At 41.2% G+C, this 57671-nt stretch carries 50 protein-coding genes and 1 tRNA gene; 23 read left to right on the top strand and 28 right to left on the bottom strand.

Annotated elements, in window-relative coordinates; all coding sequences use genetic code 11:
• Positions 1-901: 901 nt before the first annotated feature.
• The 3 genes from V7K45_RS25900 to V7K45_RS25890 all read right to left on the bottom strand — a co-directional run bounded on the left by V7K45_RS25900 (position 902) and on the right by V7K45_RS25890 (position 6074).
• Positions 902-1600: a calcium-binding protein gene (locus tag V7K45_RS25900; protein ID WP_335007792.1), complete on the bottom strand. Its 699-nt coding sequence runs from the start codon at positions 1598-1600 to the stop codon at positions 902-904.
• Positions 1601-2480: 880 nt separating this feature from the next.
• Positions 2481-2717 (bottom strand): hypothetical protein, encoded by a 237-nt coding sequence (locus tag V7K45_RS25895; protein WP_335007791.1) that lies wholly within the window; start codon positions 2715-2717, stop codon positions 2481-2483.
• 234 nt (positions 2718-2951) lie between these two features.
• Positions 2952-6074, bottom strand: a complete 3123-nt coding sequence (locus tag V7K45_RS25890; protein WP_335007790.1) for an MFS transporter — start codon at positions 6072-6074, stop codon at positions 2952-2954.
• Positions 6075-6608: 534 nt separating this feature from the next.
• Between V7K45_RS25890 and V7K45_RS25885 the strand changes: the two genes are divergently transcribed.
• From V7K45_RS25885 to V7K45_RS25870, 4 genes are all read left to right on the top strand, one after another.
• Entirely contained in the window at positions 6609-7889 is a 1281-nt protein-coding gene (locus tag V7K45_RS25885) for a general stress protein (RefSeq protein ID WP_335007789.1), read from the top strand.
• A gap of 142 nt (positions 7890-8031) precedes the next feature.
• Complete coding sequence (locus V7K45_RS25880; RefSeq protein WP_292741746.1) at positions 8032-8493, top strand: BON domain-containing protein; 462 nt, start codon at positions 8032-8034, stop codon at positions 8491-8493.
• 180 nt (positions 8494-8673) lie between these two features.
• Positions 8674-9108: a CAAD domain-containing protein gene (locus V7K45_RS25875; protein WP_335007788.1), complete on the top strand. Its 435-nt coding sequence runs from the start codon at positions 8674-8676 to the stop codon at positions 9106-9108.
• Positions 9109-9450: 342 nt separating this feature from the next.
• A complete protein-coding gene (locus V7K45_RS25870; protein WP_335007787.1) occupies positions 9451-9858 on the top strand; it encodes a hypothetical protein in 408 nt (135 codons plus the stop codon).
• Positions 9859-10908: 1050 nt separating this feature from the next.
• On the opposite strand, the gene V7K45_RS25865 is transcribed toward V7K45_RS25870, so the two are convergent.
• The 3 genes from V7K45_RS25865 to V7K45_RS25855 form a co-directional block, all read right to left on the bottom strand.
• Positions 10909-12459 (bottom strand): metallophosphoesterase family protein, encoded by a 1551-nt coding sequence (locus V7K45_RS25865; RefSeq protein ID WP_335007786.1) that lies wholly within the window; start codon positions 12457-12459, stop codon positions 10909-10911.
• A 246-nt stretch (positions 12460-12705) separates the two neighbouring features.
• On the bottom strand, positions 12706-13677 hold the full coding sequence (locus V7K45_RS25860; RefSeq protein ID WP_335007785.1) for a YegS/Rv2252/BmrU family lipid kinase: 972 nt from the start codon (positions 13675-13677) through the stop codon (positions 12706-12708).
• A gap of 627 nt (positions 13678-14304) precedes the next feature.
• Positions 14305-14457: a hypothetical protein gene (locus V7K45_RS25855; protein WP_335007784.1), complete on the bottom strand. Its 153-nt coding sequence runs from the start codon at positions 14455-14457 to the stop codon at positions 14305-14307.
• Between the two features lie 37 nt (positions 14458-14494).
• On the opposite strand from V7K45_RS25855, the gene V7K45_RS25850 reads away from it, so the two are divergent.
• From V7K45_RS25850 to glgA, 3 genes are all read left to right on the top strand, one after another.
• Positions 14495-15232 carry a phycobilisome rod-core linker polypeptide gene (locus V7K45_RS25850; RefSeq protein ID WP_335007783.1) on the top strand — a complete coding sequence of 246 codons (738 nt, stop codon included), beginning with the start codon at positions 14495-14497 and terminating at the stop codon, positions 15230-15232.
• A 209-nt stretch (positions 15233-15441) separates the two neighbouring features.
• On the top strand, positions 15442-16413 hold the full coding sequence (gene hemC / locus V7K45_RS25845; RefSeq protein WP_335007782.1) for a hydroxymethylbilane synthase: 972 nt from the start codon (positions 15442-15444) through the stop codon (positions 16411-16413).
• A 134-nt stretch (positions 16414-16547) separates the two neighbouring features.
• A complete protein-coding gene (gene glgA, locus V7K45_RS25840) occupies positions 16548-17984 on the top strand; it encodes a glycogen synthase GlgA (RefSeq protein WP_335007781.1) in 1437 nt (478 codons plus the stop codon).
• Between the two features lie 236 nt (positions 17985-18220).
• Here the strand turns inward: glgA and V7K45_RS25835 are convergent, their stop codons facing one another.
• Both V7K45_RS25835 and V7K45_RS25830 read right to left on the bottom strand, forming a co-directional pair.
• Positions 18221-19489, bottom strand: a complete 1269-nt coding sequence (locus tag V7K45_RS25835; RefSeq protein ID WP_335007780.1) for a HEAT repeat domain-containing protein — start codon at positions 19487-19489, stop codon at positions 18221-18223.
• A 194-nt stretch (positions 19490-19683) separates the two neighbouring features.
• Positions 19684-19866, bottom strand: a complete 183-nt coding sequence (locus V7K45_RS25830) for a hypothetical protein (protein ID WP_335007779.1) — start codon at positions 19864-19866, stop codon at positions 19684-19686.
• Between the two features lie 391 nt (positions 19867-20257).
• Here V7K45_RS25830 and V7K45_RS25825 point away from each other — a divergent pair, with 391 nt between their 5' ends.
• Positions 20258-20497, top strand: coding sequence for a hypothetical protein (locus V7K45_RS25825; protein WP_322704097.1), 240 nt, complete (start codon positions 20258-20260; stop codon positions 20495-20497).
• 32 nt (positions 20498-20529) lie between these two features.
• Entirely contained in the window at positions 20530-21438 is a 909-nt protein-coding gene (locus V7K45_RS25820) for a HEAT repeat domain-containing protein (RefSeq protein ID WP_335007778.1), read from the top strand.
• A gap of 44 nt (positions 21439-21482) precedes the next feature.
• Here the strand turns inward: V7K45_RS25820 and V7K45_RS25815 are convergent, their stop codons facing one another.
• The 4 genes from V7K45_RS25815 to V7K45_RS25800 all read right to left on the bottom strand — a co-directional run bounded on the left by V7K45_RS25815 (position 21483) and on the right by V7K45_RS25800 (position 23978).
• Positions 21483-22088: a HEAT repeat domain-containing protein gene (locus V7K45_RS25815; RefSeq protein ID WP_335007777.1), complete on the bottom strand. Its 606-nt coding sequence runs from the start codon at positions 22086-22088 to the stop codon at positions 21483-21485.
• Positions 22089-22396: 308 nt separating this feature from the next.
• On the bottom strand, positions 22397-22891 hold the full coding sequence (locus V7K45_RS25810; RefSeq protein ID WP_335007776.1) for a bleomycin hydrolase: 495 nt from the start codon (positions 22889-22891) through the stop codon (positions 22397-22399).
• Positions 22892-22969: 78 nt separating this feature from the next.
• The gene (locus V7K45_RS25805; RefSeq protein ID WP_335007775.1) at positions 22970-23527 is read right to left on the bottom strand and encodes a bleomycin hydrolase; all 558 of its coding nucleotides are present in this window, start codon (positions 23525-23527) and stop codon (positions 22970-22972) included.
• 280 nt (positions 23528-23807) lie between these two features.
• Complete coding sequence (locus V7K45_RS25800) at positions 23808-23978, bottom strand: NblA/ycf18 family protein (RefSeq protein WP_442942052.1); 171 nt, start codon at positions 23976-23978, stop codon at positions 23808-23810.
• Positions 23979-24271: 293 nt separating this feature from the next.
• Between V7K45_RS25800 and V7K45_RS25795 the strand changes: the two genes are divergently transcribed.
• From V7K45_RS25795 to V7K45_RS25785, 3 genes are all read left to right on the top strand, one after another.
• Complete coding sequence (locus tag V7K45_RS25795) at positions 24272-24889, top strand: phycobiliprotein lyase (protein WP_335007803.1); 618 nt, start codon at positions 24272-24274, stop codon at positions 24887-24889.
• The gene (locus V7K45_RS25790; protein ID WP_335007774.1) at positions 24886-25431 is read left to right on the top strand and encodes a hypothetical protein; all 546 of its coding nucleotides are present in this window, start codon (positions 24886-24888) and stop codon (positions 25429-25431) included. Before V7K45_RS25795 ends, V7K45_RS25790 begins: the two co-directional genes overlap by 4 nt.
• A 399-nt stretch (positions 25432-25830) precedes the next feature.
• The gene (locus V7K45_RS25785) at positions 25831-26598 is read left to right on the top strand and encodes a phycobilisome rod-core linker polypeptide (RefSeq protein ID WP_322667611.1); all 768 of its coding nucleotides are present in this window, start codon (positions 25831-25833) and stop codon (positions 26596-26598) included.
• A gap of 215 nt (positions 26599-26813) precedes the next feature.
• Here V7K45_RS25785 and V7K45_RS25780 read toward each other — a convergent pair whose 3' ends face one another.
• From V7K45_RS25780 to V7K45_RS25765, 4 genes are all read right to left on the bottom strand, one after another.
• Positions 26814-27731 carry an RluA family pseudouridine synthase gene (locus V7K45_RS25780; RefSeq protein WP_335007802.1) on the bottom strand — a complete coding sequence of 306 codons (918 nt, stop codon included), beginning with the start codon at positions 27729-27731 and terminating at the stop codon, positions 26814-26816.
• 229 nt (positions 27732-27960) lie between these two features.
• Positions 27961-28311 carry a DUF952 domain-containing protein gene (locus V7K45_RS25775; protein WP_335007773.1) on the bottom strand — a complete coding sequence of 117 codons (351 nt, stop codon included), beginning with the start codon at positions 28309-28311 and terminating at the stop codon, positions 27961-27963.
• A 5-nt stretch (positions 28312-28316) separates the two neighbouring features.
• Positions 28317-28571: a KGK domain-containing protein gene (locus tag V7K45_RS25770; RefSeq protein WP_335007801.1), complete on the bottom strand. Its 255-nt coding sequence runs from the start codon at positions 28569-28571 to the stop codon at positions 28317-28319.
• 264 nt (positions 28572-28835) lie between these two features.
• A complete protein-coding gene (locus V7K45_RS25765) occupies positions 28836-30350 on the bottom strand; it encodes a thioredoxin-like domain-containing protein (RefSeq protein WP_335007800.1) in 1515 nt (504 codons plus the stop codon).
• 128 nt (positions 30351-30478) lie between these two features.
• Between V7K45_RS25765 and V7K45_RS25760 the strand changes: the two genes are divergently transcribed.
• Positions 30479-30673 (top strand): DUF29 family protein, encoded by a 195-nt coding sequence (locus tag V7K45_RS25760; RefSeq protein WP_335007772.1) that lies wholly within the window; start codon positions 30479-30481, stop codon positions 30671-30673.
• A gap of 623 nt (positions 30674-31296) precedes the next feature.
• On the top strand, positions 31297-32964 hold the full coding sequence (locus V7K45_RS25755) for an MBL fold metallo-hydrolase (RefSeq protein ID WP_335007771.1): 1668 nt from the start codon (positions 31297-31299) through the stop codon (positions 32962-32964).
• Positions 32965-33034: 70 nt separating this feature from the next.
• Here V7K45_RS25755 and V7K45_RS25750 read toward each other — a convergent pair whose 3' ends face one another.
• The 7 genes from V7K45_RS25750 to V7K45_RS25720 all read right to left on the bottom strand — a co-directional run bounded on the left by V7K45_RS25750 (position 33035) and on the right by V7K45_RS25720 (position 39305).
• Complete coding sequence (locus V7K45_RS25750) at positions 33035-33346, bottom strand: DUF6679 family protein (protein ID WP_012408115.1); 312 nt, start codon at positions 33344-33346, stop codon at positions 33035-33037.
• 579 nt (positions 33347-33925) lie between these two features.
• Positions 33926-34144, bottom strand: coding sequence for a hypothetical protein (locus V7K45_RS25745; RefSeq protein WP_194042969.1), 219 nt, complete (start codon positions 34142-34144; stop codon positions 33926-33928).
• 272 nt (positions 34145-34416) lie between these two features.
• Positions 34417-35205 (bottom strand): Nif3-like dinuclear metal center hexameric protein, encoded by a 789-nt coding sequence (locus V7K45_RS25740; RefSeq protein WP_335007770.1) that lies wholly within the window; start codon positions 35203-35205, stop codon positions 34417-34419.
• Between the two features lie 32 nt (positions 35206-35237).
• The gene (locus V7K45_RS25735; RefSeq protein ID WP_335007769.1) at positions 35238-35987 is read right to left on the bottom strand and encodes a hypothetical protein; all 750 of its coding nucleotides are present in this window, start codon (positions 35985-35987) and stop codon (positions 35238-35240) included.
• Between the two features lie 291 nt (positions 35988-36278).
• Positions 36279-36692, bottom strand: coding sequence for a secondary thiamine-phosphate synthase enzyme YjbQ (locus V7K45_RS25730; RefSeq protein WP_335007768.1), 414 nt, complete (start codon positions 36690-36692; stop codon positions 36279-36281).
• A 220-nt stretch (positions 36693-36912) separates the two neighbouring features.
• The gene (locus V7K45_RS25725; protein ID WP_335007767.1) at positions 36913-37995 is read right to left on the bottom strand and encodes a glycosyl transferase; all 1083 of its coding nucleotides are present in this window, start codon (positions 37993-37995) and stop codon (positions 36913-36915) included.
• A 122-nt stretch (positions 37996-38117) separates the two neighbouring features.
• Positions 38118-39305 carry an aminotransferase class V-fold PLP-dependent enzyme gene (locus V7K45_RS25720; protein ID WP_335007766.1) on the bottom strand — a complete coding sequence of 396 codons (1188 nt, stop codon included), beginning with the start codon at positions 39303-39305 and terminating at the stop codon, positions 38118-38120.
• Between the two features lie 413 nt (positions 39306-39718).
• On the opposite strand from V7K45_RS25720, the gene V7K45_RS25715 reads away from it, so the two are divergent.
• The 8 genes from V7K45_RS25715 to ftsH2 all read left to right on the top strand — a co-directional run bounded on the left by V7K45_RS25715 (position 39719) and on the right by ftsH2 (position 50910).
• Positions 39719-41179, top strand: coding sequence for a TM0106 family RecB-like putative nuclease (locus V7K45_RS25715; RefSeq protein WP_335007765.1), 1461 nt, complete (start codon positions 39719-39721; stop codon positions 41177-41179).
• 210 nt (positions 41180-41389) lie between these two features.
• Positions 41390-42574: an esterase-like activity of phytase family protein gene (locus tag V7K45_RS25710; RefSeq protein WP_335007764.1), complete on the top strand. Its 1185-nt coding sequence runs from the start codon at positions 41390-41392 to the stop codon at positions 42572-42574.
• A gap of 325 nt (positions 42575-42899) precedes the next feature.
• Positions 42900-44522: a serine/threonine protein kinase gene (locus V7K45_RS25705; RefSeq protein WP_335007763.1), complete on the top strand. Its 1623-nt coding sequence runs from the start codon at positions 42900-42902 to the stop codon at positions 44520-44522.
• A gap of 101 nt (positions 44523-44623) precedes the next feature.
• Positions 44624-46150, top strand: a complete 1527-nt coding sequence (locus tag V7K45_RS25700; protein ID WP_335007762.1) for a serine/threonine protein kinase — start codon at positions 44624-44626, stop codon at positions 46148-46150.
• Positions 46151-46260: 110 nt separating this feature from the next.
• A tRNA-Asp gene (locus V7K45_RS25695) sits at positions 46261-46334 on the top strand.
• A gap of 133 nt (positions 46335-46467) precedes the next feature.
• Positions 46468-47913: a glutamate--tRNA ligase gene (gene gltX, locus V7K45_RS25690; RefSeq protein WP_335007761.1), complete on the top strand. Its 1446-nt coding sequence runs from the start codon at positions 46468-46470 to the stop codon at positions 47911-47913.
• Between the two features lie 222 nt (positions 47914-48135).
• Positions 48136-48630, top strand: a complete 495-nt coding sequence (locus tag V7K45_RS25685; protein ID WP_335007760.1) for a hypothetical protein — start codon at positions 48136-48138, stop codon at positions 48628-48630.
• Positions 48631-49023: 393 nt separating this feature from the next.
• Entirely contained in the window at positions 49024-50910 is a 1887-nt protein-coding gene (gene ftsH2 / locus V7K45_RS25680) for an ATP-dependent zinc metalloprotease FtsH2 (protein WP_335007759.1), read from the top strand.
• Positions 50911-51059: 149 nt separating this feature from the next.
• On the opposite strand, the gene rnc is transcribed toward ftsH2, so the two are convergent.
• The 4 genes from rnc to V7K45_RS25660 form a co-directional block, all read right to left on the bottom strand.
• Positions 51060-51746 carry a ribonuclease III gene (gene rnc / locus V7K45_RS25675; protein WP_335007758.1) on the bottom strand — a complete coding sequence of 229 codons (687 nt, stop codon included), beginning with the start codon at positions 51744-51746 and terminating at the stop codon, positions 51060-51062.
• 216 nt (positions 51747-51962) lie between these two features.
• Positions 51963-52328, bottom strand: coding sequence for a phosphopantetheine-binding protein (locus V7K45_RS33090; RefSeq protein WP_442942051.1), 366 nt, complete (start codon positions 52326-52328; stop codon positions 51963-51965).
• Positions 52329-52466: 138 nt separating this feature from the next.
• Positions 52467-53075: a hypothetical protein gene (locus V7K45_RS25665; protein WP_335007757.1), complete on the bottom strand. Its 609-nt coding sequence runs from the start codon at positions 53073-53075 to the stop codon at positions 52467-52469.
• 42 nt (positions 53076-53117) lie between these two features.
• Positions 53118-53717, bottom strand: coding sequence for a Uma2 family endonuclease (locus V7K45_RS25660; RefSeq protein ID WP_335007798.1), 600 nt, complete (start codon positions 53715-53717; stop codon positions 53118-53120).
• A gap of 121 nt (positions 53718-53838) precedes the next feature.
• Here V7K45_RS25660 and bchD point away from each other — a divergent pair, with 121 nt between their 5' ends.
• Positions 53839-55872 carry a magnesium chelatase ATPase subunit D gene (bchD, locus tag V7K45_RS25655; protein ID WP_335007756.1) on the top strand — a complete coding sequence of 678 codons (2034 nt, stop codon included), beginning with the start codon at positions 53839-53841 and terminating at the stop codon, positions 55870-55872.
• Positions 55873-55930: 58 nt separating this feature from the next.
• Here bchD and V7K45_RS25650 read toward each other — a convergent pair whose 3' ends face one another.
• Positions 55931-56716, bottom strand: a complete 786-nt coding sequence (locus V7K45_RS25650; protein ID WP_229498888.1) for an RNA polymerase sigma factor SigF — start codon at positions 56714-56716, stop codon at positions 55931-55933.
• Positions 56717-57671: the final 955 nt, after the last annotated feature.

Raw genomic sequence — 57671 nt, 5'->3', positions numbered from 1 at the left:
TTTTTTCTACGTAATTATATAGATTTGAGAACATTAGTACTGTAGTCATAATAACAATACATACTATTACCCTCCAGCAAACTTTTTTATTAGAAAAAAGAATAATTAACTTTCTTTTATTCTCTGTCCAGAATAAAATCGAAAACCTTTGTGCAGATAGAGTTAGTTTTGCATATTGATATTTGTTTAGTGGTTTCTGTAGTTATATATAACAAATAATTGCCAATAAGTTAAAAGCTTTGTTAGATGCATGACACCAAGAAAAGCCTAAAGATTTGTGTAACTTGAATTAGTTCCCAGTCTTAAGTACTGGAAATGTATTTCGATAGGGCTGCTGCCTCTGCTAAAGCCATTGGAGGCGGAGCCTCCCAGGATAGATCGATTGGGGCTGTATTTTAACTTAGTGCCATTCCCTTGTTAGACCAGTGCGTAGGCGTAGCCCGTCGTAGACATCGCTGCACTGCTAGCGTTAGAATTTAGCTATTGTGGCATCATCACAACTTTTGCGATTGATTGTATTAACAGATTTTTTCATGCATACGCAGCATTGGTAATTTTATATTTTTTAGATGGGCTTCTGTTAGATGCAGTTGATATGAGCAACTTTGTTAGTATTAACTGTGCTTGGTTATAGCAATATCATTCTTGATAGGTTAAAGGCTACTGCATTTTCTCACAGTTGGAGTATGTTTGGCTTTGCACCTAAATTATTCTTCAATATTAGACTTCTTGTATAAATCATAAATAAGAACCCTACCCCTAAGCCCTTGCTCTTAGAAGTAGGGTGTCCAGCGCTTTTGCAAGAGACTTCATGGCCTGCGCTCACAAGGAACAATGAAAAAAATGATATTGGAACGATTTTGCGTACTTTCAACCTCTATTTCAAGGTTGGTATATTAGATTAGAGGATGATGTCGCTTGCCACTAGTGATGGTGCTCCTGTCAGTCCAATTTCAAACTCAGCTGACAGATCCCCATCAATGTTAGCTTGAAGAACACCTGCTGAATAACGAACCTGACGTGCTGCTGAGAATGCGCTAGAACCGATGAAAATAAAAGCTTGGTTGCCCGCTACACTGGAGTTAGCGTCAATGGTAGATAGATCGATTTGATCGCCTGCAAAGATACCGTTTCCAACGAAGTCAGCGATAACATCTCGTGACAAACCAGTAGGACTATCTGAAACTGAATTGAAATGGAAAATATCGTTGCCAGCACCACCAGTAAGAGAATCAGTCCCAGCACCGCCAGTGAGGATATCGCCGCCAGCACCGCCATTTAGGGTATCGTTGCCCGCACCGCCAGTGAGGATATCGCTGCCAGCATTACCGTTAAGGATATCACTGCCAGCACCGCCAGTAAGGGTATCGCTGCCAGCATTACCGTTCAGAATATCGCTGCCAGCATCCCCATTTAGACTATCGTCGCCGGCATTACCGTTCAGAATATCGCTACCAGCACCGCCATCTAAGATATCGTCGCCGGCATTGCCGTTAAGGATATCGCTGCCAGCACCCCCATTTAAGGCAGGACGAAAGATTAGTGGGGAACCGTTAATGGTATTGTTGTCATTAAAAATGGTACCGTTGATAATTGCCATTATTAAGTTTCTCCTGAACTTAGAGGGTAAAAAATAACCTCGTCACTTTCCCATCAGAAAACGGTGTTGCTGATTAAGAGTATGAATTTGGTTTCCCTCAAAGGTGTAAAGGAAACAGTTTCAAATATTGAATTTTTAAATTTCTCACTTTTATCCAGCAACGTCGGGAAAACAAGGCCAAGAAATAAGGAGTCGAAGAGACAACTGAACCACACCTGATTGGAACAGGTCTTTGCTGTTAAGTTTGAAGATTTGACAAGCAATAGATGTATTGATGATGTTGGCAGCAAAATTATGCCAAGAGTAATGTGATGTCCTTATATCTTTACTGGTTGGAGTAGTAGGATGGGATGAAACAAGCAGATTTACTTCTACAGAAGCGCATAGCTTTTAGAACGTTTTGATTTTATCCACAATCACAAGACTATACTATTACTTTCAAGCCTAGTTTTTCCTATCTATAAGAAAGAGTAATTAGCCCTTTTTTATTCCTCTCGCTAAAACAAAATCTGAAACCTTTGTTCAGATAGGGTTGGTTTTGCTTTTTGAGATTTATTCGAGGATTTATCTAGTTATCTATAAGGAAATAATTGCCAATAACTTAAAAGCCTTGTTAACGAGTGCGACGCCGAATAGCCCATCGTAGACATCGCTACATCTCTTGCGTTACAATGTCCCTCTTCAAATTTTCTGACATTTTTTGAATGTAAGTGGCATCATCGCAATATTGCGATTGTATTACCTGATTTTCTGATATATACGCAGCGCAATTTAATAACTATAAACTATCAGAGAGGCAAGCTAAACTTATCTTTGTTTGCGACTATTCAAATATCAAAATTCTGCATTCTGCCTTATTTTTAAGGCAGATAATATTAAATTAAAGGATAATGTCGCTTTCTACTAGTTGTGGCGCTCTTGTAACCCGAATTTCAAACTCAGCCGACAGATCGCCATCAGTAGTACCTTGGAGAATACCTCCTGAATAACGGATTTGACCGATTGCAGAGAATGCACGACTCCCGATGAAAGTGAAGACTTGGTTGCCTTCTTTAGTGGAGTTGGCGTCGATGGTAGATAGATCGATTTGATCGCCTGCAAGGATCCCGTTTCCCACAAAATCGGCGATCGCATCCTGTAACAAACCAGGTTGACTCTCTGAAACGAAGTTGAAATCGAAAACATTGTTACCCGATCCTCAAATGAGAACATGAATCCCACCAACACCAGTGAGGATACCACCGTTACCAAAAGATGGCGGTACTTTTCCGATTTATAAAAAAAGTGGCATTCAGTCTTTCTAAATGAATGCCACTTTGTATTTATCAAAATTTCTGATGACGAAGATATTTTAGCCAGCTAAACTTATCCCAGTCACAGCGATCGCACCTGCGATCGCACTGGCAGCAAGAGAAGTAATTGCTGTGCCAAATATCCACCACGCAGCATTTGCAACAGTTTTCTTGGTTTCTTCGGCTTGCTTTTTAGCTTGCTCTTGAATCGCTTTCAGGCGTTTTTGAGTTTCTTTCTGGATGCGTTCGGCTCGATGCAATACGCCATCCCGCGCCGCTTCGATTTGGTTAATAATGCGGTTAGCATCCGCCTCGGAAATATCTTCACGAGAACTCAGTACAGCAACTAAGGTGTCACGATCGAATTCACTGAGGCGATCGCGCAATGCTTCAAATCCGGCTTGGGGATCGTCGAAGACTTTCGCAAAGTCTTGCTTAATCCCTTCATAGTTGAGTTCGGAACGATTCAGGGAGTTGAGATAGTTGCGAACTTTGGCAAAAACTCCATCTAGCACTGATTGTACTCTCTGCTGAATCTGTTGGAATTGTTCGACAATCGAACTGCGAACAGAATCAATTTGATCCACAATTCGGTTAGCTTCCTCTTCTGAGATATCCTCACGTTGGGATAATAGCGCCACAATTGTCGAACGGTCAAATTTCGCGGCGCGATCGCTTAAATTGCCAATTCCAGCACGGGGAGAAGACAATAGCAATTGTAAATCGCGTTTGATTCCTTCGGGGTTGAGTTCTTCTTTGTTGGTATTACGCAGATATTCTTCGAGATTAGCTTCAAAATCTAAAGCTTGTTGAGTGGTGCGCTTCGCTAAACGTCGTGGCGCTCTCAGGATATCACCAATGGCATCTTGAGCGCGATCGATAATCTGATTAACCTGCTCTTGGCTCAAGTCGCCGCGTTGACTCACGAGTTTAACCAAGGTTTCTCGATCGACATTAGATAAGCGATCGCGCAGTGCTAAAGCTCCAGCTTGAGGATCGTCGAGTAATTTTTCCAAGTCGGCTCTGATACCTTCTGGATTAAGTTCTTCCAAGTTGGTATTGCGGAGATATTCGGCGATCGCTTTTGTAGTTTTTTCGTACTGTTCTTTCGCTTGTTGCGGTACTTGCAAAATACTATCTCGCACTGCTTCGAGCTGATCGAGAATTTGGTTTACCTGTTCTTCGCTCAAATCCTGACGCTGACTGAGCAATTGTACCAAGGTATCGCGGTCAAATTGCGATAGGCGCGAAGTCAAAAGGCTAATTCCAGCTTGGGGATCGTCTAGCAAAATTCTAAATTCGCGTTTGATCGCTTCGGGATTGAGTTCGTCTTTGTTAGTATTCCGCAGATAGTCTTCAACTCTTTGGCGCAGTTCATCGGCTTTGGCTTTTGCTTGTTCTTGCAATTCTCTAGCACGATTCAAGAGATTGTCGCGGTTGCGTTCGAGTTGACTAACAATATTATTAGCTTCCTCTTCGCTGATATCTTGACGCTGTTGGAGCAATTGTACAAAAGTATCGCGGTCAAATTGTCCGAAGCGACTACTTAAATCTTCAAAACCAGCTTGTGGATCGTCCAGCAACTTGCCAAAGTCTCGTTCAATACCTTCAGGATTAAGTTCGTCTTTACCCGTCGAACGCAGATAATCTTCGATGCGGCTGCGGAAATCTTGCCCTTGTTCTCGTGCTTGAGCCTGTTTGACAGTTTCTAAAACTTCCAGGCGATCGCTTTCCATTTGTTCGGAAATTTCTTTCACCCTAGCTTCGCTAATATCACCGCGTTGCTTTAGTAAGTTGGTGAAATATTCTTGATTTATTTCTTCCAACTCCCGTCTCACAGTTGTTGGATCTGCATTTACGTCATAGATGACTTCTTTAAATTCATCTATTAGGGTAATTCGGTTAAAGTGCCAAGGGAACGAATGCAATATGTAATCTTCTACATCTGCCTTAATTGCATTTTCCAATGATATGGGTAATTTTGCAGATACTTGCTCACTTGCTTCCTCTCTAAACTTTTGAAGTTGTTCTGTGACTTCCTCGACATCGACATCTTGAACTTTTTCTTTCAGTTTTTGCAACTGAGTTGTAATTTTGTTCACATCGATATTAGAAAGGTTTACTCGTTCCAGAACTGCTGGCGCAGCTGCACTTAAGCCATAGGTAATAGCTTGCTTGATTATACCATTGCCATTACCGCCTCCGATTGTAACCAATTCTTGCAGCCGTTCGCCCAATTGCTCAGAATTTAGTTCTTCAGGTGTAGCAGACTTAAGTAAATTAATTACTTGTTCGGTAGGATTTTTGCGATTTAAAGCTTGTTGCCACGCACCTTCAAATTGGTCAGCAATGCTATTAATATCTTCTTTAGATAAATCGCTACGGCTGCTGATTAAATCAACAAATGTTTGGCGATTAACGTTTTGCAATAGATCGCTGTTAGCGACAGATTGTAAATCTGTATCTTTAAGAAGCTGGTCAAATTGACTGCGAATTTCTTTAATATCCAGCTTTGGTAATTGCAGAGAACCTAAAGAAGTTTGGATGGTATTCTTAATACCTTCAGAATCAAAACCTGAAGTCAATTCCCGCCGGACTGCGGCTGTAATATCTTCAGCAGTAGAAACTAACTGTTTTTTTGCAGTATTAGCACCGATACCAGTAGTTGCCGTGTCCATCAGAGTTTTAAAACCAGAAGTAACAGTATTAGATATAGAACCAATTAAAGAACCTACTGCTGATGAACCCAACCAAATTACTAGTGAAAAATAGGTAGACCAAATGACTACACCAATAATTGCTCCTAAAAATGCGCTTTCGATTAGGCTAAGTTTTACTGCTAAAAAACAAGCAATAAATAATGCAATGCTAACGGTTATTAACGCCCAAGCACCAACTTTAGCTTGACCTTTACGAATTTTCTTGCCCAAACTTTCAGACTCATCATCAGAATCTGCATCAATTTCCCAAGATGAAATTCCGACCGCAACTGAAAAGTTTGTCAATAATAATTGAAAGGCAAATGCCATCAAAACACCAGCTAGCAGTGCCACCAATAATTTAGGCCCAGAAAAAACAACTGATGCTTCTTCTGGAGTTAGTACTTCCTGAGCTAAAGTTATCGGCGCTAATGCCAAAGGTAGCTGACTCCATCCCAAAATACTTAAAACAGCTTGAAACATAGAATTTTCTCACTTTTACTCAATTAAATACCCATTTATAAAATGGCTTATTTATCAGTTTAATTATCATTTATGTAAGCTAACACTTTCTTAAGTAATAGGTTGGTTGTCCAAAAGTCGTATTTAAAAAAATAAATATTTATCTTGGATCGAGCGACGAAAATTTGTGAATTAGTTAATATTTTTTAAAGAAAATTTATTAGGCAAAAAGAAATATTGTAAAAGTGTATTTATCGATATAGTAAGTTTGGAGTGGGTGAGTTACACTAGCAAACGCTAGAAAATAGTATTTAAGTATCAACTTGATTGAGGAAATTGAAAACAAAGAATAATTGTTATAAAAAGTTTAAAAAATAAAACATATTTTCTAGTGGAGATTTAGTTACTAACTTTAGATAAAACCACCTATATCTAATGATAGAGGTAAAAATTCTTCCAAGCGATTGATGAAAAATAAATAGAAACATGTATTAATAAAGGTTACTAGGAGCTATGAAATAGTAAATAATTGATTTTTGCTGAGGAGAAAGAATAATGGTAGTCGGTCTACATAAACGTGCTGTAGGTGTATTTTCTCATCGTCGAGATGTAGAACATGCCCTACATGAATTAAAAAAAGTTGGCTTTGACATGAACAGAGTTTCTGTCATTACCCAAGATGGAGACAAAGACGATATTGCTGGTGCAGATGTGAGCGATCGCGTTGGCGATCAATCTGACGAAGGTGCTAAAGTCGGAGCTGCTACAGGCGGTGCTTTGGGCGGATTGGCTGGCTTATTAGTCGGTCTTGGCACTTTAGCGATTCCTGGAATCGGGCCAATTATGTTGGCTGGAGCCGCAGCAACTACCCTAGCTACAACTCTCGCTGGCGCTGGTATTGGTGCAGTAGCTGGTAGTTTGCTGGGTGCATTAATTGGTCTAGGAATTCCTGAAGAACGAGCTAGAGTTTACGACGAACGTGTTAGACGAGGACACTATTTAGTCATTATTGATGGTACAGATTCAGAAATACTTAGAGCAGAAGCAATTTTAAATCATCAGGGTGTGGAAGAGTTTGGCATTTACGACCACCCAGATGCGACCAATGCAACCACTGGTTATGTGACTCCAACTTCTACTGCTGGTCATAGTGGTGTTGCGAAACGCGCGATCGGGGTATTTTCTCATCGTCGAGATGCAGAAGCAGCAATTACAGAATTACGAGATGCAGGTTTTTCCTTGAATCAAGTCTCCATCATTGCCAAAGATACAGACGGTCATGGGATCGCTGGTGTAGATGTAGATAAAAACGTTGGTACAGGTAATAAAGCAGACGATGGCGCAAAAACTGGAGCAGCTACAGGCGGTGTTTTGGGCGGCTTGACCGGCTTATTAGTTGGACTTGGAACTCTAGCAATTCCTGGAATCGGGCCTGTAATTGCTGGTGGCGCAGTTGCAACAGCTTTGGCGACAACATTAGCTGGTGGCGCGATTGGTGCAGCAGCAGGGAGTATTGTAGGCGCACTCGTTGGCTTGGGAATTCCTGAAGACAGGGCGCGAGTATATGGCGATCGCTTCCAAAAAGGTGACTATTTAGTAATTCTTGATGGTACAGAAGCTGAAATCCACCAAGCTGAAGCAATTCTTAAACGTCGAGGTATTGAAGAATTTGCAATCTATGATGCCACTGAGATTAGTGACTATCGCCCAGGTTCCGACCGAGTAACGCATAATGACGCAGTAGTAGTCGATCCGATTCGCCCCAATTACTCAACAGAGCCTCATAGAAACGATCCTGCTGTAGTTATTGTCGATCGTCGTGATGAAGTACTTTAACCTAAAGTAATTTTCACTCACACTAGTTAGACAAAATTGCAGGAGCAATAATTTGAAAACTTTGCTCCTGACTAAATAAACTTGCTCCTCATCTTTGCCGTAAATATCAATAGATTTCATTTTCTGATTCAGAATTAAACCCATGAAAAAGCTAACCCCCTTCGTAATTAGTTGCCTTTTAGTGTTTGGTGTTGCTGCTTGTGATAACGCTTCTAAAACAAGTGAATCTGCACCCAACAATCCTAATGAAGCTCCTCAAACACCAACTGCAAAAACAACAGAAGCTTCTCAAAAAGATGCACAAAGTGAAGTTCGCAGAAGACAACTCAATGAAGATATTCGCGCCCGCGAACAGCGCAATAATACCACTGGTGGCGACACAAAAAGAGCTAAAGCTGACTTAGAAAGTGAAGTTCGCTCCAAATTAGAGGCTAATATCCCCAAGAGTCAACTAACAGTTAATGCCGCAGACGGTGGTGTTGTAACTGTGGCTGGAACTGTCACCAATCAGCAGGAGTTGGCTAAAATTGAAAAATTAGCTAAGGAAATTAAAGGTGTCAATAGTGTAGTTGTGAAAGCAACTGTTGCCAAAGTAACTAACTAAGGCAACTAACAAATCCAAAGGAGCAAGTAAGTCTAAACAGATTTAACTGCTCCTGCTAAGTTTCAGTGGTCAGTAATAAGTTTAACTGACCACTAATAATTGATAACTGACAACCTTAATAACTATATTTATTGATGCTCACAGTTATACAAAGTCTTCTAGTTACCAAACATAAAAACTATGGAAACCGAACAACAGCAACGTGAATCGATCGATGCTTCCTTATCACAAGGTACGCTAGCACTTGAAGGTACTGATACTGCAAACTTGCCAAAGTTACCCCCAGCACCCGAACCTGAATCTCAATTGCAGCAAATTAGCAGACAAATTTCTCAATTTTTAGAGCAACTGCCCCAATACTTAAGTGAATTTTTTCGGGACTACAAGCAGCCTCTAATAACCGTTGCTTTAATTTTGGCAGCGATTGTTACAGCTAGAGTAGTACTGACGGTACTAGCTGCAATCAATGATATTCCTCTACTATCACCACTTTTTGAGTTAGTTGGAATTAGTTACACTAGTTGGTTTGTTTTCCGTTATTTACTGAAGGCTTCAACTCGCCAAGAGTTAGCCGATGAAATTCAATTACTGAAAAACCAATTCATTGGCGAGTAAATTTACTAACCATTAAACTAAGATTGACACGGGCAAATAGAATTCGCACCTACGCAAACTCTCGTCCGCCTCTGCGGGCTTGGTAAAGCCTTGTATAGTTGCAGTTTCTAATTGCCCTTTTAATGTTATGTTGACTCAACTAAAACCCTTGTTCTACCAATAAATCTAAATAAACAGTATTTAATCGGATTCCATTTTAGTCTTTTGGATACATCAAAAGATAGAGAATATAACATTATTTTTAATTTTAAGTCACTTCTCAAGATAGTAGCTTGGGGATCGGAAACAACCTAATCTAGTTTCTGAAGTTATTTAATAGATTCTTTAACGAGGACATAAATTATGGCTAATGAAGCAGTTAAGAGAGATACAGATTCATCCGATAGAGCGGAAGTGAATAATTACGATCGCGGCATCATCCCCGCTGAAACCGCCGCTCGAATGGAAAGAGAAGGAGATAAATTCAAAAAACGTCCCACGGAAGAACGGGAAGCAGATGCACCGACTGACGATCAAACCGATTCAGAAAGTATACGTACCACTGACGGCTATACCGTAGACAATGAAGGTTTGTCTAATAACTATGCAATTGAACCGGAAATGTATTACGAAGAACCGGGTGATGCACGCCAGCAAGCGGCAGAAGAAAGGGAACAACGTATTCAAGAACTTGGAGAAGTGAATCAGGACGAGGAAGGCAAGTTGACAGATAAGGGTGACAGCCGCGGTAGAGGCCCAGGAATAATTTAATTAACAACTCTTTTGCTGAGTGCAATTACACGTAAGAAGGCTAAATAGGTGTTTTTTAGAGACGCAATTATTGCGTCTCTAATTTTTTATATTGTGTCAGGTTAAAGATTTATAGCAACGGACATTTTAATTAAGATATCATATTTCTATTTTTAGGGAACAGAAAAATGTCCTAACAATTGTGGCGACTACTATACTATTAAGACCCCAGAGGGGCAGCGTTTTTGGACTTTTCGTATAGATTCGGTAATTATAACTAATTAGGCAGATACTATTTTACATATAATGTGTATATATTTATTCTGAGTCGAAACAAGGGCATTGTGATACCAATTTGAAAAAAGAATGCGACAAATATACCATTTGTAGAGACGCGATGAATCGCGTCTTTACCCAAGGATGTGTTGCAATCATTAATTGAATTGGTATGAGTTAAAACAATTACATTGTCAGCCGAAACAATTGTGTTTACATCGTAAGCAAACTCTTAGAGGATGTTTGAAAAGTCATGATTGATGTATCAAATATTTTTTACCCCACTCTAACCCTCCCCTTATAAAGGCTACGGTGTACACACAAGTGTTGGTGCAGTGTATCTATCCCGCCTCGGAAGAAATTCCGAGTTTCATAGCGAAAGTCCTCTAAAAGAGGACTAAAGAAGAAATTTAGTTCAGTCCACTCAAGTGGACTTTAGCTATCAACCCGAAACTTGAGTTCTGGGCGGGATATTTGCTCAGTGTAAGACCTTCACTTGAACAGAAATATTGGGTGGGTAGGATTTTTAGAGATGTGTGTACACCGTAGCCTTATAAAGGGGAGGGAACCGGATTTTCTTGTTTCCCCCAATATATCGGGCGGATTAAGGAGGGTAATAATTCGATTAAAATCACAACATATCACTTATCAAACATCCTCTTAGGAAAAACAAAAGACATCTCCGAAAAAGAATCTCAAACCTTTATCCTGTCTAGGTGAAAACCTAATTTCTGGAGATGTCTAAAGTGTAGCTTTGGCTTTTTCGGTTTCTACAAGTTTAATACAGTATTATTACTAGATAATCAGCGGCTCAAGTTCGCGATTATGCCATTGTCGCTGATACCATTCGGCAACCAAAGGACGAACAATAAACTTAGGCTGTCCATCCCCTTTAACATCAATACGTAAACCTGAATAAGGTCGCCGTTTCTGAAAACCTTGACCGTTGCGACCGATGAAGAGATGCGATCGCGCTACTAACCGATTCTCCTCCATCAAATCTGCTCCCTCAATTCGTTGGCGTCGCAAACTAAACCCGCTACCGCCACAAACAATCCAGTGGATATGAGAATCAGCGTGTCCCGTATCCATTGTTTCCAGGTGTTCTAAGCAGTGGGCGTGACCGTTTAATACCAAATCGACCAAAGGACGACCCTGATTTAAAGAACCGATTTCTTTCGCTACCGCATCCAACACGCCACGCAGGCGATCGCGAACAATTAAAGTTTGTGCTTGTTGCCACTTCGTCGCCTCAGTTACATAAGGAGGATGATGGAAATAAATTATCCTTCCCCGAACTTCAGAATTATTCCAAGATTCAATTAATCTTTGCTTGAGCCAATCCAGTTGTTCAGTGTCAGTCAGCGTTGTTTTATTAGTGGCTAGTTGCTTATCGATATCAACAATAATTTCTTCAATTTGTGACAGCTTGGCATGAAAATCATCTAACTGATCCGCTTCACTGGGATTTTCCGGTCGAAGTTTGGGTGAGGTTTCAATAATTTGCAGTTTTTCTTGCTCTAAATCCTCACGACGTTTTTCTAGAAGTTTGCGATCGGCGTTACCTTTTTTTGTTTTTGGTAGCGGTGGTGGATCGTTAAAGGTATTAGAATCCAAGGCAAAGAAATCAATACCGCCATAACGAAAAGTGTAATAGCGATTGGGAAGGCGGGTAAATTGCCCAGGTTGATAGGAAAGACAACGACCTGTATCTGTCTTGGCTGTGTAGTACCGATCTAAGTGACTGGCTAACTCTCCTGGAAGCTGAAACGCCTTTAGATAGTCGAGAAATGCCTTTGCATAAGCGTCACCGCATCCTGAGCCATGTAAACCCACATCTAGGTCTAACCGCGATCGCAACAGGCGACGAATGGGTAATGTTGTTAGGGATGCCAAGCTCAATAAAATCGGCAAGTTATAGTAATCGTGATTTCCCGGCACAGGTAAAATGGGCAGCTTAAAAACCATCTGGTCATAAGCAATCCGTTTGCGATGCTCTATGCCGGAGATAAACTCTCGGTAAGGCTGAATAAAGTTTTGCTGGTAATATTCACTCGATCCCACTAAATAGATTACATCCCCCGTATGCAGCATAAACCGGGATTCGTTGTGATGGGGCAGCATAAGTTCAGCCACCTGTCGCTGCGGATTGTGTCCTCTGTGTCTGCCGGAACCACTATCACCGACAACTAAAAATGAGAACTCAGAGTTGTCTGTTTGACCATCTTCCAACACCAGCCGAGTTTGGTCGATATCCCGTTCCACAATTAACGGATCTTGCCACCGTACCCGCTGATTCATTTTCCGAATTTTTTTAGCGATCGTTGGATCGGATACAAGTTTCAATGCAACCTACTCCTGAGTTTTCAATTGAAGGTGAGCAGGGAGAGCAATACTGCTCGGTTAAAGGGAAAAGGGTAAGGGGAAAAGGATTGGAAGGCTCGATATATAAGGTTTTTTTCCCTTTAACATGAGTCCCTTTCCCCCAAAAGCCGACAAGTATTGAGCAGGGGAGAAATTGTAGTAAGTTTTTCCGCCCCTCTGCCCCTCTGCCTCTTATGCCCAATGCCCCATACCCCATGCCCTATACCCTCATTCTTCAGCTGTATCTTTCATCTCAATAATCAGATTAGGGAGTCCCTCTAGTTTTTCGGTCGGCTCAACTTCTTCTACTAATGGCACGAAAATTCTTAAGCCTGCTGGTACACACTTAATTTCTACAGGTGTTGTGCCTACTATTTCACCATCTAGAACAACTTTTTGTGGTGGCTCAGTGGTAATTTTAAATTGTTTGGCTCGCAGAAAACCAATATCATCTCGTTCAACGGCGCTACCTGTGGAAGCTGTTTGAAACAGATGAAACGTGGCAGCGATCGCTCCTGCCTTGTTAGCGGGAGCTACAATCGTTAAATCTAGTAACCCATCATCATAAACCAGACCTGCTGGGCCTTGAGCCAAAACTGAAGTGGGAGGTGCGGCATTTGCTACTGTTACTGCACAGGCACTAGTTTTTATTATCCTATCTTCAGTTTCAATTTCAACATCAAAGTTATGTAAGCTTCTTAATTGCTGGATTCCTGCCAAAACATAGGCCATCATCCCAAAGCGATTCTTGGCGTCTCGATCTGCCAATTCCACAGTTTCAGCTTCAAAGCCAATACCAGCCAAGAGTACCATTGGGCGATCGTTGCAATAGGCTACGTCTACATGGGTGGTTGCTCCCTGCAAAATTGTTTGACACGCACCTGCGATCGTGTCAGGAATTCCTAAAGCTGTGGCAAAAGCGTTCGCTGTTCCTCTGGAAATGATCCCAAATGGGATATCAGTTCCCACTACTGCCGCCGCCGCTATTGAGAGAGTACCATCTCCCCCGGAAGCAATGATTGCATCTACTCCTCGCTCTACAGCTTGATATGCCAATTGGTCAGCATCGATTTCTTCAGTTGTAAAATAAATATCTAGATCGATCTCTGGCTCTAATATTGCCCGAATTTCTGCTAGCTCTGTATCTGGGTCGCCCTGACCCGCAACAGGATTGAAGATCAGACAGGCGGAACGATTCATAAGGTATAATAACTAAGCTTGGATAACTAATGAAGATAACAAATTATTCTTAGCATTCCTGTAAATTTTCAACTTCCCTTTTGAGGCTGAGTTTTTTAGATATATTGACCAAGTTCAGCCCAAGGTGCGATCGCATCATATCACCAAGAAAAGACAAGAACCTTTAATCGTTCTTAAAACCTTCCCAAAGAACTCTATAGCCGCCTGTTTCAACATCACTCAACTGGAAAGGTATTCGGTAAGTTGGTAGAAAAATTTAAAGCCATTATCAGAATTGTATATAGACAGGTTTTAGGAAATTCCTATATTATGGGTAGTGAGCAAATTACTGTTCTTGAGTCCTAGTTTCAGCAAAGTGAAATTAGCGATCGCAAGTTGGTATGTTTAGTACTGAAGGGCAATTTAATTAAACTTTAGGCATCTACTCAGTTGTGCTCCCATCAATGCGTATATCTAGCTACTATCTCAATTAATCAGACAAGTTGCTTGAGCAACTTATTCAAGGTAGATAAAGTTCCACTACAGCCTATTAGTACGTTAATCTTGAGGGTTTGTAGTAAGCACTTTAGTGCTTAGAAAATAAGGACTGAAGTGCTTACTACGAAATTAAACTTGACATACTACTAGTCAATTTTGTGGCAAATCATAACTCAAAGGGCTAATAACTGGGGATAAGGGAGACAAAAGCAACAAATGCCCTTCAGGAATGCTGAGTTGGGAATCTTCAGAACTAACTCGGTACTGACTCAACGCCTCGCTAACGAAACTGTTTTGGCTCATACATAATTCCCAATCCCCACAAATTTATAGCTCTAATATGCCTATTCCTTTGTTAAGCTATTCCCCTTCATCTCGAAATCACCGTGTATCTGGATATGAGATTCTTGGCGACGAGCAACCTAGAATTTATACAGCCGAATATCTGCAATCATCACTAGAAATGGATGCCTTGATTAAGGCAGCCTATCGCCAGATTTTCCACGAACAACAGATGCTAGATAGCAATCGCCAAACCTGTCTAGAATCCCAACTGAGAACTGGTCAAATTACAGTCAGGGATTTCGTTCGAGGATTAGCAATATCTGATGCATTTCGGCGACTCAATTACGAAAGCAACAACAATTACCGCTTTGTGCAGATATGCGTACAGCGCTTATTGGGTCGTGAGGTTTACAATGAACGCGAAAAACTAGCCTGGTCGATTGTCCTAGCTAGTAAAGGACTGCACCGGTTTATCGACGATTTGGTGGATAGCGAGGAGTACATGAGTAACTTTGGTTACAATATAGTCCCCTATCAACGGCGACGGATTTTACAAGGACACTCTCTAGGGGAATTACCTTTCGCCAGAATGGCTCGTTATGGCGAAGATTATCGCGATAAATTGCCGCTTCCCTTGACGAGAAAGCAAGTTGAGCCTTTTAATTTACAAACCTTCTTACGCAGTTCTAACAGAGATGTGGTGTTATTGCTATTAGCTTCGACACTGGCACTGATTACCTTGTTTAGTTTGCTGACTACATTTGGTTATTTCCCAAAATTTGGTGGGTACTAGCTGAAACTTGAAGGTGTTGCGATCGCCATTGTGAGCGATCGCAACACCCTCAATGCATAAAAATTTTATTATTTGAGATTTCACAAACAAGCTTTTGGTAAAGAATTGTAATCCAAAATCCAAAATCCAAAACCCAAAATTCGCATGAGTCCCTGACTACGGTAGTCTAGATGAGAGTGAATTTATCGCCTCCTTTGATATATTGTTTTATGACTTCAGTTGTTTCTAGTCCCCTACGCACTATTCGGATCGGCTCACGTAAAAGCCAACTTGCTCTGGTTCAAACCTACTGGGTACAAGAGCAACTCAAGAATTGCTTTCCTGATATCACTTTTGAAGTCCACACCATGTCTACCCAAGGCGATAAAATCTTGGATGTAGCATTAGCTAAGATTGGCGATAAAGGACTTTTTACTAAAGAACTTGAACTCGGAATGATCAATCAAGAGATTGACTTTGCAGTTCATTCTCTTAAGGATCTGCCGACTCACTTACCAGAAGGGTTAACGTTAGCAGCAATTACTGAACGAGAAAACCCAGCTGATGCATTAGTGGTGCATGAAAAGCATAAAGATAAACAAATCGATACATTGCCAGAAGGTGCGGTAATTGGTACATCTTCTCTACGGCGTTTAGCACAGTTACGCCATCATTTTCCTCACTTTACCTTTAAGGATGTGCGGGGAAACTTGATTACACGGTTGGCAAAACTGGATGCAGGTGAATACGATGCTTTGATTTTGGCAGCAGCAGGATTAGAAAGATTGGGAATGGGCGATCGCGTTCATCAAATCTTACCCAAAGAAATTTCCCTCCACGCGGTTGGACAAGGAGCTTTGGGGATAGAATGCCGTGCTGATGATAGTGAAGTGCTATCTCTACTCAAAGCAATTGAACATACCGAAACACGCGATCGCTGTCTCGCCGAACGATCTTTTTTACGCTCTTTAGAGGGCGGCTGTCAAGTACCTATCGGTGTAAATACAGAAATATCTGGTGAGAATTTAACTTTAACCGGGATAGTCGCCAGTGTAGATGGTCAAAAGTTCGTTAAAGATACCGTCACCGGACTTGCCAATAACGCCGAAGCACTAGGCACAGAACTAGCAGAACTGTTGCGGCAACAGGGAGCGCAAGAAATTTTATCAGAAATTTTTGCGGTGATTCAGCGCGGTTCCTAAGCAATTGGACAAGCCAATGTGATTAGATAAGAATTGATCGCCGTTGCACTAATGTGCCAGACGCGACAATTCGCGTTGAGCGGGATTTCAGAAAGTTAATTTGACAATATCGACTCAGGGAAGCAAAAATTACCATGCGGATTCTATTTGTTGCAGCAGAGGCAGCACCAGTTGCGAAAGTAGGAGGAATGGGTGATGTTGTCGGGGCATTACCCAAAGTCCTGAGAGAAATGGGGCATGATGTGCGGATATTCTTGCCTTACTACGGCTTCCTGCCAGACAAAATGGAAATTCCTTATGAACCCATTTGGTGGGGAGATGCCATGTTCCAGCACTTCGCAGTATACGAAAGTATTCTGCCTGGTACTGATGTTCCCTTGTACTTATTTGGACATCCGTCCTTCATGCCGCGCCGCATCTATTCTGGAGATGATGAAGATTGGCGGTTCACATTGTTTGCTAATGGTGCAGCCGAGTTCGCCTGGAATTACTGGAAGCCAGATATTATCCATTGTCACGATTGGCATACAGGAATGATTCCCGTATGGATGCACCAAGATCCTGATATCACCACAGTGTTTACCATCCATAACCTGGCTTATCAAGGGCCGTGGCGTTGGTATTTAGAGAAAATTACTTGGTGTCCCTGGTACATGCAAGGACACAACACAATGGCGGCGGCGGTACAATTTGCTAATAAGGTAAATACAGTTTCGCCTACCTATGCCGAGCAAATCAAGACACCTACTTACGGTGAAACATTAGAAGGCTTGCTGTCTTTTATTAGCGGTAAATTATCTGGAATTATCAACGGTATTGATACCGAAGTTTATAACCCAGAAAATGACAAATACATTGAGCAAACCTTTACTGCTGATACTTTAGAAAAACGCAAAGCCAATAAAATTGCTTTGCAACAAGAAGTAGGATTAGAAGTTAATTCTAAAGCCTTTTTTATTGGGATTGTTACCCGCTTAGTGGAACAAAAAGGCATTGATTTAATATTGCAAATCCTCGATCGCTTTCTATCTTATACAGATGCCCAGTTTGTGCTGTTGGGGACAGGCGATCGCTACTATGAAACTCAGATGTGGCAATTAGCATCCCGTTTTCCCGGACGCATGGCAACTTACTTACTGTATAACGATGCCTTGTCTCGCCGGATCTACGCAGGTACTGATGCCTTCTTGATGCCTAGCCGTTTTGAACCATGCGGTATTAGCCAAATGATGGCTTTGCGTTACGGTTCTGTACCCATTGTCCGCCGCACAGGTGGATTAGTTGACACCGTAACTCACCACGACCCTGAAAATGCTGCTGGTACTGGTTATTGCTTTGATCGCTATGAACCGTTAGACCTTTTTACCTCAATGATCCGCGCTTGGGAAGGTTTCCGTTTCAAACCGCAATGGCAAGAACTACAAAAACGTGGCATGAGTCAAGATTTTAGCTGGTATCAATCTGCCAAGCAGTATGTGAAGTTGTACAGATCGATTTACGGTTTGCCAGAAGAAGAAGAGACACCAGAACCAAAGTTAGTTTTAAACGAAGCAGTAACCACTAGCAAGTAAAACTGCGGTTATAAACCGCCTCTACACACAAGTCGAATTACCCCCCTTAATTCCCCCTTTATAAGGGGGGAAAAAGAAATCTAGTTCCCTCCCCTTTATAAGGGGAGGGTTAGGGTGGGGTAAAATCCTGGTTCAGCTATTTCAGACTTATGTATACACCGTAGCTTACTAAGAGGAGGAGAGACAAAACGTAGCTTTGGCGGGGTGGGGTTCAAATTTTGTGATTTATGGGTCTATTAATTACTTGTCGCCTTCGCCCTAATTAACCAATCACGATCGCCAGCACAAATTTCCCGACCAGAGGAGTCTCTTAAGCGGTCTAGCGTTAATAAACAAGCGTATTTCAAATCCCAAATCGGTGTATTCAGGCAAATTTTGATTTCAGGAATCGCTCGTGAATCACCCAATTCACCAAGAGCGATCGCACAGGCCGCACGAGATTTTTGAAACTGAGGTTCGCGGTTGTGCAGGTTTTCTACTAATAAATCGTAGGCGGGAGCATATTTTAGCCAACCGAAAAGTTTCATCACATGATAATGAGCGCCATAGTCGTTATATGCTTTGTCGGCATAAGTTACTAGAAGGGCTTGGGGTGCTTCTTGTGGATAGATATCGAGTAAAGTTTTTGTCGCTAAATAGCAACGTCCAAAATCGGTTTCGTAGAGTTCGTTAATCACAAAATCTAGAACAGGGGTAGCATCATATTCATGTACTAGATCGAGGTCGTTGGGACGATCGTAGAGTACTTGCTCTAAGTAAGGTTGAATTTCTGTAAAAGTAATTTCACCACTGGGAACCCCTGCATCCAAAAACATCCGCAATGCTCGCAACCGGAACACCAAAGATACTGGACAACGAGCGATTTCTGGGATGGCTTTGTAGTAGCGGGAATCAATCAAATCTTGAATGCAACCGCGTCGTGCATTGACGCTAGAACTTTGCAGTAGCGCCATTACCTCAGTAATTTGGGAGTAGTCACCCGTGAATCGACAAACTGTAGCGATCGCCGCACTACGGGTAGGTTCATCCTCAACTTGGGTAAATTTCCGCACGCGTTCAAGGGACGGCTGATAATCAGCGTTAGCTAGAGTGTGGATAATGACTCGATAGATTTGACCTGGTTTATCCAGCAGTTGCGCCACCTCTTCGAGAATTTCTGGATCTTTAGTCCCAATTTCTCCGATCGTCCATACGGTATTTTCAACAGTATAAATATCATCATCTTTAAGACATTGCCGAATTACAGGTAAAGCTGATTCCGCCTGCAATCGCCCCAGACTTTCCACAGCTTTGCGTCGAACAATGCGGTGGTCTAACTCATCAGGGTTACTAGTTTCAATCGCCCGCACCAAAGCCGCGATCGATTGCTCAGTGGGGAAGTTAATTAAATGGGAAACAGCAATATACTTATCAGAAGCGTCTTCGAGTTGTTCTAATGGTGTATCAATAATTGCGATCGCTTCTTCTTCTGTTAGCCCAAACATTTTAAAAAAACGTTTATCCATTGATCTATAAAATGGCTCTTGGATAATTGCTTAGAGATCACTTTTACTATCGTACTAGGGACTGGGTACAGAGAATTGGGGATTGGGGAGATGAAGTCCAGACGGGGCGAGTACAAAATAACAATGTTTGGCCGAGGTAGAGCCAAACAAACCAAAAAACCGCATCATCGCCCTCAAAAACTGTACAAAAAGAGCTATTCATCCTCATCTCCTGATGGTCGTTCGCTGTCACTTTGTTGGGTGTTCCACTCTAAAACAATACGCTCTAGCATTTCCGCCTGCGTACAGTTATTTACAGCAGCGTATTGCTTTATTAGTTCTCTTACGTTAGGGCTAACATGACGTATATCTAGTGGGTTGTTTCTTGTTGTTTCCACGATCTTTTTCCTGAATGTTTAAGATAGCAACTGCTTATACTTTTGGGGAGGCGTTTTACCAGTGGAGCAAACATCTTGAGCAGTTTTTGCAAACTGCTAAACTATGCTACGCCTACACACTTGCAATCTAAGAAAGCTTAAAAAACTTATCAGAAATCTAGTTGGGTTAAACTTTTGAAAATTTACGTCAAAAAGCTTTACCAGGGGTAACGCGATCTGAGAAGATCATAATATATGCATTTGTCAGCTATTAGTTCAGTTCCCTCTTGCTAATTGTTCAGTTTTATGTAATAGCTAAATGTTGGTCTTTAGCGAGTAACCAAATACAAACATTTTAGGCAACACCAATCGCACATCATTCATATAAACACGCATTTAGGAAACAAAACTTATGGATGAAACCTCAGAACTCACAACAACCGATAACGTTACTGCTCAAGATGTAGCAGAAGTGATTGCAGAACTTGAGCAATATCGGGAACGTCTAGTTCAAGAAACTACGGAAACGGCAAAACGGGCTAAGTTGAAGAAAGTAAGCGTTATGGCAAACCTGGAGCCTGAGCTTGCCAAGATTGATTCTGCCCTCCAGGAACTCCGTAATCAGCAGGCTGCCCTGAGTGGCAGCAACTAGTCATTTGTCTTGATAATTTAGCTAGAGATTATATGCTCAACTCCAAAACTCAATCCGGGGCAGATTCGTTAAGTCTGTCCCATGCAGAAACTGACGCTTTATTTAAAGCGGTGAGCGAGCAATTAAGCTTAAACACTTTCAACTCAGATGACCAAGAGCTACTAAAGCGGATGGTTGAGAGTATGGGAGACTCACGAGGCATGGTTAGGTTGAGTTTTGCAGAGGCTTTGGGTAAAATCGGCAAACCAGCGACCCCTTTATTGATGGAAGCTGTGGCAAATCATCCCAATCCAGTTGTGCGGAGAGCCAGTGCTAAAACCTTGACACTCATTGCTGACCCGATCGCAGTTCCCACTTTGGTCAATGCCCTCTTAAATGATGAAGATATGGTGGTCAAAACCTCGTCGGTAGGGGGGCTTGCCAAAATAGGTGAGGCAGCTGTACCAGCATTGCTGAAAATCTTAGCGTCAACCGAGTATCCAGAAAGTGCCAAAGGTCATGCGGTATGGGCGTTAGGATTTATTGGGGCAGAGGCGAAGGAGCATTTATATCGAGAGATTAACTCCGACTCCGCTGAAGTTCGGGCTGCGGTAGTGGGTGCGATCGCTAAAATTGCTCAAGAAGGCACTCAAGAAGGAGCATTTAATATTTTAATTAATGCCCTCAACGATCCATCTGAAATTGTCAGGTGTGAAGCCGCAGCAGCTTTGGGTAGCCTGACCTATCGTTCGGCAATTCCTAGCCTTGTTGAATTACTACATCATCCCGATTGGGAAACCCGAAAAGCAGCAGCTCTGGCATTGATGAAAATTGGTGATGGTGCTGCTTTAGAACCCCTGCAAGCCGCATTAACCAAGGAAGAAGAAGCGGGGGTTCAAGCAGTGATCGAGTTGGCGATTTCTCAAATTGAGAGGCAGTTAGAGGAAGAAGCTTGGGAATAAGACGATGAAAATTTCCAACTTGAGCGGATAATTAGCGATCGCTACTATCGGTTATATTTAATCACTTGATCTAACCGGGGCAAAGCGCTAACTGCTGACTCTCGAACATACGGATCGATAGATTCATCATTTGTCAATGCTGTCAGCACTTCTACCCCACGGATATCACCCATCGAACCGAGTGCATTGACGATCGCCACAGCTACCGCTACATTATCTATTTTTTTCAGAGCTTCAGCCAAAATCTCAAAGGCAGGAGATCCAATCTCACCCAGTGCCATTACTGATGCAATATAAACCACGGGATTTGGGTCATTGAGCGCTGTTTGCAATCCCTGTAAACCCTCATTTGGGAAGGGAACATCAGGATGATTAGCAGCAACTTGTGCTAGAGCTTTAGCACAACTACCCCGAATGGTTGCATTATCACTATTTACTAATGACTCTACCAGTAGCGGTACAGCATCTGTACCAATAGCACCCAGTGCTTTTACCGCAGCTCGACGATAAGTGACATCTTCTTCATCTAAAATACCCATCAGCCGAGGAATGGTATTTTCATCACGAACATCAGCCAGTTCCCACATGGCTCGTTCCCGTAAATTGGGATTGGGGTGTTTTAACTGTGCAAATAAAGAATCTATTGTCATAAAAGAAAATTTCCCTGTTTAAATCCCCCAAATTCAATAGACATCTTGCAAAAGTAACTTTTGCCTTAATGTTGGGGTGCATGTTAAAGGTTACTGAGTTTGGGAAAATTTCATACCTTTACCCTTTGCCCCTTACCCTTTTCCCCACTTCTGCAAGAATTCTAGTCATTAATTACGAATTACGAATTATTAACGACAGAGGGACTCTTGGTCAATCACCCAACCCGATAGAGGCAAAGCAACAGACTGAGAGTCCCTAAGTTTTAGAGTATGACGATCGCTCGTCTACGTCTAGTCAATCCCTATTACTATGAAAGGGAGTTGATTACGTAGTCGAGGAGATTGCGGAACTCAACCAACGCTTGAGGAGAGAAGTCGCGAGGAGCGCAAGCGCGATCGCGAGTATAAGTCAACGCGGTAACGTAAGGAGCAGTGGGCAGATTCAAAGAGCGATAAACTTCACGAGCACCTGCAATACCCCACTCATCTAGAGGACCAGTACCACCCACAACTAAGCTGTAGTTAATCAAGCGTAAGTAGTGCTTGATGTCCCGCAGGCACTTGTCTTTCTTAACTTGAGTGTCGCCAGCTTCACCTTCTTGGTTCAGGAAAGGATATTTTTTGAAGGCAGCATCATAAGCTTCCTTAGCTACGGCATCGATACCAGAAGCCAGCTTTTCAGCAGCTTCTAGACGAGCTGTAGCACGCTGAATGCTACCTTGAACGGATTCTAGATCGGAGGTGGTTGGAAAACGACCTGCTGCATCAGCAGATCCAATAACTGTAGTGATAACTGATTTCATTGCTTTTTATACTCCAGATTAGATTTGATCGAGTTTTAATTTCAGTTTGCTTGGCTAACAGCCTTTAGCCATGAGCGATTAGCTCAAAGCAGAAATAACGCGATCGAAGTAACTAGCAGCTTCAGCAGCTAGAGCAGAGCAGTCGCCTTGAACAACTTCTTGTTTGCGGAATTTTTTACCAGCGTTAGCTTCAGTGTTGGTGTTGGTGATGTGAGCGACACTGATAGCCTTCAGGATTTGGAAAGCGCGTACAGAAGAGCTAGTAGGTACGCCCAAAGCTGTGTAGGTTTCTTTCAAACCGTTCAAAGCGCGATCGTCCAATACGGAAGAATCGCCAGCCAACAGCGCATAAGTTACATAGCGCAGAACGATTTCAGCATCACGCAAGCAAGCAGCCATCCGACGAGTGGGGTACAAGTTACCACCAGATTGAATCAAACCTGAGTTTTCACAAGCAATCCCAGCAATGGCATCAGAAACCGCACAGCTAGCGTTGCTAGCGATCGCATTCACTGCATCAAGGCGCTTGTTGCCTTCAGCGATGAAAGACTTCAAGGCTGCCAAGTCAGCACCACCGATAGGAGCGGTTTTGGCATCAGCCGCAATTACAGCTCTGGAAAAAGCATCAAGAACCATGAGTTCTCCTTAATATTCACAAATGGCGGATATTATTTTTGGCGTGTTCTCGATCAGGTTAACTGCGAGTAGCCAAACAAAAACATAGGGGATCAATAGTACCCTAGTCTTTACTATGAGAGACAAAGTAACAATCTGTAATATTTACCTATAATTTGGCTTTCCCGATCGCAAAATCAAGATTTAGCCGAAATTGAGCAAAAAAAATTAAGACTTACGCATTTTGATGGAACTCTCCCATTGCGTAAGTCTTAAGGAAAAAATTTTGTTTTTTACTCGATCAAGCTTGTTTGAGTAGATGTTTGACCAAATTATCTTTCACCATCATCTGCCGTAAAACTTCTAGTAAAAATTCTTGAGCCTCTTGTTGACTCAAAGTTTTTACCTGGTCTTTCAAATTTTGTAAGCGAAACTGTTGTTCTAAAGTTAATTCAACTGGAAAGTCCATCATTCACTCCTGTGATTGATTGAATCGAAGGGTATTTGTTGTTAGTAGAAGACGATCGCTTTCTACTAGTTTAGCACTTGGATATTAAAATGTCTACATTGTCAAGCTATAAAGAATTACACTCATAAAAGTTTACAATTACATGACAACAGGTCAGTCTCTCCCTTTCTAGGGTGTTTATTGAAGCTGGCCGCTAATCGCTGTAATGTTTAGAATGTTTATATACTAACTACTCTAAAAAGAAAAAACTCGTAAAACATCATCCGCAGGAGCAATAAGTAGGAGTCAAAAGATTGATAGACGCAATGGAATTTTTTCAGCTAAGTGCTGGTAAGTGGCGATCGCAACGTGCAACTCATCATCTGGCGTTCAAACGCTCAGAGATAGGAGAATCGGATATACAGGTAGAAACTCTGGATGCCGATCATCCCGAAATCATTGAATTGTGCCGCTATCATGAGATTGACCCCAGCCTTTCAGTCGGTGGCTCGCGTGTGCGTTGGCTAGGGACAATGGCTTGGGATCGAGAGGATGAGGAGAATCATCAAGGGAAAACCATATTTGCGATCGTGCCTGATAGCGATAACCCAAGGCAAGGCAAATTACTCCGTGAAAGAGGTTATGCCGAAATAGTGCCTGTAGTTGGTCTTTTTCACATGGATGATGAAGATGGACTAGTGTTGACAACCGAATATGAAACAATGAGTTCCATTGAGCGATTCTGGTTCGCCAGCCCAAATATGCGACTAAGAACCAGTACAGTCAAAAGGTTTGGCGGCTTTAGCACCGCATCGTTTTGTACCGAAAGCCGCATTGAAACTGCTGTTGAGGCTTCTAGCTCAGAAGAAGTAACAGAAAGACAAGGAGCGGATATTTTGGAAAAAAGACAGTTTTATTCAGTTTTGGGCTGGTGAACTATTTCAAGCAGAGCGATGCTTTTACTCGTGGGCAAGATTATCTGCGTCTAGTGCAGGGACTTGCCCTAGAACCGGGTATGGTGGATGTATTTGATAACCTGCGCGATCGCATCCCCATTTGCACTTGGATCGGTGAGAATATTAACACTGTGAACGCTCAGATCAACACCTATCTAGAAGTTTGTCATCAGTGTTTTCATCCCCAAGAGCGTCGCCACATCCAAATTTTTGCAGTCCCCATAGCTCAATCTTTTGGCATAGATGGGCTGTGCAACATTCTCACAAACCCAATCACTATTCTGGTAGATGTTGGTCGAGTTGCACCTAAAGACTGGTTTGGTGTAGTCGTCCATGAATACGCCCATGCCCATCTAGGAGAGTTTGGTCACAATGAGCAGTTTGCTACTATCCTATCTCATTTATGCTTAGGACTGGGATTGGAACCACCCTACTGGGAGGCAGGAATGGAAGCAACTTTGCGTAGCTGGCCCTACTGTAAATCAACCATAGATCCTCTGGACTTTTGGATAGGTCGCTGAGTCGCCGAGGAGGCAGGGGAGCAGGGGAGCAGGGAAGCAGAGGAAGTTGCAGTAAATTTTCCCCTCTGCTTCTTATGCCCAGTGCCCCATTAATTTCTTTTGCTAAATGTTAAAAATTATTGCTTCAGTTCAAAAAGGTGAAACTGAATCTCCTAATCTAAAATATGTGAATAAAATTTTTGAGTGATTTACGTAGTTCTTAAGCTGGAAGTCTGATTACCTATTTGTTGATTAGCTATGGGTTGAATCCAGCAGCCTAATCATTTATCCTACGAATACTTAAATTCCCCTTAGTTAAGTTTCGTGAAATTTTATCAGAATCTGAAGTTCTGATACAACTACTCCCTTAATATGTGATTAAAAGTTGTTAACTTTAATTAAGAACATGGAGGCTTTAGAGTGCCACTTCCTCTGTTAGAATATGAACCTTCAAGTCAAAATCAGCGTGTAGCTGGATACGAAGTGCCGGGTGATGAACAACCCAGGATTTTCACTACAGACAATATACTTTCTCCGTCAGATTTAGGCGATCTGATTGAAGCAGCATATCGTCAAATTTTCTTTTATGCTTTTGCTGCCGATCGCGAAACATATTTAGAGTCTCAACTCCGTAATGGACAAATTACAGTACGGGACTTTATTCGTGGGTTGGTGCTTTCCAATACCTTTAAGAAAAGCTTTTACGACCTCAACAATAATTATCGCTTTGTTGAGCAAGTAATTCAGCGGGTTCTAGGACGCGATCCATACAACGAGCGGGAAAAAATCGCCTGGTCAATTGTAGTGGCTACCAAGGGGATTGTAGGCTTTATTGATGAAGTACTCAACACTGAAGAGTACCTGAGCAATTTTGGATACTCCACAGTGCCTTATCAGCGCCGTCGGATACTACCATCTCAATCTCAGGGTGAGTTGCCATTCAACATCAAATCTCCGCGATACGAAGATTATCACCGTGCCAAACTGGGTTTCCCCCAAATCATTTGGCAGGTCGAGGTACGCAGATTCCTCCCACAAGAGCAAAAGCCCAAGGCTGGCGATCCAGCTTTATTCTTGGCTTTGGCACAAAGTATCAATGCAACTGGCAATGCTCCACAACGGATCTCGCCATACAACATCGATATCGAAAAGTCTGTACCTTATCGGCAACTGTCAGGAATTAAATAACATTTTTTAGTCGGTGGCTGGCTAGTACATCCATTCGATTGTTTTATAGCGTGCATAAGTCTTGGGTTATGTAGGAGTTTTATTTAGATAAACTAAATGAAACAGACTCTATCCCATGTCTAATGCACGCTAGTTGTTAATAGGCATTGGGCACTTGTACTGAGCGACTTGCCTTGAGCGGAGTCGAAAGGAGCCGAAGTATTGGGCATTGAGCATTAAAGTGTAGTTCGTCTTTTTAGCATCTCCAAAAGTTTTGTAAAGTGGGCGGGAGGAGTCGCTGTCACCTCAATCAACTCCTCAGATAAGGGATGCTGCAATTTGAGTCGCCAAGCGTGTAGTGCTTGACCAGGTAAATTTACACCCACTGAATGTCCAGAACTATAAACTGGGTCGCCAACAATGGGATGACCGATTTTGCTGCTGTGGACGCGAATTTGATGGGTGCGTCCAGTTTCTAATTGAAAGTGAATTAAGGTGAAATTACCAAGGCGTTCTAATATTTTCCAGTGAGTAACGGCGACTCGTCCGCCTTGTTCTACAGGCATAACAGCCATTTTTTTGCGGTCTTGGGGATGGCGACCAATGGGCAAGTCGATAGTGCCACTTTCAGTTTTTGGCGCACCGTAAACTATGCCCAAGTATTCTCGTCGTGCAGTTTTTGCTTTCAGTTGTGCTTGTAGATGATGATGGGCAATATCTGTTTTAGCGATCGCGATCGCACCCGTAGTATCCTTATCCAATCGATGGACAATTCCCGGACGTTGGACTCCGCCAATTCCTGGTAAATTGGGACAGTGAGCCAGCAGGGCATTTACTAAAGTACCATCTGGATGACCGGGCGCAGGATGGACAACCAAGCCTGCGGGTTTATTGAGAATAAGTAACTGGTCGTCTTCGTAAAGGATATCTAGGGGGATATCTTCGGCTTGTAGTTCTAAAGGTTGAACTTCTGGGATTTCGAGAGTGATGCGATCGCCTACCTTGACATTGATCTTCTTGGATGTACAAACTCGATCGTTAAGTTGGACATTACCTTGTTCGATTAACTGTTGGATGCGGGAACGAGATAAGTCTGGTAATTCTTGGGAAAGGTAACGGTCGAGGCGATCGCCTTTAGTGTTGACGCAGTGTATCGTACTCTTAAGGGGAAGCAAGCTAGGTAAAGCATCCTCCAGTGGAGTTGATAAGCCATCGCTATTTTCTTGGATTTGTAAATTAAATTCGGTCACAATTGCTCTAGATTAATTCCCGTTCTTTAAGTAAAGCGCGGAATGCTTTAAATGGCTTCTCGTCTTTCCTCTTCAGCATCCTTGGCGTTCGCGCAGCGTGTTGCAGACAGTCTCTCATAGAGAAGGCGGTTCGTTATTCTAAATCTATAACTTCTTGCGGCAACTCAAATAAACCATCTTCCCCAGCTTCAAAATCAATTACCTGATACACAGCATCAATATTTAACTCACCATAAATATGAGGAAATAATTCCCCTATTTCAGCAGGTTCATAGCGAATTTCAGGTCGGACTTTTTCAGAATCAATAAAAAGTAGTACCAATTCTTTTTGATTATTAAAAAATCTTTTTGCAACTTTGAGTATTTGCGTTGATTTTGAACAATGTATAAAACCTTCACTATCTAACGAATCAGCGCGATATATACCAAGATTTTTTGCTTGTTCCCATTTTTGACGTTTGGTAATGTGGAGAATAGTATTCATGTTGTTTATGCTTGTATCATTTTACGAATATCATCTAAAGGCGATTCAGGTTCATCTTGTTCATCAGGACAAAATTTAAGACACAATTTATATTTATCTTTGGTTGTATTTGATATGTATATTTGAATTTCCAGTTTACCTTTCTGCCAGCCTTTACCTTTAATTTTAAGTATCTGGCAATCTGTAACCAAATTAAATTTAATTTCATCTATTTTGATAGTCTCTTGACTAAAAGATAGTTGCTGGAAAAATGCAGAAATTGAAGTGATAGCTTTTTCAGTTGAGAAATCATAAGCACCATGATTTTCCCACTTGCTGCAAATCTGTTGCCGAACTAATTACTCTAATCTGCTAACTTTAAAAGTATCTTTATGCAAAAGTACAATATCATCATCACAATCTAGAGTAATTAGTTTATTATTCATATCTATTTTAGACTGGACAATACCAGCTTGATAATTTAAGATTACTCCCAGCTTATTCTGTAATTTTATTGATATCAAGCTAGTGAAAATACTCAAATATTATAAATTCGGCGGAATACAAACATCTGGCGCACACAAACCAGGAAATTGAAGCGTTATTACTTTAAAAGTATCCAAATCTACGCGGCGGATAGCATGATTATTAGTATCCGCAATATATAGATATAAACTGCTAACACTCAATCCGGAAGGTTCAAAAAAACGAGTCTTCTTACCTTGAGCATCTTGTAAACCGGCAAAACCATCTCCCAAAACTGTTTGACAATTACCACTAGGGCTAACTAATTTAATTTTATGATTATAAGTATCTGCCACCCACAAAAAATTATGAGCAAATTCAACTCCTAAACAGTGTTGTAAACGCGCATCTTCACCTTGTCCATCTACATCACCAAACCCAAATAAACCGCCACTACCACAAACAGTTCTTACTTGATACGGTTCGACAATTCCCACACCACGAATTGAACTAACTTCACTGTCCGCAATATATAATTCTTGCCCATTATTAGTAATACCACTAGGCTGGGCAAAGGCAGATTCAGTAAGTGAACCATCAATACACGCTTCCACACCAGTACCAGCATAAGTTTTGATGATTCCAGTTTCTAAATCCATTTGCCAAATTTGATGCGGCCCAGCCATTGCAATAAATAAGATATTTCCCACTTTCACTAAATCCCAAGGAGAATTCAGCGCGGTTTCTAAACCAGCACCGCTATGAGGATGGATATTACGGCTTTGTTCGCCAGTCCCCGCAATAGTTTCGACTACTTGACGCTTGAAATCAACTCGCCGCAGCGCATGATTTTCTGTATCAGCTACGTAAAGAATCTCATTTTCGACATCATAAGCCATTCCTTGCGGTGCAAAAAATTGCGCTTCGTTAAAAGCACCATCGGTTAAGCCAGATTTTCCAGTACCAATTAAGTGCAGAATTTCTTTATCAAAGCTACTCACAACCAGGCGGTGATGTCCAGAGTCAGCGATAAACAAACCTGCTTGGGTAGCTAGAACTTTACCAGGAAAAGCTAAAGGTGTGATTAATGGTTGGCGCTGTTTTTCTAAAGTCAAGCTGATTTCTTGGAAATTAATTGTGCCTTTGTCTTGGTGTTGCTGAATTAACTTTTGAATCAACTCATCTAAAGTGTCACGGTTTCCTTCACCAGAAATCTGGCCGATCGCGTAACCTTCTGGATCGATAATTATTAACGTAGGCCAAGCACGCACAGCATACTCTTCCCAAATCCGAAAACCACTGTCAACTACAACTGGATGTTCAATGTCGTAGCGCAGGATAGCTTGGCGAATATTTTCCGTTTCCTTTTCGTTATCAAATTTAGCAGAGTGAACGCCGATAACAGTAAGGCTATCTTTATATTTATGTTCTAAATATTTCAGGTTTGGTAGAATATGCAGACAATTAATGCAGCAGTATGTCCAAAAGTCTAAAATTACGACTCTACCCTTGAGTTTTTTAAGAGACAAGGGTTTATTGGTGTTGAGCCAAAAGTAATTTTGCGGTAATTCTGGCGCTCTGACACGGGGAATCATACTAATATTGTAATTCATAATTAAGCTCGACTTTATCGAAATTACGCGTTCAGTATGATGTCCCCGATAGCATGAAAGGAAGCTGGTATAGCTCCATACTTGAACATCGCCAGTGAGTTATCAATAATTTGGCAGATACTCCTTCTCTCAAAAGTTTTTTAGTAGAGGCGGTGGAAAAAGCCTACCCAGATGCTCGAAAGCTAGCAATTAAGGAAATTTTGCTAGCTAAGTTTGGAATTCCCATACCCCACGAAAGTGAGTATCCCACCGTTTGTCCTTTTTCGATTGAGCAGATTTTAGATGAGGATTTTTACAGGCTGTAGAGGATTGCTCCTGTTGTCATATTGTTTTACATCTAGATAGATAGACAGCTTGACCGAAAAGTTCTACAATCTGACTGATTGTGGTAAATTTACCTATTGCCCAATCCATATAGCCATAGTAAAGATTTTCTAGTGATTCCGTTTGATTGCGGAAGCACTAAATTAATATAGGAAAGTCTTTGAGTAAAGGGCAGCAGACAAATGGATGTAAAGCTGATTCTAGCTGGATTAACAGTTATATTTACGCTTTCGTGCTTATTTTTTGGCACGAAAAACGGGTTCTATGATTCAGATAACTATCATGGCAATGGCTCCGCACATTGAGATAAATCTGTAGACGCTCGATCGCCTTCTTGGAGGGTGAAGCTAAGAGCGCTTAAAACTTGTAAAGGGAAAAGAAACCAGAGGCAAACTCCTTAAGCTACTAGTTTGATAGCTTCTCGTTAGCCCACCTTTCCGAAGCAGTGCGGGTTCGGTGCAGGCGTCCTCCCCAATCAAAAATCTGTATTCTCAGGGTGTAGGGGCGCACGATAAAACTTACCCCTAAGTCACAAAACCAAAATTTGTGTAACTTTTGGCTTTTGGGATATGTCCATGATGATGAGGTTTGAGGGGAGGAGAGCATGAGGGATAATCTGTCGGCATCCTCTCGCGTAGATGCTGCGGAAGCAGGTAGTGAATTAGAATGTTTGCCCTATAGTGTCCAGCATGACAACGAGGGCGTGTGTTTATTGGTGAAAATGGGGCCACACCGCATTCTGTTGGACTGTGGTTTGGAGGATGTTTCATCGCTGGCTAAGGGGCTTAATAAGTCGTTACCTGGAACTAGTTCGCCCCTACCAGCAGATTTAGTTTTGATTAGTCATGCTCACCCAGATCACGCTAAAGGCTTACTGGCGCTGCATAAAGCTTTTCCCAAGTTACCTATTTATGGTAGTGAAGTAACTAGCAAGTTATTACCGCTGAATTGGGTAGACGAAGACCCTGAGAAAATTTCCCAATTTTGTCATGCCTTGCCATTGCGATCGCCTGTGGAATTCCAAGATGGTTTGGTGGCAGAATTATTTCCCGCAGGGCATCTACCAGGGGCAGTGGCAATTCTACTTACCTACACTACCAAGCAGCGTATTTACAAGCTACTGTATACAGGTGACTTTTTCTTGTCCAACTCTCGGTTAGTAGAGGGTTTGCGTTTAGAGGAACTGCGGGGTTTAGACTTAGATGTGTTAATCATTGAAGGTAGTTATGGCACATCCCGTCATCCTCACCGCCGCAACCAAGAAAATCAATTAGCCGAGCGAATTAATCGAGCGATCGCTGACCATTGTTCGGTAATCCTTCCCACCCCGGCTTTAGGATTAGGTCAAGAATTATTAATGCTCTTGCGATCGCATCACCACTTCACCGGACGAGATTTAGATATCTGGGTAGATGGTGCTGTCGCCACTGGATGTGATGCATACCTAGAACTGCTACCCCATCTCCCGCCATCAGTGCAGAACTTCGCCCGCCATCAACCCTTATTTTGGGATGAACGGGTACGTCCTCGCGTGCGTCGTCTACAACCAGAATATCGTCCCAATGTAGGCAAGTCGCCTTGTATTGTCCTCACCGACTCGACATCTGATTTAGGCGAACACTGCCAATTAGACACAGGGCCTTGGCTGATTCTCCTACCAGAAAAAATTGATATAAAAGTTAACAAAGAATATTTAGCGCCCACCACTGTCGAAAGCTATCTTTTAGCTCAACATAGTGATGGCCCTGGTACTACGCAGCTAATTCATAATTTGCGACCCCAGCACGTCATTTTTGTCCACGGTTCCCCTGCCTACCTGGCAGACCTGACTAGCTTAGAGGAGTTGCAAAACCGCTACCACGTACATTCTCCGGCGGCTGATACCTTAGTAGAACTGCCCATCGGCGACACATTTTTACAACCGGCAGCACCAGAGACTAACTATGAAGGCGAACTGACAGAGTTAGGAACAATAATCACAATCACCCTACCCAATGTGATTACTGCCGATCCGCGTTGGCGGCAATTTGCCGATACTGGTTTAATTGAAGCTCGTTGGCAAGGGGAAGAATTAGTATTAAGGGGATTGTCTCAACGAGAACTGCTCAACCAAAATAGCGATCGCTATACCTGGACAGATGTAGACTGTTGTGGTACTTGCCGACATCAAAGGGGGCAGCGGTGTTGGAATCCAGCTTCCCCGTTGTATAACTTTAAGGTAACTCTCGAAGGTTACTGTCCTGCCTTTGAAGGTTTGAATGATAGCCAATAGTCATTAGTCCGCTGTCCTTTGTCATTTTTAACTAATGACGAATGACTAATAACTAATGACTATTGACTGATTATTCTGGATTCGAGTCAGTGTAACGGTTGTGGATGCGCTCTGCTTCGGGACAATCTTCAGTCATCAGAGGTTCTACATTACCACGCGGTACTGAAGCCAATTTTTGCGTTACAGCACCAATGCTCTCGAGGCGAACCATTTCTTCCCAAGAACAAACTTCGTCCTCTTCCTCTGTTTCATAGCGTAGGGTCACTAAATCTCCCTCTATGTCTATGATGCGGGCGCGTTCAATCCAGCGTTGCTGGTCCCGCAAGAAAACACATACCTCGCGCCCATCGCAACACAGTTGATAAATCTTGCGGTGTAGCATGTACTGTTTCTGCCTTTTTAAACAACGTAGTTAAACCTGTCAAAATCTGGGTTCTACCCCATTAGATTACACCTTTAAGAGGTTAATTTCATTGTTCAGAACAAGTACGCCTCATAACCCAATCCCAAAATTTGCTTCTAGTTATCAAAATATCAGGATAATGTTGGGTCATAAATCAATGGTTGCTCTAACAATGAACTCAATCTCCCTCCAGCTTATTTTAGGGAATGTCTGCTTCTATAGAAGTCAAACAATTCGGTACCTGTCCTAACCAGGTTCATATTTGCTGGTGAGTCATTCTTACCATTATGTAATAAAGAATACTCCAAAACAATCGTTGATTGCGGTTGTTTAACTTGCCTACTTTTAATCATTGGCATTACTGGGAAGTCCGGGGACTTGGCTTTACTTTTACCCACTTGTATCTGATCTTAACTCATTCTCTTGCTGACCTTGATGCTTTTCAACAACAACACCCAAATAGTTTTGAGTTTTTCAGGCAAAAACCTGAAAAAAGGCAACCAGCGTCAGGGAAGAGTACAGGGAATAAGACCATGAGAAAATTCTACTCCAGAAGTCTCAGGAGGATTTATGTGGTAAAGGAAATTCTATAAGCACGTTTGACGAGGATGCTTCTCGTTTAATTTTTCCTGCCCGAACTGCATCGTATAGGGCTGCAAGCTCTGGCAAATCTTCTGATTGATAGCATTTAGTGGCTAGCACCTGCTGGAGTAAACCCTCAGATTCAACACTAAGATATCCAGTTTGGAAAGCAGATGCAATAATTGTGCGAATCATCTTGATTAGGGCAGAGTGAGCAAATTATTAGGTCTAGTGTGGAACATTTTCCTCTCTTGCTAATTGATATGAAACATTAATACTGTGTGATTAGTATTACGCTTAATCAGTGATTTATATCACAATATGAGTTTTGGATACTCTAAATATTACACAGATAAAAGAGCAAAGGAATTTTCAGCATCAATGTTGAAAAGCTGAATATCTTAACAGAATTAAAATACAACAATTTTTTCAAAAAGCATCGACAAAATACAATCAGACATCAGTAATCAAGCAAAAAACTGGCGGAAATCTTCATCTTTTTGACTTAATTGCACCCAGTCTAAATTTAAAGACTGGAATTTTTGCGCCAAGCGATCGCAAGCTGGACGTTCGGTAGCGTAATGTCCAGCATCGATTAAAATGAGATTGCGATCGCGACTTTCTTGAAACTGATGGAATTTACAGTCAGAAGTTAGATAAACTTGGGCACCAGTTTTGGCGACGGCTGAAATGTAACTAGCCCCCGAACCACCTAAAACGGCAACTCGTGAAATTGTTTGCTGTAAATCAGCACTTGGAGAAAAAATCAAATTAGGTGGAGCAAGTCGGGTTTGAATAGTTACGAGTAATTCTTGTAATGTTAGAAATGGCTCTAGCAAACCAACACGACCATATCCTAATCCTGGTTGTGTAACTCCGATGGGGGTAACTTCTTTGAGTTCTAAAATCTGAGCTAAAACGTCAGCAGTCCCATCTTGCACTTGGTCAAAATTCGTGTGAGCAGTGTAAATACCAATTTTATGGGTAAAGGCTAACCGTACCATTTCGGCGATCGCTTCACCAGTGCGTAAAGATTTGAGAGGATTAAAAATCAAGGGGTGATGGGCGAATATCAGATTAGCATTTTCTGCGATTGCTTCTTCCATTACCGCCAAAGTTGGTGTCAAACAGACCAAAACCCGTGTTTTTTCCTGCAAAACTCCTGGTTCAATTTGCCAGCCACAATTATCCCAACTTTCACACCAAGCAGGATTTGCCCATGCTTCAAACCAAGTAATTAAATCAGCAATTTTCATAATTATTTTCTTCAGCAATTTTTAATTGCTACTCACCGTTTCTGTGGTTGAATATTTAATTTTAATGCTAATTGCTGGCGCATTTCTTGGAAAGGTTTGTTCCATACAGGGCTAGCATTCCAGTTCCATACTGCTACTGGAATCAGTTGTTCTTCAGCAAGATAAGTTAGCAGACGGTATTCATCTTCGGGTTCACGAGAAAAGGTGAAAGGGTTGCGGTAGCCCGTATCACAAAGTTTATAAGATATGACCTGACCATGCTTAATACGTTGTGAAAGTTCCTTACCTTTGGCGAGCAAATAATCCAAAAACAACAGACTAAAAGGCTCTATATGTGCGCGTTTATCTGGCTCTTTCTGTACCCATCTTGCCCACTCAAATCCATACATAAAATCATGAACATAACGGAAGCGTATTTCCGTTTTATTTCCGAACATTTCTGTCAGACAAACCATCTTTTCACCAAAAACATTTAAGAACGCAATAGCACCCTCTTCTGCATTTAAAGCCTGCCTAAGCATACTGCTTACCAGAAAATCAAAATCCCAGAAAATATTTTCTGGAAAGTTTTTCAATTGAGTACGGACTATGCTTTCAAGAGTTTTTTGAATAGTTGTGATAATTTGAATGTCGGTCTTTTCTTCCGCAATCAAATTTCCCAATTCTGCAAAGCTGGTAATTAATGTTTTTTGAGGACTAAGTGACAATAATTTAATAGACTGCTGGGCAAGGATTTCATCAATAAGTTGAAAAGTATTAGTTGGTGTTAGTTCTTGCTTCATAGTAATAGAAATAGCCCAGACAGCTTACACTAGATATTAGTGTATATCGGTATAAGTAAATTATTTAATATTTACAAATAAACTTAACTTTTTAATTTACAAATATATACGAATTATTGAGTGCATATCTGGTTAGTTTTCTATCAATAATTGTGATGATAAAGTTATCAAGGCGATATTTATTTAATGCATATCACCGTGACTTTAGGAGATTATATCCAAAAGGTAGACAGTATAACCAGAGTATTTAAACTCTACAAAACCACACCTTCGAGCAAACTTGAGAATCGGCTATGCAGAAATGTGAACGACCAATTCTCTGGAATGACTGCGCTGGCGGTGTTCCCAAATATAAATTCCCTGCCAAGTTCCCAGTACTAAGTGACCGCGATTAATTGGGATATGTTCAGAAGTGTGGGTGAGTGCAGTACGGATATGTGCTGGCATATCATCGGGGCCTTCTGCATCGTGGATGTATTTGCCTGATTCTGGGACGAGTTTTGCCATAAAATTAGCTAGATCCACAAGAACATCAGGATCGGCATTTTCTTGGATCACTAAACTGGCTGAAGTATGGCGCAAAAATAAAGTACAAAGACCAGTTTCAACCCCCGATTCTGCAACTGCGGCTGCAACTTTTGCGGTGATGTTGTAAAAAGATTTGCCAGTGGTGGAAATTTTTAGTAACTTTTGGTAGTGAGTCATTTAAAACACTAATTATTGATGACAGTAAAAGCTAGTTAGTAGTTCAGTCTGCTTAATTTAGTTGTTGTTTTGTCGGTGTTGATCGCTAGATTGGGTATAGTTATTATAAATCAAATCTTTCTGAAGTCAGGTAACATCTGTAAATTGTATTCTTGAGAGGTAGATTTATTTATCTATGGTAGGAGAGCGCATGATTACATTAATGTTGTTTTGAATAATTTTATTTTGTCTGTAAATAATTGAGCACAGCTTGAGCGATCGCTTCATTACCATCTTTAGAAATTGGTTGGGATTGCCTTGGAGGTTGAGGTAACTCATGGAGAAAATTCCAAGTCCCTTGAAAAAACTCAGATGGGGTGATGATTTGATGCTGATTATAATTAGTTATGCCTTCTACTATAAAAGTTGCTTCGGCAAAGTCTTCACGCGGTATGGTGACAATTGGTACTCCTAGTATTGTAGCTTCCGAAAAAGTACTGTAACCAGGTTTAGAGACGACTCGCCCACAAATAGGCATAAAATCTACAGGGCGGTATTTGTGGTCATTTATTTTCACTAAATTAGGTAAATCAGGGGCAGATCGATCGAATACGATAAATTGCCAATCTGGAAATCGCTGTAGGTTATCATAAGGAATTTGCTGTAAACCCAACCCGCCAAAGGTCAACAAAATAGTTTTTTCAACTGGTGCAGTTATTCCCCAAAGAGAACGTAAATCATCAGCAGAGTAACGGGGGGAACCGCCTGTTAAGCCGACATCAGTGATATTATTAAAAGCTGGCATTGGTTCGTGGAAAGGGAGACGAAACAGGCGATCGCACTTTGAATACCAATCACTAATCCAATCTGCAACTGCGGTAAACTCGCCTCCCCAATCCCGGTAGATAAAGTCCCAGCCAAAGTTACTCATCATCCAGCAGGGAATATTTGCAGCTTTGGCAAACCCAGGAGCCAGGAAGGGAATATCTGCCAAAATAAGATTAACGCGATTTTGGCGGATAAAATTCACTTCTGAGGCAATCAGCGAATTTTGATGCTTCTTAATATCGAGCAACTTTTTTAAAGTCGCTACTTTATCCATTGTCAAACTATCTGTTTGCACCACACCCAAATCAAATGCACGAGGACGATAGATAAAATCGCCTTCTATATAGCACTCTAGCAACCAGCGTGGGGCAGTACTCACCACAATTAGCAGAACTTCTGGACATAACTTTTGAATTGTTGCAGCTACAGAAGCCGTGCGGGTAGCATGACCAAAGCCGTGGTTAGTTATCGCTAAATATAAAATTGGGCGTTCCATTTTTAAGTTAGGAGTTATTCAATTTTGGATTTTAGATTTTAGATTGGCGGAAAAATCTAAAATCTGCATAGTTAGGAGTGAAAATTATAATTTTCACATTTATAACTTACAACTCCTAAGTTTTAATTAATTTTGCAAAAACTTTGAATCGCCTCAATCAATAAGTCGATTTCCGATTCTAAAGTAAAGTAATGAACGGTAACACGTATACAGCTAGGATCGGCAATTGTCCGAGTTAATATCCTTTGTGAGTCCAAAAATTTTACCAACTTCAAATTAGCTTGAGGTTGATTATTTTCAAGTTGAAAGGAGACTATACCGCTTTCGGGTGGGGAAGTTCGCAAACATTTAATGTTGGGTAACGCTGTCAATTGTCGCCAGAGGTACTCGCTGTTATGGCAAATTTGCTCATAACGTTCCTGTGACGTTCCCCATTGCTGATGAATTGCGATCGCTTCCTTTAACCCAAGATACAACGGATAAGCTAATGTAGACACTTCGTATCGCCGCCCATCTGGAAGCCAATCCACAGGCTGAGATTGACTATCTACAACAATGCCATTCAAGCCAATAAATGTAGGTTTTAGGCTTTCTCGTGCTTCTGGGCGGACATACAAGCCACCAGCACCCGCAGGGCCACATAACCATTTATGACCAGTGAAAGCATAAAAATCTGCTCCCAATTCAGTCAAGTTTAAAGGCAATAAACCAGCAGATTGAGCAGCATCTATCAGTAAAAAAGAATGATTATTCCTGCATACTTCGGCAATTTTATCAAGAGGTAAAACTTGACCAGTATTCCAGAAAACATGACTCAAGATCGCAAGACGGGTATTGGGGCGCAAATGCTGGACAATAACTTCTACCGGATCGCCCTCATTTAAAGTTGCTTTTAGAGGACAGGTAGTAACTTCCACAGCGAATCTCCGCGAGATTTCCTGGGCTGTGGCAATTACGCCTGGATGTTCGCAGTCTGAGAGTAGCAGATGGTCGCCAGCACGCCATTCAATGCCCCACATGGCGATATTACAGCCAATTGTGACATTTTGGGTGAGAGTAATTGTTTCAGATGGTGCATTTAACTCCGAAGCGATCGCAACTCTAGCAGCTTGAGTCCGAGGCGCTATCCAGCTATACGCTTCATTACCAAAGGGCCCTATTTCTTGAACATAAGCTTGAATTTGGGCGATCGCATCCATTGCCTTTTGGGGCATGGGCCCTTGTCCCCCATAGTTAAAATAAGTCTTATTCCCTAAAGCCGGAAATTGCTCTCGATGCAGCTTGATTGATGATGCAGAAATACTAGTCATAATTCACAAGGGATATCTGCTATTTGCAGGCTATTGAGATTCAAAAGTGATTTTGTTATTCTCTCTCAGCTGTAATTTGAGAGAAAAACAAATGCTTGTGCTGTTTAGGGACTTCCAGTGAAAAAACATCCTCGCTCCGCGAACGTAAGGGCGCACAGATGTGCGTCCTTATAAATGTACAAATAATTTGGGATAATTTATTTTTTGGAATAGCTAGCTGTTGACAGTATAAAATAAACGGCAAATTAAGCGTGGATGCGTTGGTGTAGCCCACCGTAACCCTACGGGGAAGCAAGCTACGCGTAGCATCTGTCTACAACACGCTGCGCGAACGCAGAAAAGGTATCGCCACTTTCAGATTTTAATTGCCAGAGTTACTGCCAGATTGTGCTAATTCTTGTTAACTTAAAAGGATGCTAATTAATGCTGAACTCTTACTGCAATACCAACGCTGTAAACGCCGACCTTTTCTAGATATCCACGGTGACAAAAGTCAGCGCGATGCTCCCAATGAGTTGCTACGGAAACTGCAACAGGATAAAATCGCTCATCAGTTGAGTGCTTTAGCAAACGTGACTTATCACCAACCAGATTATTCTTATGGAAACTGGGAAAAGGCAGAGAAGGCAACTTTAGAATTGATGCAGCGTGGGGTTGAGTACATCTATAAAGGAGTATTGTTAGCAAATTATTCTGAAGCAGACACCCTCCTAAGTCGTCCAGATTTACTCGTGAAACAACCGGGACAATCTGATTTTGGAGATTGGATCTACGTCCCCGCTAGTATTGAACTGGGTAAGCGCCCTAAGCAAGAATATCAGGTTGTCGCTGCATTTCATGCCCAAGTGTTGGCAACAGTGCAGGGAGTTGCACCTGAAACAGCTTCGCTGATATTGCGAACCAAAAATACAAGTTATGCAGTGGATCTGGGCAAATGGACACCGAGGATGCAGCAGATTCTGGAGGAGTTTATTCAAGTTTTAGAGTCACCGAATCCGCCAGAGGTATTTATTTCTCGACAGAAGTGCAATTTTTGCCATTGGTATAGTGAATGTTATGCGATCGCTCAATCTGAAAAACATCTCTCACTGCTACCAGGTGTAACACCACTGCGCTACACTCAACTCCAAGCCTTAGACATTACCACACTGGAATCTCTTGCTAATACCAGTCCCAGCAGCCTAGAAAAGCTACTTGGTTTTGACACCGAAGTAGCGCCCAAATTGGTAGTACAAGCTCAATCTGCACTAGAAAAACGACCGTTGGTTTTACCATATCCGTTACCAACAGAAGATATTACATTTACAGCGCCCATAGAGCTTTATTTTGATATTGAAGCCCAACCAGACTTAGATTTAGATTATCTTTTAGGGGTTTTGGTTGTTAATAGACAAGCTAATACAGAACAATTTTATTCCTTTTTAGCAGATAAACCAGAAGACGAAGAATTAGTTTGGCAGCAATTTTTGGATTTGGTTTGGCAATATCCCGAAGCGCCTATTTATCATTTTTGTGTCTACGAGTTTGATACAGTCAAACGGTTGGCAAAACTTTACGGTACTCCACACTCCTTAGTGCGTCCTGTACTGAATCGATTTGTGGATGTGTATGAACAATTAACCCAAAGTGTAGCATTGCCCGTAGAAAGCTATGCCTTGAAAGCGATCGCTCGTTGGATAGGATTCGAGTGGCGCGATAAAGAAGCCAGTGGTGCTAAGTGTATTTACTGGTACGATCAATGGTTAGAAACAGGCGATCGCACCTTACTAGAAATTATCCAACGCTACAACGAAGATGACTGCCGCGCCACCCACAAAGTGAAAGATTGGCTTGTCAACTTTTTCCAAGATGAATATGATTTACGATTAGCTTAAGTAATTTATTATGTTTTAAAGGTTTTCAAATTAAAAATACGTTTTTAAAAGTCTAAGTAAAGGATACAGCTGCTCAAACTTGTCACAAAGTTAAAAACATGATTTGTCGGGATTTTCCGGTTTGTATCTGTTAAATTATTGATTTAATTGATATTATTTGTAGGGATGTATAAGTGTCCATTCCTAAAAATATTGATTTAAGAAAAAATTATGCAGGTAATTAACAAAATTTTCGTATTTCCACGAATTATTTACTTGTTGATTCCAATTATAATTATTAGCCTTGTATTCGCAAACTTTCTTTCAAATAGTGTTGAAATTAGTAGTATAGATTTTATTGGAGAAGCAACCATACAAAAAGGTTTAATATTTAAAGAAACTGAAGTAGGAGGTTTATCTGGAATTACATATAATGCCAAAAACAACCTTTATTACGCTATTTCCGACGATCGGGGACAAAAAGCTGCCGCCCGTTTCTACACATTAAAAATCGATTTGAGCAAAGGTTTACTACAAAAAGATGAAATTATTCCAGTCAACGTTATTACATTATTAAATGAAAATGGTCAAATATTTCGCCCTGGTGAAACTGATATAGAAGGTATTGCCTTAACTAATAAAGAAACTGTGTTTATTTCTTCTGAAGGCGATGCTGCAAAATTAATTAATCCTTTTATTAAAGAGTTTTCCCTATCTTCTGGCAGAGAAATCGTCACACTGCCTATACCAAACAAATTTTTGCCAGATAAAACTAGTCAACAAGGAATTCGCAACAATTTGGCTTTTGAAAGCCTTACCATCACACCCGATAATAAGCATCTATTCACAGCCACCGAAAACGCTCTAATTCAAGATGGTGTCGCAGCTAAACCTAACATCGGTAGTCCTTGCCGCATTTTACAATACAACTTGCTTAACAAGCAACCCGAAAAGGAATTTCTTTACCAAACTGAACCAGTTGCACCATTTTTGAATCTAATTGGCAAATTCGCTAGTGGATTACCCGATTTAATTGCTCTCGATAATCAAGGACACTTTCTAAGTTTAGAAAGGTCTTTTACTGGTTTAGGATTTGCTATTTCTCTGTTTCAGGTTTCTTTAGAAGAAGCCGATGATATTCATAATATTCATAGCCTTTTAGCAGTTGACTCCAAAAATATTAAACCAGTTAAGAAAAAACTGTTGTTAGATTTGAGAAAACTAGATGTACTACTAGACAACATCGAAGGCTTAACTCTTGGTCCAAAACTACCGGATGGTCAACAATCATTAATTCTTATCAGCGATAATAATTTTAACTCACTACAACGCACTCAGATACTAGCTTTTAAACTTAAAGTTGAAAATCCGCTAATTAGATTATTACACCGGGTACTCCCAAATTTTCAGCTTTAATTGCACAGAGATAAAGATGCTTAGGCGTAACCCGTCATAAACATCGCAACTTGACTTTTATTTAATTATTTCTGATTAATCCTGTGTATTCACTGAATATACTAGGTAAGTTTATCTAGCTTATTTATAGTTTACGTGTAATTTCTCAACCGTACTCCTTAATAAATATGTTACACAATGTTTAGTAGCTTTTGCAGAGGGCTTAAGCATATTTAAAGCATATAATTAATTTTCTCAAAATTTGGATATTTCTTAGATTTAAACTTAATAGTTAGCTAGACTTATTAAAGTATTTTGCCAATAACATTTTTTATAAATGATTTTTATGCCAGAAAATAAAATTGAGAGTATGGTAGGGCAAAAGGCAGAATTAGACGATTACATCGGGCATTTTTTAAACAATCGCTATTTAATCAGAGATTTGATTGGCAAAGGGGGGATGGGTAGAGTTTATTTAGCAGAAGATACTGCTAAAGGCGGTATGCCGATCGCAATCAAAATCTTATCACTTAGTTTGTCAAACCAACAAATGTCCCAACGTTTTGCCAGAGAGATTTTTATTGGCGCTCAATTGGGTCGTAAAAGTAAACATATTGTTCGCATTTTAAGTTATGGAGTTACTGAAGATAAAACTCCATTTTATGTAATGGAATACCTCCAAGGAAAAAATCTCAAACAAATTTTGAAAATTCAGCCTTTAACAATATCGAAGTTTTTAGAAATTTGTAATCAAATTTGTTTAGGCTTACAATGCGCTCACCAAGGTATCAGCCTTAAAGGAGAGATTTATCCTATTGTTCACAGAGATATTAAACCAGAAAATATATTTATTGCTGAAGATAGTAAAAAAGGTGAAATTGTTAAAATACTAGATTTTGGTATTGCCAAGTTTTTAACAGAGCGAAGTGGGATGACCCTAACAGATTCTTTTATTGGCAGTTTGCCTTACTGTTCTCCAGAACACATGGAAGGGCGTAAACTGCTAGATGTCCGCTCTGATATTTATAGTCTGGGAGTATTAATGTTTGAGATGCTGACAGGGAAACACCCATTTCAAACAAAAAGTAACTCTTTTGGTACTTGGTATCAAGCCCATCGCTTTCAAATGCCACCTACAGTTGAAGAAGTAAATCCGCAAGTTAAAATACCAGAAATATTAGAAAAAATATTGATGAGTTGTTTAGCTAAAGAAGTAAGCGATCGCCCTCAAAATATCAACCAAATATTAGAAGATTTAGAACAAGTTAGCGTTCAAGTTAATAATGTTATTTCTAGCAATAGCACTGACATTATTAAAGTTTCGCTTCCAGTTCAATTAGTACCCGCAACTTTACTATCAGAAAAAGAGTGCTTGCAGAAAAATTGGCCAAAAAATAAACCAATTGCACCAATTGGTTTTCCCCATTTAGTACAGACTTCTCAAAGACCTATCCCAACTTTTTGGGCAATGTTGCCCAAACAAGAGATTGCAAAATTTTTGGATAAAATACATAGTACTGAATTTATTAGTAAAATGAATGTATACCCGATGCTAATGTGGGTAACAGTACTATATGACGCCCAAGCTTCTACGACTAAGTGGCTACCTTATTTTCTGGATCTAAAAGATAACAAGAGTCAAAATATAGCACGTAGTTTAGCAGAAGTAGGCTACTATCATTTACTATTTTTCCCCTTAGAAGAGCCAACTCATTGCTCTCATGTAACGACTTTAAATCTCACGGCTAAACAGCGTCAGCAAGTTTTAGATTGGTTAGATATGAGTCAACAGTCAAATGAATTGATTTTGCCTAGTCAAGCCAAAAATATTCTAAAAACAGAATACGAAAAGCTGAAATTAGATATATTACGAAACTTAGCCACACATCAAAAATCTGAGACAGAAGTTTTAAAAACTTGGATGAATAAATTTTTGGAAATATTTTTTAAAATGCTATTACCTCGTTGAAATTCTGCTAGCAAAATCCAAATACTTGCCACCATTAACTAACAATATTTTTATGTGTTTATTGCCAACTTTCAATGGACTCAGCATCAGAGGTGAACAAAGTGAATCAAAGCCCATTTACATCTCCCAGTAGTACGGGCTTGCTTGCCAATCGTTATCAACTCAAGCAATTAATTGGCAGCGGTGGCATGGGTGAAGTTTTTTTAGCAAATGATGTTTTGTTAGGAGGTATACCAGTTGCTATCAAGTTTTTGACTCAAACTGTTGTTAATACCAAGATGCAACAAGACTTTGCTCGTGAAGCTTTAATGAGTGCAGCCTTGAGTCAAAAGAGCGTACATATAGTGCGAGCGTATGATTATGGTGTGAATGAGAAAGGAAAACCATACTACGTTATGGAATATCTATGTGGTAAGAGTTTAAAAGATTTAATTCCGCTACCTCTGCCCATGTTTTTGACTCTCGCTCGCCAAATTTGTTTGGGCTTACAGTGTGCTCATCAAGGGATTAATATTGATGGCAAAATTTGTCCATTGGTTCATCGAGATATCAAGCCTGCCAATATATTAGTTATTCCCGATCCGATATTGGGCCAGTTAGTTAAAATTCTCGATTTTGGTATTGCTAGATTTTTGAATTATGCATCAACAGCTAGTACAAGTAGCGGATTTAATGGTACTTTACCCTACTGTTCTCCAGAACAGCTAGATGGGGAAAAATTAGATAGTCGCTCTGATATTTATAGTCTGGGTGTGATGATGTTTGAAATGCTTACAGGCAAAAAACCTTGGCAAACAGAAACTGATTATTTTGGTGCTTGGTATAAAGCACATCATTTTGAAGCACCAAAAACGATCGCAGATGTTAAACCTACTCTTAAAATACCTCAGAAGTTAAATAATTTAATTATGGCTTGTCTGGCTAAAAAAGCAAGCGATCGCCCTCAAAATATCGCTGAAATTTTACAAGTTTTAAACAGTATAGAACAGTCTAATAGTCCTACTTCGCCTACAAATTTTCCCTCTAACTCCATCCTCACTAGTCCTTTAAATTCTACATTACCAATCACTGTAGAACAAAGCTATCGGCAACTTTTGTGGCCTCAAAATAAACCAATTCAAGAGATTGTTTTTCCCCAGCTTCTAGACACTCCACAAGGATCTATAACAGCACTATGGTTGATGTTGTCTAAACAAGAAATCAAAAACTATGCGGTTTGTACCCGTTATAACCAGTTTGTCTTTGTGACATCCCCTCACCCAATGTTGCTGTGGGTAACTGTACTCTATAATCGGCAATTCGCTCCTAAGTGGCTACCGTGCTACTTAGATATGCAAAATCCCCAAAATTTGAGGATGGTAAGTTTCCTGGCTGAAAATGAACAACATCCTTTGATTTTCTTTACTCTGGAAGCACCACATTCCTGCATCAAGGTTCTCAGCAGTCGCATTGAGTCAACTCAGCGGCAAATGTTAAAAACTTGGGTGCAACAAAGCCATAGGCTACCACCCACTTCTCAACCCCAATTGAGCAAACAGCTATTGAAACAGCAGTATAAACAAATGCAATCCCGAATATTGCAGCATTTGGAATCAGAGCCACAGGTTGTGTTATCACGGTCTTTCTAATGTATAATTCGCACCTTAGACATACGCAACAAAAATCATTCCTAATTCCTGACTCCGAAACACTTGACAAGTAGAGAAAAAATAGTGATAATAGCAAAGTTGCCAAACAAGGGACTGTAGTTCAATTGGTTAGAGCACCGCCCTGTCACGGCGGAAGTTGCGGGTTCGAGCCCCGTCAGTCCCGTTCTAAATTTATCAGTAGCAAATCACTTAACTTAGGTGATATTAGATTTTGAATTACCCACAGAGGTTGACTCAGGATTCAAGATTTAAATATAAGCTACATTTATCATGCTTTGCGAAAGAGAGAATTAACTGTGACTGTTAGAGTCCGTATTGCGCCGAGTCCAACCGGAAATTTACATATTGGTACAGCTAGAACGGCTGTATTTAACTGGCTATTTGCCCGTCACCACGGCGGGAAATTTATCCTGCGAATAGAAGATACAGATTTAGAGCGATCGCGTCCCGAATACACCGACAATATTCTTGAAGGACTGCGCTGGCTAGGACTGAACTGGGATGAAGGGCCATTTTTCCAATCCCAACGCCTGGATCTTTATAAAGAAGCAGTAGAAAAACTGCTAGCTCAAGGATTAGCCTATCGCTGCTACACTACTTCCGAAGAACTAGAGGCGCTCCGAGAAGCTCAAAAAGCTAGAGGCGAAGCACCTCGCTATGACAACCGTCACCGCAACCTCACTCCAGAACAACGCGCCGCCTTTGAAGCAGAAGGTCGTTCTTTTGTAATTCGCTTCAAAATCGAAGATGGGCGGGAAATTGTCTGGAATGACCTAGTAAGGGGCAAGATGTCTTGGCGAGGTAGCGATTTAGGTGGTGATATGGTCATCGCCCGCGCTTCAGAAGAGGGTAGCGGTCAACCTTTATACAATTTCGTAGTTGTAGTGGATGACATCGATATGCAAATCACCCACGTCATCCGCGGAGAAGACCACATCGCCAACACTGCCAAACAAATTCTGTTGTATGAAGCGATGGGTGCAAAAATTCCAGAGTTTTCCCATACGCCACTAATTTTGAATATGGAAGGGCGCAAGCTTTCTAAGCGAGATGGTGTCACTTCCATTTCTGACTTCCAGAAAATGGGCTTTACTGCTGAAGGCTTGGTAAATTACATGACATTGCTGGGTTGGTCGCCACCAGACTCGACGCAAGAAATATTTACTTTAGAAACAGCAGCTAAAGAATTTGGCTTTGAGCGCGTCAATAAAGCAGGTGCAAAGTTTGACTGGGATAAGCTGGATTGGTTGAACAGTCAGTATATCCACAACACGCCAGTAGATAAACTCACAGATTTACTCATCCCCTTTTGGGAAGCGGCTGGCTATAAATTTGATGGTGGAAGAGAACGCCCCTGGTTAGAACAGCTAGTAACTTTGATTAGCCAGAGTTTGACTCGCTTGGTAGATGCAGTACCTCAAAGCCAACTGTTTTTTAGCGACACAGTTGAATTTAGTGATGAAGGCAGTACACAACTGAAGCAAGAAGGTTCTACTGCTGTTCTTGAAGCGATTGTCACAGCTTTAGACAATCAGCCGCAACTCTCGGAAGCCGCCGCCCAAGACATTATAAAACAAGTTGTGAAAGAGCAAAAAGTCAAAAAAGGCTTAGTGATGCGATCGCTCCGAGCAGCTTTAACTGGAGATGTTCATGGCCCAGACTTAATCCAATCTTGGTTACTACTAAATCAGATTGGTTTGGATAAACCGCGCTTGAGTCGGGCTATAACGGAAGCTAAGTAGCGATTACTTCCAGATTTTAGAAATATTTCAGATTTTAGGGGCGCACAAATGTGTGCCCCTATCCATAAGGTAGAGCAACTATAGGAACAAGAAATCATTGACTAATTACTAATGAATTATCCCAATTTCACATCTAAAATAATTAGTCAATTATCCTCATGTTGGGAACTTGGTGTGTAAAATTCATGTCTTCAAAAACACTTAGAAGCGAACGTAATTACAATGCCGACAAAAGCGCTCAATAGAGGGATGAGATTATCGTTCATGATAGTTATGCTCTTCATCACATCAACAGTTAATGCTGCGGTTGATGCTCAGGAAGCGCCAACGATATTTGGAGATGTCACCCTTAGCCCTCAGTTTTCACCAGACCCCCTGACAGTTCGCGGGATGAGTGGTGGGTCAATATCTGGGAGTCAAGTAGGTGGGAGAAGCGAAACAGCCACCGGCCCTTGTACCGGATTTGTGGATGAAACACCAGACCACACATTAGCGTTAACAAGTAAATTTGACTACCTGAAGCTGCAAGTGCAAAGTCCTGAAGACACCACCATGATTATTAAAGGGCCTGGTGGTACTTGGTGCAATGACGATTTTGATGGCAAAAATGCTGGCATTGTTGGTGAATGGCTACCTGGAAGTTACCAAATTTGGGTTGGTTCCTACGAAAAAGGCAAGTATCTTCCTTACACTCTAAAAATTACAGAAGTTAAGTAGGGGATTGGGCACGAGAAGCAGAGGTGCGGAGGGGCAGGGGAGAAAAACTTACTGTAACTTCTCCCTTTCTTCCTCATCTCCCTCACTCCCCCAAAATCATTATTGAGAGCGGCTTGGACGATACGAGGAGCATTCTGGAGAAATTCTCTCTATCTTTGCATACCGTTGCGCTCCCTTTTCTCGTGCGATATTGTATTAAAATTAAGTTAACTTTGATTAAGATTCTTGTTGGCATCGCCATAATGCTCTAATCGCCTTATGACAGTGCATGTAAGAGATCAAATTAAACAAAATGGATTTATAAACATCCGTTTAACAGCTTAAAGTGACGGAGTGATGAACATTCGGTTACTAGAGCTAACAAGTTGTATAGGCATCTAGAGGCAAATTAAAATGAAATTCTCTTGGAAAGTCGTAGCACTCTGGACGTTGCCGGCTTTGGTAATTGGCTTTTTCTTCTGGCAAGGGGCGTTTGCAGGCGCTCCTGCTGACATGAGTAAGAATGCAGCCAATACCCGCATGACTTACGGCCGCTTTCTAGAATACTTGGACAGCGATCGCGTCAACAGTGTGGATCTTTACGAAGGCGGTAGGACGGCAATTATAGAAGCCCGCGACCCAGACCTGGAAAATCGTGTCCAAAGATGGCGTGTGGATTTGCCTGTTAATGCTCCTGAGTTAATTAGCAAGCTCAAAGAGAAAGCCATTAGTTTTGATGCTCACCCCATGCGGAATGATGGCGCCATTTGGGGATTGTTGGGCAATCTCATCTTTCCAGTTTTATTGATTACTGGGTTGTTCTTTTTGTTCCGGCGTTCTAGCAACCTCCCCGGCGGCCCAGGTCAAGCAATGAACTTTGGCAAATCTAAAGCGCGTTTCCAAATGGAGGCAAAAACCGGCGTCAAATTTGACGACGTAGCCGGAATCGAAGAAGCTAAAGAAGAACTACAAGAAGTCGTCACCTTCCTGAAGCAGCCAGAAAGATTTACAGCTGTGGGCGCACGGATTCCCAAGGGAGTGCTGTTAGTTGGGCCTCCTGGAACTGGTAAAACTTTATTAGCAAAAGCGATCGCAGGCGAAGCAGGCGTACCTTTCTTCAGTATTTCCGGTTCGGAATTTGTGGAAATGTTCGTTGGTGTAGGTGCATCCCGCGTCCGCGATTTGTTCAAGAAAGCTAAAGATAACGCTCCCTGTATTATCTTCATCGATGAAATCGACGCTGTAGGACGGCAACGGGGCGCTGGTATCGGTGGCGGTAACGATGAGAGAGAGCAAACCCTTAACCAATTGCTCACCGAAATGGACGGGTTTGAAGGTAACACAGGCATCATTATTATTGCTGCCACCAACCGTCCCGATGTATTAGACTCAGCCTTGTTGCGTCCCGGTCGGTTTGACCGCCAAGTAACAGTTGATGCACCCGATATCAAAGGGCGTTTGGAAATCTTGCAAGTCCATGCGCGGAATAAGAAACTAGACCCTAGCGTATCTTTAGATGCGATCGCTCGCCGCACTCCTGGATTCACTGGTGCTGACTTAGCCAACTTGCTCAACGAAGCAGCAATTTTGACTGCGAGAAGACGTAAAGAAGCCATCACCCTCCGCGAAATAGATGATGCGGTGGATCGCGTAGTTGCTGGGATGGAAGGTACTCCTTTGGTAGACAGCAAGAGCAAGCGCTTAATTGCATACCACGAAATTGGACACGCCTTAGTGGGGACTTTGTTAAAAGACCATGACCCAGTACAGAAAGTTACCTTAATCCCACGGGGACAAGCACAAGGTTTAACTTGGTTTACACCCAATGAAGAACAGGGATTAATTTCTCGTTCTCAACTCAAAGCTAGAATTACTGGTGCTTTGGGTGGCCGCGCTGCTGAAGAGGTTATTTTTGGAGCTGCGGAAGTCACAACTGGCGCTGGTGGAGACTTGCAGCAGTTATCGGGAATGGCCCGGCAAATGGTGACTCGTTTCGGGATGTCCGACTTAGGCCCACTGTCGTTAGAAAGCCAGCAGGGAGAAGTATTCTTGGGTCGTGACTGGACAACCCGATCTGAGTATTCTGAATCCATCGCTTCCCGCATTGATGGACAAGTCAGAGAAATTGTTGAGCAGTGCTACGACAATGCTAAGAAGATCATCCGTGACCATCGCACTGTCACCGATCGCTTAGTAGATTTGCTCATTGAAAAAGAAACCATTGATGGCGAAGAATTCCGCCAGATTGTAGCTGAGTACACTGAAGTACCTGAGAAGCAACAGTACGTACCTCAACTATAATAGTTGACTCTTTTCCGGCTACTATCTGGAAACGAGTAAAGTTACAAAAAATAAAATGAGGATGGTATACTCCACCCTCATTTTTTTGCGTTTTTTCAGTGTTAGGAAGCTTCTAATTTTAAAATTATCAAAATTTATGAACTCATAAACTATAACAAACCTTGTTTTTTCAACTTAGCTAGTGCATCTTCAGCAGCAGCTTTTTCTGCATCTTTTTTATTACGTCCCTTACCTTCGCCGTAAATTTTTTCATCTACCAATACTTTTGCAATGAATTCTGGTGCGTGAGAAGGGCCTCCGATTTGTTCTGTGAAATATTTGGGGGGATTTGGAGTAACATTTCGTTGCACCCATTCTTGAAAGCGATTTTTTGAGTCTACATTAGAACGAGATACAATTATATGTTTAGGATCTACAGAATCAAATAGTGGTTCTATAATTGCGCGAACTGTTTCAATATTAGAATCATTATCCAAATAGTAAGCACCAAGAACTGCTTCAAAGGTACTACTGAGCAAATTAGGATTTTGGTAGCCTCCATCTCGAATTGCACCTTTTCCTAACCGCATTCTAAAGTCTAAACCCACCTCTTCAGCGAACTTTGCTAATTGTTTCTCATCTACCAACGCCGAACGCCGCCGTGTTAATTCATCTTCTCCCATTTCTGCATGACGACCATAGAGATATTCGCCACTTAAAAAATTCAGCAAAGCATCACCGAGAAATTCTAGGCGTTCATTGTGTTCACCTTCTCCTGGGTTTTCATGGACGTAAGAACGGTGGGTAAGCGCACGACGCAGAAGTTTTTCATCATGGAATATTAGAAGTTTGTGCATTTTTATATTGTGTCTTGTTATTAAATATACTGTTAGAAAAATTTATAATTGCTATTTTTTTAAGACATGAATAAAACTCAAATAGCGGTGTCTTAGTAGAATCTAGTTGAGTATAAATCTTGCTAGATTTTTCAAAGCTGTTTTAGGCAGCCAACCTATCTAACCCAGTTCAACATATCTTTTTTCGCATTACGAGCAACTGCGAAAGATTTAAGACTACGCATTGCCAAGTTTTAAATCAATAAAGTCAACAAGCTCCTTAATAGTCATAGATGTTTTGCCATCGAATTCTTCATCAGGAATTTCAATGTCAAATTCTTCTTCTAAAGCCATTGATAGTTCCACTCCATCTAGAGGTTTCATTCCAAGCGAATTTTCAGGATAGAAACATTGACTAAAATCTAAAACAGAGCCATAGACTGTACTGACACGATCATATTCTTGCCCTAAAAAAAGAGTATCATCTAAACTTATATCTTTATAGTGTATCGATAAGGTTTCTAAAATGACTTTCTCAACTCTTTTAAAAATCTCTGCATTTGATAATTGAACTTGTTTATCCTGGTTATCTGGAGTTTGCATATAGTCAGGCAAGCTTACTTAATAAATGTCTAGTTTAACCTAAAAGCGCTCGCCTGACATCAATCAAATTTTAGAATTATTTATGGCATTCGCTGAAAGCGAAAATTTATTTAAATAATATTCTAGTTAATAAATAATTTACAGCTTATTTTGCGCGATCGCACCATACAAAATACCTAAAATTTTTTTAATATCCTTAATATAATATTCACTCAAATCAATCGAAACTACATTACCTTCAAGCTTGAGAAATTGCCAGATAGTACCGATAGTAACAGCACCATATATAGCTTTGATTTGATTTCCACCTCTCTCGTTAAATAACTGAGCCGCTACCATTTCGGCAATACATTGGGCTAAACCAGACCTCAAATTCTCATTTTTACTTTCTACTAGGACAATCACCGGACTGCGTACAAGCAACTGCTCCGAAGAAAGACTCAAAATAAAATCACAAAATCCATTTAGTCCTCGCTGGCTATCAACAGTAAAATCAACTCCCGAAAAAAAGCTTATTTCATAATTAAATTTGCGTCTAATTTCTAATAAAATTGGACTTACGATCATTTCGCTTCGAGCTTTTTTCGAACTTATTGCTACTGCTAAATCAACATTTTCCTTAAGAATGGTAGATAACAACTCACTACAGTCTTGCTCCTGTACATTTGCAAATAGTCCAGATAACTCGTGGATAATTAACCCAAAAGAATCAATAACTTCAATAAGTTTAAAATCACTATAAGCCATAAAACTTACTCCTTGGTTTTATGACTGGATCTTATCTCATTGCTATAGCAAAGCTGAAAAATTCAGTTTGGGCGGAAACACCTTCACTAAATCAAGCAATAAATCCGGGAAGCAAGGAAAATTTATTACTTGATTCGATAAAATAATTCGTTTATTTAAATAACCAAATTTACCTTGACTATTCTGATATACTTCACTGTAAGCTTCCAAATAATTATCGAATAAATTGAATATCCAATAATCAGTAATACCTGCTTTAGCATAAAGAGGTATTTTCACAAGTTGGTCATAATCCAGAGAAGAATCTGAAACGTCTATCACCAATAACACATCAGTAGCTTGAGGATGAGCAGAAAGATAATTATCATCTCGATTTTGAAGAATAGCAAAATCCGGTTCAGGTTCGCTATTAGGTGGTAAAGCAATCGGAGCTTGAGATTGCAAAGTTGCCCTATCACCTACAATTTTCGGAAGTTCTCGCAACAAGTTTCGCAAACAAGTTTCATGAGCTGTACCTTTGGATGCCATTTCAATAATTTCTCCATTGATTAATTCAATGTGGTCATCTTCATGGAAAAAGCCCAATTCTCCAAGCCTGTGGTATTGAGTTAGTGTGAAGCGTTTAGCCTGAGCAATACTCATAAATCTTCCTCCCAAAGTAAATGCGATCGCGATCACCGCCCACTTGGGGCGATCGCACTTATATTCTAAATGTGTCAGAAATTGGTATGCTAAAGGCCGAGACTCGCTATGAAAGCAAACAATGCCTGCGCCTACTATCAATCCCACCATCACTGCTTTTCCCTTGACAGCTGTAGTCGGTCAAGAAGCAATTAAATTAGCCTTGCTGTTAGCCGCAGTCGATCCTGGTTTGGGAGGAGTGGCGATCGCAGGTCGTCGCGGTACAGCAAAATCTGTAATGGCTCGTGCTATCCACGCTCTACTACCGCCAATAGAAGTTGTCAAAGGTTCAATCAGTAATTGCGACCCCAACCACCCAGAAGAATGGGACGATCAACTTTTGGCGGAGTACGCAGACAAAGATACTCAAGATGTTCCCGTAGAAATCATCCCCGCACCTTTTTTACAAATTCCTCTAGGTATTACAGAAGACCGACTTCTCGGTTCAGTGGATGTGGAAAAGTCGGTAAAGCAAGGTGATACTATTTTTCAGCCTGGATTACTCGCTACAGCAAACCGGGGTGTACTGTACGTAGACGAAATTAATTTATTAGATGACCAAATATCAAATCAGCTTTTAACAGTATTATCTGAGGGACGCAACCAGATCGAACGGGAAGGGATTAGTTTTCAGCATCCGTGCAAATCCCTATTTATTGCCACCTACAATCCAGAAGAAGGCGGATTACGGGAGCATTTGCTAGATAGAATTGCGATCGCACTCTCTGCTGACGGTGTACTCGGCTTAGATCAAAGAGTAGAAGCAGTTGAAGTTGCGATCGCTTATTCTAAATCTCCCCAAGACTTCCTCCAACAGTACAACGAAGACTTGGACTCACTCAAAACCCAAATTATCTTGGCGCGGGAATGGTTGAAAGAAGTAATCATCACCCACGAACAAATTGCCTACTTAGTAGATGAGGCAATTCGCGGCGGAGTTCAGGGACATCGCGCCGAGTTATTCGCCACGCGAGTTGCCAAGGCCGCCGCAGCTTTAGAAGGACGAACAACAGTTAATGCCGAAGATTTGCGCCGTGCAGTTGAACTGGTAATTGTACCACGCGCTACAGTTGTGCAGACACCGCCACCAGATCAAGCACCACCTCCGCCTCCACCGCCGCCGCAACAAAATCAAGAAGAACCCCAGGACGAATCAGAAGAGGAACAAGAAGAACAGGAAGAACAGGAAGAAAATCAAGAGCAAGAACCGCCCAGCATCCCAGAAGAGTTTATCTTTGATCCAGAAGGGGTAATTCTTGATGACAGCGTGCTTTACTTTACTCAAACAGCGAAGCGGCAAGGTAAATCTGGTAGTCGCAGTGTGATCTTTTCCGATGACAGGGGACGCTACATTAAACCAATGTTGCCCAAAGGAAAAGCGCGACGCATTGCAGTAGATGCCACCTTGAGAGCTGCGGCTCCTTATCAAAAAGTACGAAGAGAAAGACAACCAGATAGAAAAGTTATTGTCGAACAGCCTGATATTCGCTCGAAACGCCTGGTACGCAAAGCCGGGGCGTTAGTAGTATTTGTGGTAGATGCTTCTGGCTCAATGGCCCTGAACCGAATGCAATCGGCTAAAGGTGCGGTAATGCAACTGTTGACTGAAGCTTATCAAAACCGCGACCAAATAGCATTAATTCCCTTCCGAGGAGAACAGGCCGAGGTATTATTGCCTCCAACACGTTCGATTGCTTTGGCGCGTAACCGTTTGGAAAGGTTGCCCTGTGGCGGGGGTTCGCCTTTAGCACATGGTTTAACTCAAGCTGTGCGCGTCGGCTTAAATGCTCAGATGAGTGGAGATATTGGGCAAGTTGTCCTTGTAGCAATCACCGATGGGCGAGGTAATATTCCTTTAGCGCGTTCTTTGGGCGAACAGCTAGAACCAGGAGAAAAGCCAGATATTAAAGGAGAATTATTAGAAATTGCTGCGAGAATCCGGGCTTTAGGAATGCAACTATTAGTAATTGATACAGAAAGTAAATTTGTGTCTACTGGGTTTGCTAAAGAATTATCGCAAACAGCAGGTGGTAAATATTATCATTTGCCGAAAGCGACAGATCAAGCTATTGCTGCTATGACCAAAGGTGCGATCGCTGATTTAAAATCTAGATAATTAGTTATTAGTCATTTGTCATTTGTCAGTTGCTTTTGTACTGACTATTGACTAATGACTACGAGCCAGTAGGCATTACCTGTGGTTGCAAATAACAAATCAAATCTTGGATTCCCTTTTGCAGATAGCGCGTTACTGTCATTGGACTAGTGCCAATATTTTTAGCCGCATCCTTGCGAGAAAGTTCCTTCAAAAATACCATTTCAACTGCCATACGGGGCTTTTCTTCCAACATATTGATTGCGCCTTGGAGTTGTTGGCGTTCTTCTTCTTGTTGCAAAAGCACATGAGAACGAGGACAAGGAAGTGCCTCACCCAAGGTTATTTGACAATCAACATAGTTAACTGCGGTTGCATCTAAACTTAAAGGCATCCGATTTTGAGCGGCTAACTTGGTTTCTTGCCATTCTTGTACAGATACCCGCAGTTGGCTGGCAATTTCAGCATCCTTGGGCGGGCGACCTAAAGAGATTGATAAGTCCTTGCGAATCTTTTGTCCTTCGTTGTACAATTCTTGCCAACGACGAGGAATTTTTAATAGAGTACTGCGATCGCGCAAAAAGTGCAGCATCTCACCGCGAATATATGGCACAGCAAAGGAACTAAAAGCATATCCTTGGCTGGGATCGAAACGCTCAATAGCCCTAATCAAACCAAAATACCCAATTTGTTCTAAATCTTCATAAGGTTCATTACATTGATGGCTGAATTTATGAGCCATCTTCCGTACTAAGCCGGTATGTAACTGTACAAGTTTATTACGAAGTTTAATAGAAGGATTCTGGTGGTACAAGTGTAATAATTCTATACCATCAGTTCGTAGAGAGGACTCACTTGTTGCCATATACATTCCTTTGTTGTAACTCCTATTCCTGAGATAATGGAGTTGCGTATATTTTCTTCTAAGCTGTTATTATTTTGCTTAGTCAGGGAAGAATAAGCCATCGTCGTTTCACTGAACTTATGAGGGATCTAACTCCATAATTCAGTATTTGTACGCATGATTTTGCTAACCTCTCTATTGCAGGTTATTTTTGTTTTTTACATAACTCTTGAATGGCACATAATCTTTAGCTTTTGCAACAAAAACTAGCTATTTTTGCTGAACAATGCATAACTGACCTAATAGCCATCTGTCATACCCAGAGCAACGTGAATAGGTACTGAATTAATCGCAAAAGAGACTGGGCAATTTTATCTTTTAGTACGCACCGTCATTAATAAAGGTCGAAAATCCAAATTGAAAGTTGGGTGGAAGAACAAAACCTAAGCTACAAAAAACAGAATTCCGACTCATCTTTAATGGGGATTTCTACTTAGTTGGGTCTTGAGGTACATTTCTATTCAATATTGGTAAGATGGAAACTTTGGAAACTTAGTGGAAACATAGAAACAGGTGATTGACATGCCAGTTTGGTGGGTGTCACACTTCTGCTAAACAGGAGGGTGAACAATGAAAATCACCAAACACCGACAAAAAATTCTGGATACACTTCAGCAATGGTTCAGCATCCATAAACCAATACGGTTCAGTTAAGCAAATTTATCTGTTAAGGCAGGCAGGGGGAGCAGGGGAGGCAGGGGAGGCAGGGGGAGAGAAAAAAGCTTAACTGAACTGTATTGATCCATAAACAAGGGCCAACTCTAGAAGAGTTGTGTCAAGAACTCGGAATGCAACCACGCCAGAAAGCAACAGTTCAGAAGTCAATACGGTTCAGTTAAGGCTGAAAGACTGATTAGTGATATGAAATTTAGGAGCTTCAACTCGTTGTCCAGTACCTCTATGTTTTGGCTTTTTA

The organism is Nostoc sp. (genome assembly GCF_036917375.1).
Taxonomy (GTDB): domain Bacteria; phylum Cyanobacteriota; class Cyanobacteriia; order Cyanobacteriales; family Nostocaceae; genus Nostoc.
This window is presented reverse-complemented; position numbering and strand designations above follow the sequence as displayed.

Coding starts and splice junctions, on each gene's coding strand:
- V7K45_RS25885 (WP_335007789.1), top strand. CDS start 6,609: ATGGTAGTCGGTCTACATAAACGTGCTGTAGGTGTATTTTCTCATCGT.
- V7K45_RS25820 (WP_335007778.1), top strand. CDS start 20,530: ATGCTCAACTCCAAAACTCAATCCGGGGCAGATTCGTTAAGTCTGTCC.
- V7K45_RS25740 (WP_335007770.1), bottom strand. CDS start 35,205: ATGAAAATTGCTGATTTAATTACTTGGTTTGAAGCATGGGCAAATCCT.
- V7K45_RS25775 (WP_335007773.1), bottom strand. CDS start 28,311: ATGAATACTATTCTCCACATTACCAAACGTCAAAAATGGGAACAAGCA.
- V7K45_RS25805 (WP_335007775.1), bottom strand. CDS start 23,527: ATGGTTCTTGATGCTTTTTCCAGAGCTGTAATTGCGGCTGATGCCAAA.
- V7K45_RS25810 (WP_335007776.1), bottom strand. CDS start 22,891: ATGAAATCAGTTATCACTACAGTTATTGGATCTGCTGATGCAGCAGGT.
- V7K45_RS25855 (WP_335007784.1), bottom strand. CDS start 14,457: ATGAGCCAAAACAGTTTCGTTAGCGAGGCGTTGAGTCAGTACCGAGTT.
- V7K45_RS25880 (WP_292741746.1), top strand. CDS start 8,032: ATGAAAAAGCTAACCCCCTTCGTAATTAGTTGCCTTTTAGTGTTTGGT.
- V7K45_RS25745 (WP_194042969.1), bottom strand. CDS start 34,144: ATGATTCGCACAATTATTGCATCTGCTTTCCAAACTGGATATCTTAGT.
- V7K45_RS25660 (WP_335007798.1), bottom strand. CDS start 53,717: ATGAGTATTGCTCAGGCTAAACGCTTCACACTAACTCAATACCACAGG.
- V7K45_RS25850 (WP_335007783.1), top strand. CDS start 14,495: ATGCCTATTCCTTTGTTAAGCTATTCCCCTTCATCTCGAAATCACCGT.
- V7K45_RS25890 (WP_335007790.1), bottom strand. CDS start 6,074: ATGTTTCAAGCTGTTTTAAGTATTTTGGGATGGAGTCAGCTACCTTTG.
- V7K45_RS25735 (WP_335007769.1), bottom strand. CDS start 35,987: ATGAAGCAAGAACTAACACCAACTAATACTTTTCAACTTATTGATGAA.
- V7K45_RS25750 (WP_012408115.1), bottom strand. CDS start 33,346: ATGCTACACCGCAAGATTTATCAACTGTGTTGCGATGGGCGCGAGGTA.
- V7K45_RS25755 (WP_335007771.1), top strand. CDS start 31,297: ATGAGGGATAATCTGTCGGCATCCTCTCGCGTAGATGCTGCGGAAGCA.
- V7K45_RS25825 (WP_322704097.1), top strand. CDS start 20,258: ATGGATGAAACCTCAGAACTCACAACAACCGATAACGTTACTGCTCAA.
- bchD (WP_335007756.1), top strand. CDS start 53,839: ATGCCTGCGCCTACTATCAATCCCACCATCACTGCTTTTCCCTTGACA.
- V7K45_RS25765 (WP_335007800.1), bottom strand. CDS start 30,350: ATGATTCCCCGTGTCAGAGCGCCAGAATTACCGCAAAATTACTTTTGG.
- V7K45_RS25835 (WP_335007780.1), bottom strand. CDS start 19,489: ATGGATAAACGTTTTTTTAAAATGTTTGGGCTAACAGAAGAAGAAGCG.
- V7K45_RS25900 (WP_335007792.1), bottom strand. CDS start 1,600: ATGGCAATTATCAACGGTACCATTTTTAATGACAACAATACCATTAAC.
- V7K45_RS25815 (WP_335007777.1), bottom strand. CDS start 22,088: ATGACAATAGATTCTTTATTTGCACAGTTAAAACACCCCAATCCCAAT.
- V7K45_RS25650 (WP_229498888.1), bottom strand. CDS start 56,716: ATGGCAACAAGTGAGTCCTCTCTACGAACTGATGGTATAGAATTATTA.
- ftsH2 (WP_335007759.1), top strand. CDS start 49,024: ATGAAATTCTCTTGGAAAGTCGTAGCACTCTGGACGTTGCCGGCTTTG.
- V7K45_RS25720 (WP_335007766.1), bottom strand. CDS start 39,305: ATGACTAGTATTTCTGCATCATCAATCAAGCTGCATCGAGAGCAATTT.
- V7K45_RS25705 (WP_335007763.1), top strand. CDS start 42,900: ATGCCAGAAAATAAAATTGAGAGTATGGTAGGGCAAAAGGCAGAATTA.
- V7K45_RS25800 (WP_442942052.1), bottom strand. CDS start 23,978: ATGATGGACTTTCCAGTTGAATTAACTTTAGAACAACAGTTTCGCTTA.
- V7K45_RS25665 (WP_335007757.1), bottom strand. CDS start 53,075: ATGGCTTATAGTGATTTTAAACTTATTGAAGTTATTGATTCTTTTGGG.
- V7K45_RS25730 (WP_335007768.1), bottom strand. CDS start 36,692: ATGACTCACTACCAAAAGTTACTAAAAATTTCCACCACTGGCAAATCT.
- glgA (WP_335007781.1), top strand. CDS start 16,548: ATGCGGATTCTATTTGTTGCAGCAGAGGCAGCACCAGTTGCGAAAGTA.
- V7K45_RS25725 (WP_335007767.1), bottom strand. CDS start 37,995: ATGGAACGCCCAATTTTATATTTAGCGATAACTAACCACGGCTTTGGT.
- V7K45_RS25870 (WP_335007787.1), top strand. CDS start 9,451: ATGGCTAATGAAGCAGTTAAGAGAGATACAGATTCATCCGATAGAGCG.
- rnc (WP_335007758.1), bottom strand. CDS start 51,746: ATGCACAAACTTCTAATATTCCATGATGAAAAACTTCTGCGTCGTGCG.
- V7K45_RS25875 (WP_335007788.1), top strand. CDS start 8,674: ATGGAAACCGAACAACAGCAACGTGAATCGATCGATGCTTCCTTATCA.
- V7K45_RS25860 (WP_335007785.1), bottom strand. CDS start 13,677: ATGAATCGTTCCGCCTGTCTGATCTTCAATCCTGTTGCGGGTCAGGGC.
- V7K45_RS25685 (WP_335007760.1), top strand. CDS start 48,136: ATGCCGACAAAAGCGCTCAATAGAGGGATGAGATTATCGTTCATGATA.
- V7K45_RS33090 (WP_442942051.1), bottom strand. CDS start 52,328: ATGCAAACTCCAGATAACCAGGATAAACAAGTTCAATTATCAAATGCA.
- hemC (WP_335007782.1), top strand. CDS start 15,442: ATGACTTCAGTTGTTTCTAGTCCCCTACGCACTATTCGGATCGGCTCA.
- V7K45_RS25710 (WP_335007764.1), top strand. CDS start 41,390: ATGCAGGTAATTAACAAAATTTTCGTATTTCCACGAATTATTTACTTG.
- V7K45_RS25715 (WP_335007765.1), top strand. CDS start 39,719: ATGCTAATTAATGCTGAACTCTTACTGCAATACCAACGCTGTAAACGC.